The organism is Burkholderia sp. WSM2232 (assembly GCF_000472545.1).
GTDB lineage: Bacteria > Pseudomonadota > Gammaproteobacteria > Burkholderiales > Burkholderiaceae > Paraburkholderia.
In genome coordinates this window covers 1-57,671 of record NZ_AWZV01000039.1, presented here as the reverse complement: position 1 = coordinate 57,671, position 57,671 = coordinate 1, and the positions used below count along the sequence as shown (strand labels likewise).

Here is a 57,671-nt window from a genome sequence, read left to right as displayed (position 1 = left end):
CAATGACTATGCGCTAGGGCTCTTCAATGGCGACATCGGCATTGCGTTGCCTGGCGCGGACGGCACGCTGCGGGTTTACTTCCGAACCGGCGACGGCGGTTTGCGAGCCGTGTCGCCGGCCGCACTGCCGCCCCACGACACCGCATTTGCGTTGACGGTTCACAAGTCGCAAGGCTCGGAATTCGAACACGCGGTATTGATGCTGCCGGCCGCGTTCAGCAGGGTGCTCTCGCGTGAACTGGTTTATACGGCGATCACGCGGGCTCGCGAGCGCGTCGAGATTATCGGGGCGCGTGCCGTGCTGGCGCAGGCCATTGCAACGCCGACGCAGCGCGACTCCGGTCTCGCCGCGAGAATCTGGGAGGCGGCGCGCGGCCAATAGCGGCGCGGCCATCGCATCGCCGTATACACTGGCAGCACCATGACATCCCGCTATTCCATCCCGTTGCACGAAGTCGAGCTGACCGCGGTACGCGCGCAGGGCGCCGGTGGCCAGAACGTCAACAAGGTCTCGAGCGCCATTCAACTGCGCTTCGACGTGCGCGCTTCGTCGTTGCCGGACGTGCTGAAAATGCGTCTGCTGGCATTGTCCGACCGCCGCATCACCCGCGACGGCGTGGTGGTCATCAAGGCTCAGGAACACCGGACGCAGGATCTGAACCGCGCAGCGGCGCTCGCGCGGCTCGACGAACTCGTGGAGAGCGTGAGCGTCACGCGCAAGCCTCGCGTTGCGACCAGGCCGACGCGCGCATCGAAGATGCGGCGTCTCGAAGGCAAGTCACGCCGCAGCGAAATCAAGTCGGGCCGCGCGCGCGTCGAAGATTGATGAGCGGTTGATGAGCGATCAACCAGCAATCAACCAGCGATCAACCAGCGATCAACCAGCGATCAACCAGCGATCAACGAGGCCGTCCACCGGCGCGCGCTGCCGCGCCAGACCCGGCTAACTGCGTCGGCTCCTCGAGCCCGTCGGCCCCATCGACGTCGTCGGCACGAAGTCGACGCACAGCACGTGCGTGTTGCCGTCGCGCTCGAATGCGAGCGCCGCCGTGTAGCAGTCGTCGCCGTCCGCGAGCGAGTAATGCGGGCCCATCATCGCGACTCGGCCGCGTGCGGCCAGCGCGTGCTTCAGATACGAGCGCCGCGACCAGTTGCTGCGCGCGGCGCTCGTGAGGGGCGCAAGCCGCTGCGCGAGCGCGGGCACGGACGCGGCTGTCACCGATGCCTGGGTCTGCTGACCATGCTCGTCGGTAATGAACACACGTCGCGCTTCCCGCAGATGCCACACGTTCTGCGCCGCCTGCTCGAGATCGCCGGTCGCCTGATATGCCCCAGCCGCGGCAGCTACCGCTTCGGCGAAGCCTTCGAAGCCGAGCTGCTTGTGGCGCGCGTGCGCAAGCTCGTAGTCGGCGAACTTGCTCCACATCGACGCTATCTGCGCGGGCACGTCCGCTATGGCCGCCTCGATTGAACCGTTTGGCTGGCCAAGCCAGAAACCCTGGACGAAATCGACGTCAGCCTGCATCAGGATCATCAATTCCTCGTCCGTTTCGACGCCTTCGGCGAGCACCAGCGTGCCGGACTGATGCAGCATCGCGATCAGATGGCCGATCATCGAATCGTCGCCTTCACGCTTGCCGGCGCGCGCGACGAGCGACCTGTCGAGCTTGACGATATCCGGGCGGAAGCGCCACACGCGGTCGAAGTTCGAGAAGCCGGTGCCGAAGTCGTCGATCGCGATCAGGAAGTCACGCGGTTGCGACGCGGCCAGCATGCTCGCGACGGCGGACTCGTCGTCGGCGGGCTGCTCGAGCACTTCGATCACGATGCGCTCCTGCGGCAAGCCGAAATGCGCGGAAAGCTCGTCGATAAAAGTCCGCTGCGGCCAGCCGGTTTCGAACACCTGCGGTCGCGTGTTCAGAAAGAGCCAGCCGCTGGCAATGCCTTGTTCCATGAAATTCGCCACGTGCAGGCAACGTGCGATGCGGTCGAGCTCGCGCGCGTCCGCCGCCGAGCGCGTGCCGGAGAACAGCACTTCGGGCGAGACAGGCAAACCGACCGGATCGAACGCGCGCAGCAGCGCCTCATAGCCGACCACGCACTGATGCGTGACCGACAGCACCGGCTGAAACACGCTATGCAGCGTGAGCGCGCGCCATGTCGCGCTCCAGCCGGCCTCGTCCCGGACCAGATGCGGCAGCAGGCCGCTCAGACTCAGTTCGCTGACAGATGGCATAAAGGCGGGCATGAGAGCGGACATGGTGGCATCGCGGCAATCGGGTGACGGGGGGCGCGCGCGGCTGCGGCGCCCGGCGGATGCGCAACGAAATACTCGACCTGAACGCCCGCACGGCGAGCCGGATCGAACCCTGGAACGCGAAGAGCGGTGCCAGCCATGCGGGACTCCGGCGGAGCGGTCAAAAATGAGTCTAGCAGCATGCGATTCGCATGAATGTGCGGGTTGTCACAGAGGCGCGGCGCGGCAGTGCCACGCATCACACCGGGCTCCGGCGGGCGGATAACGCAGCCGCCCTGTCTCGCGTTGAATCAGCGGAGCCTGCTGCGATGCCCGCTTCAATCGATCCGCCGATCGCGACAAGTCGCCATCAGGTATCTGTAAGCTTGCATGAGCCGAGGGTATCAGGGCGGCTCGTGAATGCCCGCCAAACTCCAGGCGGCGACGGTGCTCAGATGTTAGCTGCAGGCAAACGCGCGTCGCTGCCCGCGGAGGCGCGGCGGTGCGCGTCTGCCTGCAGCACGGCCGGGCAATGGGTATGCTGCTGCTTTTCGCAAAACGGAGAGGAAGAATGGCGGAAATCGCAGTGGTCGCAATTTCAGTTGCAAAACCCGGTTACGAGGAGCAGTTGCGCAAGGCGTTAGAAGGCATTGTCGGGCCGACGCGCAGCGAGCCCGGCGCATTGCAGTACGATCTGCACCGCGATGTGCAGGAGCCGCGCCGGTTCGTATTTTTCGAGCGCTGGACCAGTCAGGAGGCGCTGGCGGCCCACGCCAAATCCGCGCACATTACGGCGTATAAGGCGGCGGTGGCGGATTGGGTCGAACACGCGGAAATCCGCGTCGTGTCGAAGATAGCGTAGGTTTTGGTGTAGGGCTTGGGCGGGCGCGCTGAAACGGCGCCCCGGCGATCGGGGCGCGCTGCTGCAACGGCGGCGATCTCGGGCTGGCGCGAGTCGCGCGGCGCTTATCACGCGCTGTATCCGCCGCTGCTGTAGGCCGCTCGTGGCTAGCCGCCGCCCTTAATGTGCGGCTTGCGGTACGTCGAGAATCAGAATGATGGTCCAGTCGGCGTCGCCGTCGTGATGATACTGGCGTTCCGCGACGATGAACGGCTGCTGCTTGCCGTCGGGACCGAGAAACAGCACGTCGCCTTCCATCGGCAGGCATTCGACGGGCGGTAGCGCAAGAAACGCTTCCTGACCGCCGCGCGGCATCAGTTTTTCGATCTTGCGAGATGCTGCCTCAGTCCATTCGATATCTAGCTGGATGTTGCTCATGCTGTCCTCCGCACCGGGGTGCGCACGGGTTAGGGTTCCGGCGGGGTGCCGGTCCGGTAGGTGCGCGACTTTAGCATACCGGGCAACGCGCGCCGGCCGGTCCATTGGACAACAAAAAAGCCGGAACCGGCGCTGCCGGCTTCGGCTTTTCCGCGGGACGGCGACGCCGCGCAGCGGACGTGGGGCTCGGCAAACGCTCGACCAGGCGCTCTGCCGGCACGCCCCCGAATTGCGCTTACGAGCTCGACGCGTCGGCCTTCGTCCCCTTCTTATGATGACGCGGCGTTCCTTTGTGATGCTTCATCGGCTCTGCCGGTGCCGTTTCCATGGTTTGCTGGCGGTTTTGCAAATCTTGCGCGCGTTGCTCGACGTCGGCGGCTCGCGCCGGGTCGGTACTCATGGTGACGCCGCTTTCCTGCGCATACGCCGCACCGGTCATGGCACCCAGAGAAATCAGGATTGCGAGGGACATTTTCTTCATTGCTACCTCCGCAGAGTGGTTGTGGACCCGAGTACTTGTCTGTCCATCTGGAAAGACAGTGCATTCTAGCCAGCAATCTCCGCTCCAGCAGACGGTTTGTAACCGCAGGTGCCATCGGTTACATCCTGTTACGAACAGGCAATGCGCAGTGCTTAAGGCTGCGCGGGAACGCGCTTACGGGCCTGTCAGTCGAGTGCGAATGTCCGTCAGATTCGTTCGCATGGCTAAGCAAAGTCACTGCGGGTCACCCGTCTCGCTCAGAACAGGCCGACCGCGCTGTACACATGATATTGCGCGATGCCGATCAGCTCATGCAACGCGACTTCCGCGTTCGCCAGATTCGAATAACGCGGTAACACGCCGAGGCGTGCGCGGCGGGCGCTGGAGATCAATGGCTGCGGATCGAGGCCGAAATGGCGGAAATCCAGCAATGCTCGCGGCATGTGATACGCGGATGTGACGAGTATCAATGAGTCGTAACGTGACTGGCCCACAATAGCCGATACGTTGCGCGCGTTCTCGTACGTGGTGAGGCTCTGGTTTTCCAGCACGATGTCCGAACGCGGCACCTGTTCGCGCAGCAGGTAGGGCAGGTAAGTGTCAGCCTCGCTTGCCGGATGCCGCTGCGGATTGCCGCCGCTGACGATCACGGTGCATATGGCCGCACTGCGCTTGCATGCCACGTAGTTCCGCGCGCTGACGGCAATGCGTGCGAGCACCTCGCGCGGCGGCACGAGCACCTTCTCGCGGTTGTACACGGTGCCGCCGCCGAGCAGGATGATGGCGGTGCGCGGCGCGAAGCTGGCCGGCGGGCTGGTTTGCGCGACCGGCTGGGCAAGGCTCAGCAGCGGCGCAGTCAGCCAGCCGGCCGAAAGCAGCCAGAAAAGGGCGATGGTGCAGTAGAGGAGAGGGCGTCGAGCGCGCTTGCATATCACGATTGCTGCAAAAAAAAGCGCCAATAAAGTGAATAGAATCAATTTAGATGGGGTAACGTATGTCTTTCGGGATTGAATCTTCGGGCCTGCTATCGCGCCGCAGCGGTTGCATCGTCGGCTCGCAGGTAGAACGTTAACATGCGTTCTCACGGGGGTCCTGAAACATTAGACCAGGCAGCACCTGGTGGGATTCGGCCGCAGTGTTTGCGGCCAGCTTCCAGCCATGGGCGGGTGCCAGGCGCGTCGCTGGTGGCGCGGTGACGTGTTGGCATAGATGTGTCATAGCTGCACTTTAAGAAAGAAGTGAGATGACCACGTATTCCAACGAAGCAGTACTCGAAGCGCTGCGGCGGGCGCAATATCGTCAGGTGCCATGGGCAAGACGCCCCGGCGTTTTCCAATATCTTCGGGCGCTGGGTCTCATGGACACCGTTCGGCAACGCACCGTCGCGCCGGCGCCGGGCTTTCATGCCCCGGTCGACATCGCCGTGCTTACCGAGCGCGGCCGCGCCGAATTCGCGCGGCTCTCGCACGACGAAGGCCTCCTGACGTGGACCGCGAAGCGCATGAGCGACTATGTTCTCGCTGTGGCCGAGACACACTCCGACGCCTCGCTCGAAGCGCGCACCTAGCGGCGCCGTGCTTCGCAGGGCGGCACGAATTCCATCTGCAATGCTCGCAAGGCCTGCTGGCCTCGTCTGACGACGTGGGCGAAAAAAAGCCCGTATCGCAAGGATACGGGCGTACCGGAATTACTGCTGCCACGCTGTGCTAATGGCGTTGAGTCAGACCGATGTCGCAAGCCGTGGTTCCCGGAGATTTGCCTGGTCGTTGCAGCCTGGCTCTGATTCTGTCGCGGCGGAGGGACGGCGAGTCCGCCAGTCCTCTTGCCGTTCGCCCAGGCAATCACCCAACCTACGTACATTCGCCATGCGCGACGGCGCTCAACGGCGCCGGGCCGGATCGTCATGCGGCGTTTCCGGCCGCGCGCGCACATTGCTTGCAATGTCGCCGCGCAAGTCGCCGCGTGGAGCGGGCGGCGTGAAGTCGCGAGCGCGTTGCGCGCTTTGCTGCCATGCCTCGACCGAGGCCGTGCGATCGGGCCGCCAGTTCCAGCCTTGAGGGCGCTGTTGCGCAAGCGCCGGTGCGGCCATTGATGAAAGCACAATGCCGCACAGAAGCAGTGACATTGGTTTCATGCTGAGCTCCGTGCAAGCCCCCTGGACGCCAGGCCTGTTTGCATACGTATAAGGTATGCGCGGGCACGAAAGCACGCTGTAAGTAATAGTAAATGGATGTTTCACCCGAAACTCTTCGATCATGAAGGGCGTCTCAGGCCGCGCGAGTGATGCGGCGGGGGTGGGTAGGCGCGAAGCTCGCGTGTAGCGACAAGGCGAGAAGCGCCCAAGGCGCTTGAGCTCACTGATGGCGCGCAAGCGCACCGAAGCGCACGGAAGCGCACCGAAGGACACGGAAGCGCACCGAAGGACACGGAAGAGCGCTAAGGGCGGAAGTCCGCCAAAGCTGCGCTAACGGCTGGTACAAACGGTGTGAACAGCACGAGCCGGACAAGGCAAGACACTAGCCGGAACGAGTGCCGTGGACCATTCGATTCAAAGGCGGCGCGCTCGCAAGCGAGCACGAAGACATGTATTCCAAAACGGGTTGTCTCCCGCGAGCCGGCCAAAGCCATCCGCGCGAACTACCCGCCGTCGGAACAAACACCGCCGGGCAGGTACCGGGCGGATTCAGACAAGCGCCGGGCGCCCGCAGGCGCCCGGAAGAACATGATGTGACTCAGGCCATCTTAACCGGCGCACGCCACGATTCGGGATTGGTCCAGAACGCGCCGCGCAGACGGTCACGGCTCGGCGGTGCCGGCGGTTTGGCGGCGGTCGCGCCGATCCGCCCGCGCAGTGAAATTTCGCGTCCGCTCGTGCCTAGTCGCTTCACAATTTCGGCGAGCGTGCCGTCGGCTTGCCACTCGTCGAAACGGCGGCGGCAGGTCGGCGGTGACGGATAGCGGCCCGGCAGTTTGGACCAGCCTTCGCCTGTCGACAGCACCCACAGCACGGCGTTCACGACTGCACGCGCTTCGACGCGCGGCCGGCCGCGACGCTCGCTCCGTGCTGGCTCCGCACAGAACAACGCCTCGACCAGCGCCCACTCGTTGTCTCTCAAATCGTCGAACAGCATCATGTTTCACCTCAGCGAAGCTAACTCCGGTGCGCTGCCCCGCGCCGCGCACTCTCCACGCACTCGATAGGCGAGTGCCAAGGGGGTCGGGTTTGCCACGGTCTTTTGCAGTCAGAAGTCATGGCGCCGACCCTGTGAGCATCTCAATGCAGGATGTGTGCCAACTTCAGTCCAACTGCCTCGAAGCCCCGTCGCAGCGGGCCAGCGCGGGCGCTAGCTAGGGCCGTATGAGAATCCAAAAAACCCATCTCGCAAATCGGGACAATCACCAATCTTGTGCAGTCAGGCCCGCGCGGCGTGCGTTTGCGCCTTATTGCTGCATTGCAACGATCCCGCGAGATCGCGCCTGCGGCGTTCTGCGGGGAGTACAATGCGCATCAAATCGTGCCATTAATGAGTACGCGAAATGAATGTGACGTTGCGCCAGCTAAGGGTTTTCATCGAGGTCGCGCGCCTGCAGAGCTTCAGCCGCGCGGGCGATGAAGTCGGGCTCACGCAATCGGCGGTGAGCCGTTGCGTGCGCGAACTGGAAGGCGAGATCGGTCTGAAGCTGATCGACCGCACGACACGCGAGGTCCAACTCACGGACGTCGGCGGCAACCTGGTCGCGAGCGTGTCGCGTCTCCTCGGCGATCTGGACGATGCGCTGCGCGAGATTCGCGAGATCGGTGAACAGCGTCGCGGGCGGGTGGTCGTGGCGGCGAGTCCGACCCTCGCGTGCCGGCTGATGCCGCGTGTGCTGGCATCGTGCGGGGAGCGTTTTCCGCACATCGCGCTCAGCCTGCGCGATGACGTGCAGAGCGACGTGGTGCGCAAGGTCCGTTCGGGCGAGGTGGATTTTGGTGTGATCATCGGCCCCTTCGCCACCGACGATCTTCTGAGTGAGCCGCTGATGACCGACTCGTTCTGCCTGGTTTCGCGCGACGATCATCCGCTCGCTGCACGCCCCGAGGTCGGCTGGGCAGACCTGGAAGGCGAGAAGCTCGTCATGCTCGACTACGCGTCGGGCAGCCGGCCGATCATCGACGCCGTGATGCACGAGCACGGCGTAAGCGCCACGGTGGTGCAGGAGCTCGGTCATTCGGCGACCGTATTCGGCCTCGTCGAGGCGGGCCTCGGCGTGAGCGTGCTGCCGTGGCTCGCGTTGCCGTTGCCGGCCGGCGCGGCGCTGGCCGCCCGGCGGCTCGTGCCGCGCGCCGAGCGCACTGTCGAACTGGTGCGGCGGCGCGATCGCTCGCTGTCGCCGGCGGCGGAGGCGGTGTGGGGCCTGATTCACGAATTGCCGGCGCGCGCGGAAGATCTGCTTTGACTCGATCGCGACGCTTCGGAAACTGGCGGCAAGCGTCGTGAACTGGCAGTCGCAAGCCCCAGACAACGTGGCGCCGTGCAGGCCACGTCGCGCTCGGCGGACCTCGCTTCGCACCGCACGTGCGGGAGGCGGTCGGGTCAGGTTGCAAGCAGCTTGATGGATGCCGCGCGGCCGGCACCTCGCCGGGAGGCCCCTGCGCGGCTCGACCTTCCAGCGCGCGCCGCTGGGCTAAACTTCCGGCTCGGCTAATGACCGGCTTTGCCGCGTTATAGCGCCCATCCGACTGAGTCTATTTCTCCACCTGGAAGCCCTGATGAGCGAACCGGAATCTTCCGCGCCCTCCATCCCCAACGCGCGCGACGCGGTACGCGCGCTACGTCCGTCGCAGATACGCGAAGTGGCTAACGCCGGCTTCGGCGTGGCGGACGTGCTGCCGTTCTGGTTCGGCGAATCGGACCGCGTGACGCCCGCCTTCATCCGCGACGCCGCCAGCGCGGCGCTGCAGGCGGGCGAAACGTTCTACACGCACAACCTGGGCATTGCGCCATTGCGCTCCGCGCTCGCCGATTATGTAAGCGAACTGCACGGCGCGACGTCGCCCGACCATATCGCGGTAACGAGTGCGGGCGTCAACGCGCTGATGCTGGCGGCGCAGCTCGTGGTGGGAGCGGGCGACCGCGTGGTGGCCGTCACGCCGCTGTGGCCGAATCTTGTCGAAATTCCGAAGATTCTCGGGGCCCATGTGGAAACGGTCTCACTCGACTACGGCGAGCAGGGCTGGCAACTGGATGTCGGGCGCTTGCTGCGCGCGCTCACGCCCGACACGAAGATGCTGCTCGTCAATTCGCCGAATAACCCGACCGGCTGGGTGATGACCCGCGAGCAGCAGCGAGCGGTGCTCGCGCATTGCCGGCGCCACGGCATCTGGATCGTCGCTGACGAAGTCTACGAGCGCCTGTACTACCCCGACCCGGCGCCTGAGGCCGATGGCGCGGCGCCGAGCCGCACCGCGCCGTCGTTTCTCGATCTCGCCGCACGCGACGAACGGGTGATCTGCGTGAACTCGTTCTCCAAAGCCTGGCTGATGACCGGCTGGCGCCTCGGCTGGATTGTCGCGCCCAAACGCCTGATGGACGACCTGGGCAAGCTCGTCGAGTACAACACTTCCTGCGCGCCCGCCTTCGTGCAGCACGCGGGGATAGCCGCCGTCCGGGAGGGCGAGCGCTTCACGCTGGAACTGGTGCGCGACCTGAAGGCGTCGCGCGACCATCTGGTGCGGGCGTTGTCGGCGGTGCCGGGCGTCGATGTGAAGGCGCCCCAGGGCGCGATGTATCTCTTTTTCACAATGGAGGGCGCGTCGCGCAGCCTCGAACTCTGCAAGGCGATGGTCCGCGAGGTCGGCCTCGGCGTCGCGCCCGGCAGCGCGTTCGGTCCCGAGGGTGAGGGCTTCTTGCGCTGGTGTTACGCGTGCGACACCGCGCGGCTCGACGCCGGCGTGGAACGCCTCAAGCGGTTCCTCGCGCAGCATGGCCGCGGTTAGCGCGACGAAGGCTCGCGACAACTCCGCCGCGGCCCGCGCACGCAGGGCGGACGCGCTTTCGTCTGCGCGCCGCGCGCCTGGCCGACTGTTGCGCGAATGCACCGGGCATGTTGTCCGGCGCCTCGCTTTACGCACCGGATGTTTTTGCGTAATATGGCGCTCAGTCACGCGATTCCTGTCCGGAATATCGCTGCTCCGTCCGGCTGGGTTTGGCTCGATAGTCTTTTTCGCCTCCCCCCGGTGCGTGCTCCCATCAATATGACCGATCAGAATCGGGCGAGCGCGTCTTCAGTTCCACATCGTCTGTTTGATCCGGTTCTTTGACCACAGGGTCTGACCTAGCTGCATGAATACCCAAGAGGCGAAGATCGTCCTCGAGACAGCCTTGATCTGCGCGCAGGAGCCGTTAAAGCTCGGCGATTTGCGCAAGCTCTTTGCCGACGGCGTGTCGGCAGACACCGTTAGGACTCTGCTCGAAGACCTGAAACAGGACTGGTCGGGGCGCGGTGTGGAGTTGGTCGGGCTGGCGTCGGGCTGGCGGTTTCAAAGCAAGCCCGCGATGCGTTCGTATCTGGATCGACTGCATCCCGAAAAGCCGCCGAAATATTCGCGTGCGGTGCTCGAAACGCTCGCGATTATTGCTTACCGGCAACCTGTCACGCGGGGCGACATCGAGGAAATCCGCGGCGTCACGGTGAACACGCAGGTCGTGAAGCAGCTCGAAGATCGCGGCTGGATCGAAGTGATCGGCCATCGCGACGTGCCGGGGCGGCCGGCGTTGTACGCGACCACGCGTCAGTTTCTCGACGACCTCGGTTTGCGCGCGCTCGACGAATTGCCGCCGCTCGCCGACCCGTCCGCCCAACTGAACGCGGATCTGCTCGGACAGCACGCAATTGAATTCTCCGAGGCTGAGAATGTCGAGACGCCGGCATCCGGCGAAGAAGGCGAGTTGAGTGCGCCCGAACAGCGAGACGCGAGCGGCGCGGAAGTAACAGGCGAAGCACACCCGGCGGCAGGAACGGAAATCGCTGCAGAAGAAACAGAGGGCCTGCCGGCTCAGCAGCATGCGGATGCCGCGCAAGCGGGCGGCGCCGTGGGTGGTGGCGAGAATCCCGAAGCCGCCGTGCATCAGGCACTCGGGCCGCAAGCCGAGGCAGGTGAACAGGCGGAGCAGACGGAGCAGACGGAACCCACCGAAGATGTCCGCGAAAGCGGCAGTGAAGCGGCGAGCGTCGTACCGCTGCCCGGCGCCGCGCAGTCCGAAGCGAATCGCTATCCGGGCGCTGAGGCCGATCCGGCGGATCTTGCACCGTCCTCGCATGATTCGGGCGTGCTCCGTGACGCGGAGCAAACGGCCGGATCGAACCCGACCAGGGCGGCGCACGACGACGAAGATCGTCGCGATGCCGCACAGGACGCAGGCATTCTGACCGACGACGAAGCCGAGTCGCGCAGCGCCTGACGTAACCGAACATTTTTGCCGCGCCTGCAAGGGGCGCGCGCGACCTGACATTTTGAGGTTGTTTTGACACATACCCACGACACCGAGTCGTCTGAATCCGAGCGCGCCGTGCCATCGGCGCGCGCTGACGAAACGCGCACCACGCAAGCGTCGGCAGGCGAGGGCGAGCGCCCGGCGCAGACCACGGAAGCAGACGGCGAAGACCGTCCGCGTCGCGGCCTGCGTCGCGGACCGCGCAGCCTGATTGCCCGGCGCCGCGCCGGCGCCAAGACAAAGGCCGCCGAAGGCGGTTCCGCCGAGAGCGCGGCGGTCGTCGCCGAGACGCCGCCGGACGGCGAGGTGGCCGCGCAGGCGCGTGCGCCACGCAAGGAAGCGGGCGCGAAAGGTCAGGGCTCCCGGCGCAATGCGGGCGGAGCGAGGCGTGAAGGGCACCGTGAGGGCCAGCGCGACGGCACGCCGCGCGAAGGCGCTGCTCGTGAAGGTCAGCGCGAAGGTCAGCGCGAGCGCCAGCCGCGCGCAGGTGGTCAGCGCCAGAATCGCCGTGGCGGCGAAGTGCCGGCGGTCGCTACCGACACGGCTCAGGACGATCTGTTTTCTTATGTCACGTCGCCTGCCTTCGACGCGGACAACAGCACGACGGGCGGCGTGCGCGCACCCATGCTGCGCCGTGGCAAGCCGGCCGCTCCGAAGCGCGTGCTTTCCGCCGACGACGACGCGCCCAAGCTTCACAAGGTGCTGGCCGAAGCCGGCATGGGTTCGCGTCGCGACATGGAAGAATTGATCGTCGCCGGCCGCGTGTCGGTGAACGGCGAGCCGGCCCACATCGGCCAGCGCATCATGCCGACCGACCAGGTCCGTATCAACGGCAAGCCGGTCAAGCGCAAGCTCGCCAACAAGCCGCCGCGCGTGCTGCTGTATCACAAGCCGACGGGCGAGATCGTCAGTCATGCCGACCCGGAAGGCCGTCCGTCGGTGTTCGACAAGCTGCCGCCGATGAAAACCGCCAAGTGGCTCGCGGTTGGCCGCCTTGACTTCAATACGGAGGGTCTGCTGATGCTGACCACCTCCGGCGATCTGGCGAACCGTTTCATGCATCCGCGCTATAGCGTCGAGCGTGAATACGCGGTCCGCGTGGTCGGTGAACTCGCCGAAGGCATGCGTCAGAAGCTGCTGAACGGCGTCGAGCTCGACGACGGTCCGGCCAATTTCCTGCGCATCCGCGACGGCGGCGGCGAGGGCACCAATCACTGGTATCACGTCGCGCTCGCCGAAGGGCGGAATCGCGAGGTGCGCCGCATGTTCGAAGCCGCCGGCCTGATGGTGAGCCGTCTGATCCGAACGCGGCACGGCCCGATCTCCCTGCCCAAGGGCCTGAAGCGCGGTCGCTGGGAAGAGCTCGAGGACAACCAGGTGCGCGCGCTGATGGCATCCGTCGGTCTGAAGGCGCCGAGCGAGGAGCGCGGCGGCCGCGGCGCGGCGCCGGAGCGCAAGCAGCCTGATCCGATGCAGACCTCGATGGGTTTCATCAGCCGCGAACCGGTTCTCATGTCGCATCACCGCTTTGAACAGCAACCGCGCGGTCAAGGCCGGCGCGGTGCGGCGGGCGGCGGCGTGGGCGGCGGGGCAGGCGCCGGTTTCGGCGGCGGCTACGGCAATCGCGGCACGGGTCGCAGCGCGGGTGGGTTCGGCGGCGTGGGTGGTCCCCGCGGCGCGCGGGACGTCGACGGCAACCGTGCACCTTCGGGCAGCGGCAACCGCGCTGCGGGCGGTGGCAAGCGCGCGGGCGGTAACGGTCCGGCTGCGGGCGGCGGCAATCGTGCGCCGGGCGGCCCGCGTGGCAACGGTAATCGCGCGGGCGGCGGCAACGCTGGCGGCGCAAACCGAGGCGGCGGCGCGCCGCGCGGCCGCTCGCGCGGGCGCTGATCGCAAACACGGCGCGGCGCCGCAGCTTCGCATACGGTGCGGCAGTTGCAGCGGTCCGGTCAACCGGATTGGCGCAGCGCTCGCGGGCGCATTGGCGCGACCGCAAACGCGTGCCAACGCCGTGTGTGAAAGGCAGGACAGGCGCAAAGTCGGGCCAGATTGCACGGCGCCGTCTTGTAAAGTCCGCAAGCGCCGCCATATCGTCAAAAGATTGCCATGAAATCAGGCGGAAATGCGCTTGGCGCGGCGCTCTGCGGTTTGCGTTTGTCCTGAAAAATGGCTACAATCGCGAAGTCGCTGGGCGTGCGGCTTTTCATGTGCGGCTCAGGTGCGACCACCGGTAATAAGATGATGGGCGTTTAGCCCATTTTTTTTTGCCGCTCAGTTCATCGTGGTTCGTCATCTCGGGTAGCACGAACGTGCGCCGGCCAGGCGCGCGGCCCGCATTGGTTGTTTGCAGAACAAGCGGCAGGCTCGCTGCGCGAACATCTAAGAGGGCACTGTGCAACTGACGGAACTGATTGAAACCACGGTCGTGGGACTCGGCTACGAGCTCGTCGATCTCGAGCGCACCGGGCGCGGCATGCTGTGTATTTATATCGACCAGCCTGCCGGCATCGCGATCGAAGACTGCGAGAAAGTCACGCGTCAGCTCCAGCACGTACTGACGGTCGAAAATATCGATTATGAGCGGCTCGAAGTATCGTCGCCGGGGCTCGACCGTCCGCTGAAAAAACTGGCGGATTTTGAACGCTTCGCAGGCAGCGAAGTGGTAATCACATTGAAAAAGCCATTGGACGGACGGAAATCGTACCGGGGTATTTTGCATGCTCCGCAAGGCGAGACCATCGGTCTGGAATTTGAAGGGAAGGAAGGCGCCGCGATGCTCGATTTCACGCTCGCGGACATGGACAAAGCACGCCTCGTTCCGAAAGTTGACTTTAGGAGCCGCAAACAATGAGTCGCGAAGTGTTGATGCTGGTGGATGCGCTGGCACGCGAGAAGAACGTCGACAAAGACGTGGTATTTGCCGCGCTCGAGGCGGCTCTCGCTTCGGCCTCCAAGAAACTCTTCGAAGAAGACGCGGACATTCGCGTCCATATCGACCGTGAGAGCGGCGAGCACGAAACGTTTCGCCGCTGGAAAGTGGTGCCGGACGAAGCCGGCCTGCAGGAGCCGGATCAGGAAATTCTGCTGTTCGAAGCACGCGAGCAGAAGCCGGAGATCCAGATCGACGAGTTCATCGAAGAACCGGTGCCGTCCATCGAGTTCGGCCGTATCGGTGCGCAGGCCGCCAAGCAGGTGATCCTGCAGAAGGTGCGCGACGCCGAGCGCGAGCAGATTCTGAACGACTTCCTCGAGCGCGGCGAGCACATCATGACCGGCTCGGTGAAGCGTCTGGACAAGGGCAACTTCATCGTCGAAACCGGCCGCGTCGAAGCGCTGTTGCGCCGCGACCAGCTCATTCCGAAGGAAAACCTGCGCGTGGGCGACCGCGTGCGCGCCTATATCGCGAAGGTCGATCGCACCGCGCGCGGTCCGCAGATCGAACTGTCGCGTACGGCGCCCGAATTCCTGATGAAGCTGTTCGAAATGGAAGTGCCGGAAATCGAACAGGGCCTGCTCGAAATCAAGGCGGCGGCGCGCGATCCCGGCGTGCGTGCGAAGATCGGCGTGGTCGCTTACGACAAGCGCATCGACCCGATCGGCACCTGCGTCGGCATTCGCGGCTCGCGCGTGCAGGCTGTGCGTAACGAGCTCGGTGGCGAAAACGTCGACATCGTGCTATGGTCGGAGGATCCCGCCCAGTTTGTGATCGGCGCGCTCGCGCCGGCAGCCGTCCAGTCGATCGTCGTCGACGAAGAAAAGCATTCGATGGACGTCGTCGTGGACGAAAACGAGCTGGCGGTCGCGATCGGCCGCAGCGGCCAGAACGTGCGTCTTGCCAGCGAACTCACCGGCTGGCAGATCAACATCATGACGCCGGACGAATCTGCGCAAAAGCAGAATCAGGAACGCGGTGTTCTGCGCGACCTGTTCATGGCGCGTCTCGATGTCGACGAAGAAGTTGCCGACATCCTGATCGACGAAGGCTTCACGAGCCTCGAAGAGATCGCTTACGTGCCGCTGAACGAAATGCTCGAGATCGAGGCATTCGACGAAGACACCGTCCACGAACTGCGCAATCGCGCCCGCGACGCGTTGTTGACGATGGCGATCGCAAACGAAGAAAAGGTCGAAAATGTAGCGCTCGACCTGAAGAGCCTGGACGGCATGGACGCCGACCTGCTCGCAAAACTGGCCGAACATCAGATCCAGACGCGCGACGAACTCGCCGAACTGGCCGTAGATGAACTGGTCGAGATGACCGGAATGGAAGAGGATGCCGCTAAGGCGTTGATCATGAAAGCACGTGAACACTGGTTCCAGTGAGAAATGACCATGGCGCACTAAATTGAACGCGGCCGTCAGGCCGCATGACCCGATGCTAACCGCAAGGAATCGGTCCTTGCATTAAGAGGAATGAATGGCGAGTAACAACGTAGCCCAATTTGCCGCGGAACTGAAAATGCCTGCAGGCGTGCTGCTCGAGCAGCTGCAGGCGGCCGGCGTCACCAAAGCGAGCGAAGCCGACGCCTTGTCCGAAACGGACAAGGAGCGTCTGCTCGACCACTTGCGCAAGTCGCACGGCTCGACTGATGCGGACAAGCGCAAGATCACGCTGACGAAACGGCATACGTCGGAGATCAAGCAATCCGATGCGACGGGCAAGGCTCGCACCATTCAGGTCGAGGTGCGTAAGAAGCGCACTTTCGTCCGCCGCGACGAAACCTCCGCTGAAGGCGGAGAAGCATCGAATCATGTGGCCGAAAGCACGGACGCCGATGAGCTCGAACTCCAGCGCCGTGAAGAGGAAGCTCGTCACGAAGCCGAGCTGCTCGAAAAGCAGGCCCAGGAACTGAAGGCGCGCCAGGAGCAGCTGGAGCGCGAAGAGGCCGAGCGCCAGGCACGCGAGCAGGCTGCGGAAGCCGAGCGTCGCCGCGCCGAGGAAGACGCGGCGAAGAAGCGCGCGGCCGAGGCGGCAGCGCGTGAGAAGGCGCAGCAGGCAACGCAAGCCGCGAAGGCCGAAGCTGCAACCGCCAAGGCGGCTGAACCGGCGGTTGCGAAAGACGCCGCGCAGGACGACGAGCGTGCCGCAGCGGAACGCGCGGCTCAGCGCGAAGCGGCGAAGAAGGCGGAAGACGCTGCGCGTCAGGCTGCCGAGAAGGCGCGTGCCGAGCAGGAAGAAATCGCCAAGCGCCGTGCCGCGGCGGAAGCCGAAGCACGTGCGATTCGCGAAATGATGAACACGCCGCGCAAGGCCCAGGTGAAGGCGCCCGAACCCGCGCCGAAGCCCGCCGAGCCGGCCAAGGCCGCAGAAGCCAAGGGCACGCTGCACAAGCCGGCGCGTCCGGCTGGTGAAGCAGCGCGTCCGGCTGCGGGCGCTGCGCGCAAGCCGGCGGCAGCGGCTCCGGCCGCAACGACCGCGCCGTCTGCCGGCGACAAGAAGAAGCCGGGCGGCAAGGGCGGCTGGCAGGACGACGCAGCCAAGCGCCGCGGCATCAAGACGCGCGGCGACACGAGCGGCGGCGTCGACCGCGGCTGGCGCGGCGGCCCGAAGGGGCGTGGCAAGCATCAGGATCAGAACACGACGTTCCAGGCGCCGACCGAACCGATCGTGCGCGAAGTGCACGTGCCGGAAACCATCACGGTCGCCGATCTGGCGCACAAGATGGCGGTGAAGGCATCGGAAGTCATCAAGTCGATGATGAAGCTCGGCCAGATGGTCACGATCAACCAGATGCTGGACCAGGAAACGGCGATGATCATCGTCGAAGAACTGGGCCATCACGCGGTTGCCGCCAAGCTGGACGACCCGGAGGCGATGCTGGTGGAAGGCGAAGTGTCGGATGCGGAAGCGTTGCCGCGTCCGCCGGTCGTGACCGTCATGGGTCACGTCGACCACGGCAAGACCTCGCTGCTTGACTACATCCGCCGTGCGAAGGTTGCAGCGGGCGAAGCGGGCGGCATCACGCAGCATATCGGCGCTTACCACGTCGAAACGCCGCGTGGCGTGATCACGTTCCTCGATACGCCGGGTCACGAGGCCTTCACGGCCATGCGTGCCCGCGGTGCGAAGGCAACGGACATCGTCATTCTGGTGGTCGCAGCCGACGACGGCGTGATGCCGCAAACGAAGGAAGCGATCGCCCACGCGAAGGCCGGCGGCGTGCCGCTCGTCGTCGCGATCAACAAGATCGACAAGCCGGAAGCCAACCCTGATCGCGTCAAGCAGGAACTGGTTACGGAAGGCGTCGTGCCGGAAGAGTACGGCGGTGACTCGCCGTTCGTGCCGGTGTCGGCAAAAACCGGCTCGGGTATCGACGATCTGCTCGAAAACGTGCTGCTGCAAGCCGAAGTGCTGGAGTTGAAGGCACCGGTCGAAGCACCGGCCAAGGGTCTCGTCATCGAAGCGAAGCTCGACAAGGGCAAGGGCCCGGTCGCGACCATCCTGGTCCAGTCCGGTACGCTGAACCGCGGCGACGTCGTCCTTGCAGGCAGCGCTTACGGTCGTGTGCGAGCCATGCTCGACGAAACCGGCAAGCCGACCAAGTCGGCGGGTCCGTCGATTCCGGTCGAAATCCAGGGTCTGTCGGAAGTGCCGCAGGCAGGCGAAGAAGTCATCGTCATGCCGGACGAGCGCAAGGCGCGTGAAGTCGCGCTGTTCCGTCAGGGCAAGTTCCGCGACGTCAAGCTCGCCAAGCAGCAGGCTGCGAAGCTGGAGAACATGCTCGAGCAGATGGGCGAAGGCGAAGTGCAGTACATGCCGCTCATCGTCAAGGCCGACGTGCAAGGTTCGCAGGAAGCACTGGTGCAATCGCTGCTCAAGCTTTCCACCGACGAGGTGCGCGTGCAGATCGTGCACGGCGCCGTGGGCGGCATCAGCGAGTCGGACGTCAACCTGGCCACGGCTTCGAAGGCGGTCATCATCGGCTTCAACACGCGGGCAGATGCACAGGCACGCAAGCTGGCGGAAGCCAACGGCGTGGACATTCGCTACTACAACATCATTTACGACGCAGTGGATGAGGTGAAGGCGGCAATGTCGGGCATGCTGGCGCCGGAGAAGCGCGAAGTCGTGACAGGCACGGTCGAAGTGCGCCAGGTGTTCAAGGTGCCGAAGATCGGCGCGGTGGCCGGCTGTATGGTCACGGACGGTTTCGTCAAGCGCTCGTCGTCGGTGCGTGTGCTGCGCAACAACGTCGTCATCTTCACGGGCGAGCTGGATTCGCTCAAGCGCTTCAAGGACGACGTGAAGGAAGTCCGCCAGGGCTTCGAGTGCGGTATGTCGATCAAGAACTTCAACGACATCGTCGAAGGCGATCAGTTCGAAGTCTTCGAGGTCACCGAAGTCGCGCGTACGCTGTAAGTCACGCGGCAAGGTTCCAAGGGGCGGAGGGGGCATCAACGCCCGCTCCGCCCGTTGTTTTTGGGCCTGCCGCTTCGCGCAACGCTCGCTGTCGTTGCGCTGCGCCAGTGGCGCGCTTTCAATAGCCGCGCTGTCGCGAACCATTTTTGCATCCGTCAGAACGGATCACATAACACCATGCCTAAAAAACGTTCTTCACCCAATCGCAACGTGCAGCTCGCCGATCAGATCCAGCGCGATCTGTCGGAACTGCTGCGCGAGGTCAAGGACCCGCGCATCGGGATCGTCACGATCCAGAGCGTCGAGCTGACGCCGGACTATGCACATGCGAAGGTCTATTTCACGACCCTGACGGGCGATCCGCAGCAGACGCTCGCGGCGCTCACGCATGCAGCCGGCCATCTGCATAACCAGTTGTTCAAGCGCCTCCATATTCATACGGTGCCGACGCTGCATTTCCATTACGACAAGACGATCGAGCGCGCCGTCGAGATGTCGCGTCTGATCGACGAAGCAAACGCCAGTCGCGCCAAAGAAGACTGAAGGCGGGCTCGCCTGCAACGCGCCGCGGGCCGCAAGGACCGGGCGCTGCACGTCTGACGCCATTCCGGCTTCCATGGAAAACCGTTTTCCGACATGACCGCACCTGAACGCCCCCGCGTGCCGCGCCGCGCGCTCGACGGCGTGCTGCTGCTCGACAAGCCGCTCGGCCTGTCGAGCAACGACGCACTGATTCGCGCGAAGCGCCTCTATCTGGCCAAAAAGGCGGGCCACACCGGCACGCTCGATCCGCTCGCCACCGGCCTGCTGCCGCTCTGTTTCGGCGAAGCCACCAAGTTCTCGCAAGATCTGCTTGAAGCCGACAAGACGTACGAGGCCACGATGCGCCTCGGTATTCGCACGACTACGGGCGACGCCGAGGGCAAGCCGGTCGACACGCGCGCGGTCACCTGCGACGAAGCCGCGGTGCGCGCGGTGCTGCCGGCCTTTCTCGGCGATATCATGCAGGTCCCGCCGATGTATTCCGCGCTCAAGCGCGACGGCAAGCCGCTCTACGAATATGCGCGCGCGGGCCAGACCGTCGAGCGGCAAGGGCGCGAGGTCACGATCCATTCGCTGAAGCTGCTCGCGTGCGCGCTGCCGGATGTCACCTTCCGCGTCACGTGCAGCAAGGGCACGTATGTGCGCACGCTCGCCGAAGACATTGGCGAGGCGTTGGGCTGCGGCGCCCACCTGGTGGCTTTGCGGCGCACCGGCGTGGGCGCGTTGACACTCGAGCATGCGGTGACGCTCGACGCGCTGTCGGACGCGACCGAGAGCGAGCGCGATGCATGGCTGCAACCGGTGGACGCGTTGCTGTCGACGTTTCCTTCGGTGCATCTCGACGAAGACGCGACGCGCCGCTTTCTGCATGGTCAGCGCTTGAAGCTATCGGAACTCGAATTGAGCGATGAAGCGATGAGCGCGTCGCGCGTGCGTGTGTACGCGGCGGCGCAGGGCCGCCTGCTCGGCGTCGCGAAGCGCGGGGAAGGGGTGTTGGCGCCGGAGCGGCTGATCGTCACGGCAACCGATTAGCGGCCTTTCGCGGCGGAGCAGGCAAGCGACACATACCGCACCCCCTCTGATCGAAGAACCGCTGAACAACTGCTGACCAACTGTTCACCAACTGCCAGAGCGGTTGCAACAAAAAAGGCGGGACCGCGTGCAAACGGTCCCGCCTTTTCATCATCTACCTACGCGCGGTCAGAAGCGAAAATCAATGCGCCGCAGCGGCAGCGGCACCGGCATCGCCACCGGCTCTTTCAGGCTTCGTGATCCAGATCAGCGCGATCAACGCGACAAAGATTCCCGCCGACACGTAGAACAGGTCGTTCACGCCCAATTGCGCGGCCTGCTGTGTGGCCATTGAATTGAAAAGTCCATACGCCTGCGGTTGACTGAAGCCCGCAGCGCCCATTTGCCGGATCGACTGATCGAATACCGGGTTGTAGGCGTTGGCGCGCTCCGTCAATTGCGCATGGTGCATGATCGTGCGATGGTCCCACGCCGTTTGAAAAATCGACGTGCCGATGCCGCCGCACATGATCCGCACGAAGTTCGACAGGCCCGAGGCGGCCGGAATGCGGTTGCCCGGCAGGCCGGACAGCGTGATCGACACCAGCGGGATGAAGAAGCCGGCCATGCCGATGCCCTGAATCAGCGTGGGCAGCAGCAGCGAGTACGTATCCACGCCGGTCGTGTAACGCGAGCGCATCCAGAAACACAGTGCGAACACAAGGAACGACAGCGTCGCAATGTAGCGCGGATCGGTGCGCGGCAGGACCTTGCCCGTGATCGGCGACAGCAGCACCGCGAAGACGCCGACGGGCGCCATCACAAGACCGGCTTCAGTTGCGGTGTAGCCGATGTCCGTTTGCAGCCATAGCGGCAGTAGCACGAGGTTGCCGAAGTAAAGCCCGTAGCCGACCGACAGCGCGATCGTGCCGCCGGTGAAGTTGCGCTTGCTGAAGAGCGACAGATCGACTACCGGATGCTCGGCCGTCAATTCCCACACGATGAAAAACGCCAGCGCGATCACCGCGACCAGTGCGAGCACGACAATCGTGGTCGACGAAAACCAGTCGAGGTCCTTGCCCTTGTCGAGCATGATCTGCAGCGCGCCGACCCAAAGGATCAGCAGGCTCAGGCCCACGCCGTCGATTGGCGCTTTCTTGACGACGGAATCGCGGTTGCGAAAGATCATCCACGTGGCTACCGCCGCAATCGCGCCGACCGGGATGTTGACGTAGAAGATCCACGGCCACGAGATGTTGTCCGAAATCCAGCCGCCGAGAATCGGGCCGGCGACCGGCGCGATCAGCGTGGTCATCGCCCACATGGAGAGCGCCATTGGCGCTTTGGCGCGCGGGTAACTCGCGAGCAGAAGCGTTTGCGACAACGGAATCATCGGGCCGGCCACCGCGCCTTGCAGCACGCGCGAGGCGAGCAGGAAGGGCAGCGTCGGCGCGAGGCCGCACATCCATGACGAGATCACGAACAGCACGATCGACGCCATGAAGAGCCGCACCTGACCGATGCGGTCGGTGAGCCAGCCGGTGAGCGGCACCGAGATCGCGTTGGCGACCGCGAACGACGTGATCACCCATGTTCCCTGGTCGGACGACACACCGAGGTCGCCGGAAATGGACGGAATCGACACGTTCGCAATCGAGGTGTCGAGCACGTTCATGAAAACGGCGAGCGACACCGCGATGGTGCCGATCACCAGTTGCGCGCCTTCGAGCGGCGGATGCGGGAGTTGGGCCTGAGCCTGAGCCATGCAAAAAGCCTTGTATGAGTCGCCGCGCGGCTTACATCAGTTTTGCAGCCGCGGGCTTACCGGTGCCGGACTGCGCGGCTTTTTGCGTGCCGGCGTTCGGACCTGCGTTTTCCGCGATGATGCGGGCGATTTCCGCGTCGGCTTCGTCGCCGTACTTGGCGAACACGTTGGTCTGGTAGACGGTGTTCTGCGCGTCGCCCAGCTTGCCGCCGTTTTCGTCCTTGATGCTGACGTCAGCCTGCATCGACAGACCGATACGCAGCGGATGCTTTTCGAGCTCCTGCGGATCGAGCGCGATACGCACCGGCAGGCGCTGCACCACCTTGATCCAGTTGCCGGTTGCATTCTGCGCGGGCAACAGCGAGAACGCCGAACCCGTGCCCGCCGAGAAACCGACCACCGTGCCGTGATAGACCACCGACGAGCCGTAGACGTCCGCTGTCAGTTCGACCGGCTGGCCGATGCGCATGTGCTTGAGCTGCACTTCCTTGAAGTTGGCGTCGACCCACACGCCGCCGAGCGGCACGATCGCCATGAGCGGGGTTCCGGGCGACACGCGCTGGCCGACCTGCACCGAGCGCTTGGCAACGTAGCCGGTCACCGGGGCGGGCAGCGTGTTGCGGGCGTTGTTCAGATAGGCGTCGCGCACCTTCGCGGCGGCGGCCTGCACGTTCGGGTGGTTCGCGATGGTGGTGTTCGCCGTCAGCGCGCGGTTCGACGCGAGTTGCTGCTGGGCAGCTTCCACGGCGGCCTGCGCGCTCTTCACGGCGTCGCGCGCGTGTGAGATTTCTTCGAGCGACACCGCGCCGGTTTGCGCCACCGTGAGGCGGCGCTTCAGGTCGTCCTGCGCGCGCGACAGGTCGGCCTGGCGCTGCGCGACCTGGGCCTGGTACTGGTTGTCGTCGGCGAAGAGGCCGCGCACCTGGCGCACCGTTTGCGCGAGATTCGCTTCCGCCTGTTCGAGGGCGACGCGGGCGTCCGCCGGGTCGAGCACGACGACCGGGTCGCCGGCCTTGACGGTCTGCGTGTCGTCGGCGTTCACCGCGACGACGGTGCCGGTGACCTGCGGCGTGATCTGCACGACGTTGCCGTTCACATAGGCGTCGTCGGTGTCTTCGTGAAAGCGCGCCACGAGGAAGTAGTACAGGCCGTAGGCGATGGCCGCGATCAGGATCACGATGACGAGCAGCGTCATCATGCGCTTGCGTTTGCCGTTGTTCGCCGGTTGGGCCGGCTTGTTAGGCTGTGCCGGCTGATTGGTAGCCGCGGGCTGCTGGGGGGTGCTCATTGATGTGCTCCGGGTTCTCTCAAACGTCGTCGTTTATTCAAATGTTCGTGCGTGCTGCGTTCAGTCTGTGCCGTTGCGCCTTGCGCCGCTCACTTTGCTGCCGTGGTCGTGGCGGGCGCCGTACTGGCCGCGGCGGCCGGCGCCGCTGACCGTTCGTCGGCAGGCACCACGAGGCCCGTCTGGGTCGCGTCGAAACCGCCGCCGAGTGCCTTGATGAGGCCGATCTGCAGATTGCGGCGGCGCATCTTCAAGGTGGTGACCGTCTGCTCGGCAGCGAGGCGGTTCTGGTCGGCGGTCAGCACCTGCAACTGCGGCGACAGACCCGCCTTGTAGCGGATCACGGCGAGCTGGTAAGCCTTCGTGGAGGCGTCGAGCGCGCGCTGGGCGTCGCCCGATTGCTGGTCGATCGAGCGGATCGACGAGACTTGCGTCGCCACGTCCGACAACGCATTGATGAGCGTCTGGTTGTAATTGGCGACGTCGAGGTCGAAGTCGGCGTAACGGCCCTTCAACTGGGAGCGCAGCGCGCCAGCGTCGAAGATCGGCAGATGAATCGCCGGGCCGAACTGCATCTGACGGCTGCCGGCCTTCAGAAAACGGCCCCAGCCGAACGCGTCGAAGCCGAAGCCCGCCGCGAGGTTCACATCGGGAAAGAACTCGGCCTTCGCTTCCTTCACGTCGTGCATGGCCGCTTCGACCTGCCAGCGCGCAGCCACGATATCGGCGCGGCGCGCGACGAGGTCGGCGGGCAGATTGTCGGGCAAGGCTACTGCGCCGCCCACTGCGAGCGCCGGCTGGGCGATCTGCAGGCCGCGGTCCGGGCCCTTGCCGAGCAGCGCGCCCAGCTGATAACGCACCACGGTAATCTGACCGTCGAGGTCGGTCAGGTTCGACTGGCTCGTCGCAATATTGCCGGTCGCGGTCTGGCGCTCGACGTTGGTGTCGAGTCCCGCGGCGACGCGACCGTTGGTGATGCGGCCAATCTCCTGACGATTCTCGATCTCACGCGCGGCAATGTCGCGCAACGCGTACAACTGTGCGAGCTGGTTGTAGGTGCTCGCCACCGACGCCGCGAGTGTGACGCGCGCCTGTTGCATGTCGGCCTCGGCCGCTTTCTCCTGCGATACGGCCTGACCGAGGCGCTGACGGTTCTTGCCCCACAGGTCGAGATCCCACGATGCGCTCGCGAGCACGTTGTTCTCGCTGTACCAGGTGCCGCCGTAAGGGGGCGGGTAGAGCGCGTTGCCGGAAAAGAGCTCGCGCGTCCACGAATAGCTGCCGGTAACTTTCGGGTAGAGCGCCGAGCGCGAGCTCTCAATGTACGACGACGCCTTCGCGAGACGCGCCTGCGCCTGGGCGATCGAGGGGCTGCCTTCCAGCGCTTCGGCAATCAGCTTCGGCAGTTGTGGATCGCCGAACTGACTGGCCCAGTCGAGCGACGGCCACTGGCCGGCCTGGCCCGCCAGACTTTGCGTGGACTCATACTGCGCCGGCGAAGCAATCTGTTTGTCGCTCTTGACACCGAAGTAGTTCGCGCACCCCGTAAGGGCGAGCGCTGCCACCGCGGCGGCGACAGCGGCCCGGCCGGAAAGCGCGGGCGCGGACAGGGAAAGGGATTTCATCGCTCGACTCTTGAGTGGAATGTAATGATGGACAATGCAAGCAATTTGTCAGGACTTGCCTTGAGAATTACTTGCTGAGTCACGAGTAAAGGCCGTGCATTCGCCCGAATTGATCAGCACCCGGCGCAGCATGCTTTTCAGAAACCCCACTTCCTCCGGCGTGAAGCCGGCGAGCAGGTTGTCCAGCACACTATTGAAGATCTTCGGCATTTTGGCTGCGATTGCGTGGCCTTCCGCCGTGAGTGCCAGCCGCACGGCGCGCCGGTCCTCGCTGCTGCGCACGCGAGTGAGCAGGCCGCGCTTTTCCAGCCGGTCGATCAGGCGCGTGACGGCGCTTGCGTCTATGCCGTATTCGCGGGCCAGTTCCGCCGCCAGCAGACACTTGCCGCTTGCCACCATGAACAGAATGCTGCCTTGCTGGCTGGTGATGCCAAGCTCCGCCATGGTGCGCTGGGTGATGAGGTTCGACATGGTCGATTTCACCCGCGCAAGCAGATAGCCGACGCTTTCGCCAAGCTGGTACTCGCTGATCTCAGGCGCAGGTGTTCGAGACGGCTCCGTCATGATTCTCGTGCGAATGCAATGGTTGACTAGGCATGATTATAAGAGTCGGATGATTGACTGGGCAAGCGTTATTGCAGCTTAGGCAATTAAATTTCCGCGCTCAAGTAAGGATTGGCGCGTTTTCACGTAGGGCGGCTGGAGGTTCGTCGTCGGGCCGGTCGCGCGCGAAACGCTGCACGAAGCGGCTTGCTATCAGGGAATACCAGATGGCATAACTGTTCAGTGCTATAATATTGGGTTCCCAAAAGTGCGCTTTGGGCTTGTCGTAAATTTGTCCTCGTATTGCTCTGGTAAAAAGGGTGAACGGCAGGGGTAAGCGGCATGAGCAAGCGGCGCACTCAACTGTCTCCAGGTTCCTATGACCCGCGCCCTACGCAACATCGCCATCATTGCCCACGTCGACCACGGCAAGACCACGCTCGTCGACCAGCTTCTCCGCCAGACCGCCACGTTCCGCGACAATCAGCAGATTGCCGAGCGCGTGATGGACTCGAACGACATCGAAAAAGAACGTGGCATCACGATCCTTTCAAAGAACTGCGCGGTCGAATACGAAGGCACGCACATCAACATCGTCGACACCCCGGGTCACGCGGACTTCGGCGGCGAAGTGGAGCGCGTGCTGTCCATGGTCGACTCCGTGCTGCTGCTCGTCGACGCAGTGGAAGGCCCGATGCCGCAAACGCGCTTCGTCACCAAGAAGGCGCTCGCGCTCGGCCTGAAGCCGATCGTGGTGGTCAACAAGGTCGACCGTCCGGGCGCGCGCGTGGACTGGGTGATCAACCAGACTTTCGACCTGTTCGACAAGCTCGGTGCGACCGACGAACAGCTCGACTTTCCGATCGTCTACGCGTCGGGCCTGAACGGCTATGCCGGCCTCACGCCCGACGTGCGCGAAGGCGACATGCGCCCGCTCTTCGAAGCCGTGCTCAAGCACGTGCCGGTGCGCGCAGCCGATCCCGAAGGTCCGCTGCAGTTGCAGATCACCTCGCTCGACTACTCGTCGTATGTCGGCCGTATCGGCGTGGGCCGTATCACGCGCGGCCGCATCAAGCCGGGTATGGCGGTCGCCGTGCGCTCCGGTCCGGACGGCGCGATCCTGAACCGCAAGATCAACCAGGTGCTGTCATTCAAGGGCCTTGAGCGCGTGCAGGTCGACTCGGCCGAAGCCGGCGACATCGTGCTGATCAACGGCATCGAGGAAATCGGCATTGGCGTGACCATCTGTTCGCCGGAGCAGCCGGAAGCATTGCCCATGATCACCGTCGACGAACCGACGCTGACCATGAACTTCCTCGTCAATTCGTCGCCGCTCGCCGGCCGCGAGGGCAAGTTCGTCACGAGCCGTCAGATTCGTGACCGCCTGATGAAGGAACTGAACCACAACGTGGCACTGCGTGTGAAAGACACGGGCGACGAAACCACGTTCGAAGTGGCGGGTCGCGGCGAGCTGCACCTGACCATCCTGGTCGAGAACATGCGTCGCGAGGGCTATGAACTCGCCGTGTCGCGTCCGCGCGTGGTGATGCAGGAAATCGACGGCGTGAAGCACGAGCCGTACGAAAACCTCACCGTGGACATGGAAGACGCGCACCAGGGCGGCGTGATGGAAGAGCTCGGCCGCCGCAAGGGCGAAATGCTCGACATGGCGTCGGACGGCCGTGGCCGCACCCGTCTCGAGTATCGTATTTCGGCGCGCGGCCTGATCGGCTTCCAGTCCGAATTCCTCACGCTCACCCGCGGCACGGGCCTGATGAGCCACACGTTCGACTCGTACCAGCCGGTCAAGGAAGGCGCGGTCGGCGAGCGCCGCAACGGCGTGCTGATCTCGCAGGACGACGGCGCGGCTGTCGCTTACGCACTGTGGAAGCTGCAGGACCGCGGCCGCATGTTCGTGTCGCCGGGCGACGCGCTGTACGAAGGCATGATCATCGGCATTCACAGCCGCGACAACGACCTCGTCGTGAACCCGATCAAAGGCAAGCAGCTTACCAACGTGCGCGCGTCGGGCACCGACGAAGCGGTGCGCCTCGTGCCGCCCGTGCAGTTGTCGCTGGAATACGCGGTCGAATTCATCGACGACGACGAACTGGTCGAAGTCACGCCGCAATCCATTCGCCTGCGCAAGCGCTATCTGAAGGAACACGAGCGCCGTGCCGCAAGCCGCAAGGGCGCGGTCGACTAAGCGGGGCGCGCCGGTCGCGGCGTCTTTGCTGCCCGCGGTTCATGGAAAGCCACCCAAAGCCACCCTTGGGTGGCTTTTTCGTTTTGCGCCATGCCAATGGCGTTATCGGCATTTGGCGCGGGTTGGCCGTTCGTTTGTGCGCGTTTGTCCCCGTTGCTCGCAGAACACTGTTGCGGATCGCGCAAATCGTCGCAAAAGCCCGTCGCTGCGGGCTCGGGCGGCAATTCGTCTGCTATCTGGACTATCCGTTCTGTGATATGCTCCCCGGGTGCAAGTTTTAGGTCCTTCCAAGCAAGACTTGATTCGCGCAATCCGCTAAACGGTCAGGCCGTGTCGCGGAAGGTTCTGTAACCCGCTATTTCTCGAGAAACTCGAAGAAAGGTGAGCGTAAAAATGATGAAGCAATTCCAGTCGAACTCTTATCTGTTCGGCGGCAATGCTCCGTACGTTGAAGAAATGTACGAAGCATATCTCGACAACCCGGCGTCAGTGCCCGAGAACTGGCGCAGCTATTTCGACGCGTTGCAGAATGTTCCTGCATCGGACGGCAGCAATGCCAACGACGTGGCCCACGGCCCGATCGTCGAATCGTTTGCGCAACGGGCCAAGGCCAATGCCTTCATCCCGCGCACCGCAACCGGCGGCGAAGACCTCGCTACCGCGCGAAAGCAAGTCTATGTGCAGTCCCTGATCGGCGCATATCGCTTCCTCGGCTCGCAATGGGCCAATCTCGATCCCCTGAAGCGCCGCGAACGTCCCGCCATTCCCGAACTCGAACCTGCGTTCTACGACTTCACCGAAGCCGACATGGACCAGGAGTACAGCGCCACGAATCTGTATTTCGGATTCGAAAAGGCGTCGCTGCGCGAGATCGTCAAGGCGCTGCGCGACACGTACTGCGGCACGATCGGCGCCGAGTACATGTACATCAGCGATCCGGAGCAGAAGCGCTGGTGGAAGGAAAAGCTGGAGTCGATCCGCTCCACGCCGAATTTCTCGAACGAGAAGAAAAAGCACATCCTGAATCGCCTGACGGCCGCTGAAGGCCTCGAGCGCTTCCTGCATACCAAGTACGTCGGCCAGAAGCGCTTCTCGCTGGAAGGCGGCGAGAGCTTCATCGCGTCGATGGACGAAGTCGTGCGTCACGGCGGCGCCCGCGGCGTGCAGGAAATCGTCATCGGCATGGCTCACCGTGGCCGTCTGAACGTGCTGGTCAATACGCTCGGCAAGATGCCGGCGGACCTGTTCGCCGAATTCGAAGGCAAGCACGTGGACGACCTGCCGGCCGGCGACGTGAAGTACCACAAGGGTTTCTCGTCGGACGTCTCGACCGAAGGCGGCCCGGTGCACCTGTCGCTCGCATTCAACCCGTCGCACCTCGAAATCGTCAACCCGGTGGTGGAAGGCTCGGCGAAGGCGCGTATGGATCGCCGCGGCGACGAAAGCGGCCTGCAGGTGCTGCCGGTGCAGATCCACGGCGACGCGGCTTTCGCCGGCCAGGGCGTGGTGATGGAAACGCTGAACCTCGCGCAAACGCGCGGCTACGGCACGCACGGCACGCTGCATATCGTCATTAACAACCAGATCGGCTTCACGACGTCGGACCCGCGCGACTCGCGCTCCACGCTGTACTGCTCGGACGTCGTCAAGATGATCGAAGCGCCTGTGCTGCACGTGAACGGCGACGATCCCGAAGCGGTCGTGCTGGCCACGCAGCTGGCCATCGACTTCCGGATGCAGTTCCACAAGGACGTCGTGGTCGACATCGTCTGCTTCCGTAAGCTGGGCCACAACGAGCAGGACACGCCGGCTGTCACGCAGCCGCTCATGTACAAGACCATCGCAAAGCATCCGGGCACGCGTGCGCTGTACGCGGAAAAGCTGGTGCAGCAAGGCGTCATCACCGCAGAAGAAGGCGAGGAATTCGTCAAGGCCTACCGCAAGGCGATGGACGAAGGCCACCACACGGTCGACCCGGTGCTCTCGAACTACAAGAGCAAGTACGCGGTGGACTGGGTGCCGTTCCTGAACCGCAAGTGGACCGACGCAGCCGACACGGCTGTGCCGCTCGCGGAACTGAAGCGCCTCGCTGAGCGCATCACCACGATCCCGGAAAACTTCAAGGTTCACCCGCTGGTCGAGCGCGTCATCAACGACCGTCGCGCGATGGGCCGTGGCGAAGCAAAGCTCGACTGGGGCATGGGCGAGCATCTCGCGTTCGCGTCGCTGGTCGCTTCGGGCTACGCGGTGCGTCTGACCGGCCAGGACTCGGGCCGCGGCACGTTCACGCACCGCCACGCGGTGCTGCACGACCAGAACCGCGAGCGCTGGAACGACGGCACGTATGTGCCGCTGCAGAACATCGCCGAAGGTCAGGCGAAGTTCACGGTCATCGACTCGGTGCTGTCGGAAGAAGCGGTGCTCGGCTTCGAATACGGCTATTCGACCGCCGAACCGAACACGTTCGTTGCATGGGAAGCGCAGTTCGGCGACTTCGTGAACGGCGCGCAAGTGGTGATCGACCAGTTCATCTCGTCGGGCGAAGTGAAGTGGGGCCGCGTGTCGGGCCTGACCATGCTGCTGCCGCACGGCTACGAAGGCCAGGGTCCGGAGCACTCGTCCGCGCGTATCGAGCGTTTCCTGCAACTGTGCGCAGATCACAACATGCAGGTCGTTCAGCCGACCACGCCCGCGCAGATCTTCCACCTGCTGCGCCGTCAGATGATCCGCCTGTTCCGCAAGCCGCTGATCGTCGCTACGCCGAAATCGCTGCTGCGTCACAAGGAAGCGGTGTCGGACCTGTCCGAACTGGCGAAGGGGTCGTTCCAGCCGGTGCTCGGCGAAGTGGACGAAAGCATCGACGCGAAGAAGGTCAAGCGCGTGCTGGTGTGCTCGGGCCGCGTGTACTACGACCTCGTCGCGCATCGCCGTGAAGCAAAGTCGAACGACGTCGCCATCGTCCGTATCGAACAGCTGTATCCGTTCGCGCACAAGCAGTTCGAAGCGGAAATCAAGAAATACGACAACGCGACGGAAGTGGTGTGGGTGCAGGACGAGCCGCAGAACCAGGGCCCGTGGTTCTACATCGAGCATCACCTGAAGGAAGGCATGAAGGAAGGACAGAAGCTGGCATACAGCGGCCGTCCGGCTTCGGCTTCGCCGGCAGTGGGCTACTACGCGAAGCACTACGAGCAGCAGAAGGCGCTGGTCGAAGGCGCTTTCGGCCGCCTCAAGAGCGCGTCGATCGCTAAATAAGAAATGAGACGGACCGGGAAAGCGCAGCGCGCTTTCCCGTGCCGCATTCCGCAACCCTTCTTCAAGGTTCGGAGCGCGGCACGCAGGGTCCGCAGGCGGTCGTCGTTCACCGCGCCGTCACCCGATACGTATTCAGGATATTCATAATGGCTATTGTTGAAGTCAAGGTTCCCCAGCTGTCCGAGTCGGTCTCGGAAGCCACGATGCTGCAGTGGAAGAAGAAGCCCGGCGAGGCTGTTGCTCAAGACGAAATTCTCATCGAAATCGAGACCGACAAGGTCGTGCTCGAAGTGCCGGCACCCGCAGCCGGTGTGCTCGCGCAAGTCATCGCGAACGACGGCGACACGGTCACCGCTGACCAGGTTATCGCCAAGATCGACACGGAAGGCACCGCAGGCGCCGCTGCTGTCGAAGCCGAAGTGAAGCCCGCGCCCGTGGCCGCTCCGGCTCCCGCGCCGGCTGCTGCACCGGCCGCGCAAGCTGCATCCGCAACGGGTGCGAACACCGCTGCTTCGCCGGCTGCCGGCAAGCTGATGGCAGAGAAGGGCCTGGCCGCTGGCGACGTCGCCGGCACGGGCCGCGACGGCCGCATCACCAAGGGCGACGTGCTGACCGCAGGCGCGCCCGCCGCAAGGACCGCTGCGCCGGCACCGGCCGCAGCGCCGAAGGCCGCCAAGCCTGCGCTGCCAGACGTGAAGGCGCCTGCATCGGCCGACCAATGGCTGAAGGACCGTCCGGAACAACGCGTGCCGATGTCGCGTCTGCGCGCGCGTATCGCCGAGCGTCTGCTCGAGTCGCAGCAAACCAACGCCATCCTGACTACGTTCAACGAAGTCAACATGGCGCCGGTCATGGATCTGCGCAACAAGTACAAGGACAAGTTCGAAAAGGAACACGGCGTGAAGCTCGGCTTCATGTCGTTCTTCGTGAAGGCGGCTGTGCACGCGCTGAAGAAGTTCCCGCTGGTGAACGCGTCGATCGACGGTAACGACATCGTCTATCACGGCTACTTCGACATCGGTATCGCCGTCGGTTCGCCGCGCGGTCTGGTGGTGCCGATCCTGCGCAATGCGGATCAACTGAGCCTCGCCGAAATCGAGAAGAAGATTGCCGAGTTCGGTCAGAAGGCGAAGGACGGCAAGCTGTCCATCGAAGAAATGACGGGTGGTACGTTCTCGATCTCCAATGGCGGCGTGTTCGGCTCGATGCTCTCGACGCCGATCATCAACCCGCCGCAGTCCGCGATTCTCGGCGTGCACGCAACGAAGGAACGCGCTGTCGTCGAAAACGGCCAGATCGTAATCCGCCCGATGAACTATCTGGCGCTCTCGTACGACCACCGGATCATCGACGGTCGTGAAGCCGTGCTGTCGCTCGTCGCCATGAAGGACGCGCTGGAAGATCCGGCGCGCCTGCTGCTCGACCTGTAATCCCCGGTCCGGTTTGCGCCGGCTTGCAAAAACGCAAGCCGGCGCCACTTGCAGATCAGTTTCACGCCTTTCGCATTCCGCAGCACATGAACGAGACGCGCCACGAAGCGTGGCCGCGCCGTTCCGTCATCAAAAGGATTGTCATGTCCAAAGAATTTGACGTCGTCGTGATCGGCGCAGGCCCCGGCGGTTATATCGCCGCCATTCGCGCAGCGCAGCTCGGCAAGACCGTCGCATGTATCGAAAAATGGAAGAACCCGGCCGGCGCGCTGAAGTTGGGCGGCACGTGCCTGAACGTGGGTTGCATTCCGTCGAAGGCGCTGCTCGCGTCGTCGGAAGAGTTTGAAAACGCGTCGCATCACCTCGCCGACCACGGCATTTCCGTGGAGAACGTGAAGGTCGACATCTCGAAGATGATGGCTCGCAAAGAGGGCATCGTCGAGAAAATGACCAAGGGTATCGAATTCCTGTTCCGCAAGAACAAGATCACGTGGCTCAAGGGTCACGGCAAGTTCACCGGCAAGACGGACGCCGGCGTGCAGATCGAAGTGAGCGGCGAAGGCGAAACAGAAGTGGTCACGGCGAAGAACGTGATCATCGCCACCGGTTCGAAGGCGCGTCATTTGCCGAACATTCCGGTGGACAACAAGATCGTCGCCGACAACGAAGGTGCGCTGTCTTTCGACTCCGCGCCGAAGAAACTCGCTGTGATCGGCGCAGGCGTGATCGGTCTGGAGCTCGGTTCGGTATGGCGTCGCCTCGGCGCTGAAGTGACCGTGCTCGAAGCGCTGCCGGAATTCCTCGGCTCGGCTGACCAGGCGCTGTCCAAGGAAGCGGCCAAGCAGTTCAAGAAGCAGGGCCTCGACATTCACGTCGGCGTGAAGGTCGGCGAAGTCACCACGACGGACAACAGCGTCACGATCAACTACACGGACAAGGACGGCAACGCGCAGAAGCTCGAAGCCGACCGCCTGATCGTGTCGATTGGCCGCGTGCCGAACACCGACAACCTCGGTCTGGAAGCGATCGGTCTGAAAGCGAACGAGCGTGGCTTTATCGACGTGGACGATCATTGCGCGACGGCCGTGCCGAATGTGTACGCGATCGGCGACGTGGTGCGCGGCCCGATGCTCGCGCACAAGGCCGAGGACGAAGGCGTGCTGGTGGCCGAAATCATCGACGGTCAGAAGCCGCACATCGACTACAACTGCATTCCGTGGGTGATCTACACCGAGCCGGAAATCGCATGGGTCGGCAAGACCGAGCAGCAACTGAAGGCGGAAGGCCGCGAGATCAAGACCGGCCAGTTCCCGTTCATGGCCAACGGCCGTGCGCTCGGCATCAACAAGGCAGATGGTTTCGTCAAGATGATCGCGGACGCAAAGACCGACGAACTGCTCGGCGTGCACATCATTGCGGCGAACGCATCGGACCTGATCGCCGAAGCCGTGGTGGCCATGGAATTCAAGGCGGCCTCGGAAGACATCGGCCGCATCTGCCATCCGCACCCGTCGCTGTCGGAAGTCATGCGCGAAGCGGCGCTCGCCGTGGACAAGCGCGCGCTCAACATGTAATCGCGCGCACGCCTGACTGAACGCACTGGCATTTCCGGCATCACAGGGCGGGCGGGTTCATTCCCTCCCGCCTTTCTTTTTGCAGCAACACGATGAACGTCACCGAATACTACGAAAAAGAACTGCAGACGCGGGGCTATCAATCCGACCCGGCGCAACGTGCGGCGGTGGACCGTCTGCAGCGGTGCTACGAAGAGTGGGTCGAGTACAAGGCGCGTCGCTCGAACGCGTTCAAGAAGCTCATCAATCACCCGGACCAGCCGCGCGGCGTCTACATGTGGGGCGGGGTGGGGCGCGGCAAGAGCTTTCTGATGGACAGCTTTTACATGATCGTGCCGGTGCAGCGTAAAACGCGCCTGCATTTCCACGAGTTCATGCGCGAGGTGCATCGCGAACTGGAAGAGCTGAAGGGCCAGGCCGATCCGCTCGACGAACTCGCGCGCCGTGTGGCCAAACGCTACCGGCTCATCTGCTTCGACGAATTTCACGTGTCGGACATCGCGGACGCGATGATTCTTTACCGCCTGCTCGACAAGCTGTTCGAAAACGGCGTGCAGTTCGTGATGACGTCCAACTACGACCCCGACACGCTGTATCCGGACGGCCTGCATCGCGACCGCATGCTGCCCGCCATCGAACTGATCAAGACCAAGCTGGACGTGATCAACGTGGACGCAGGCATTGACTACCGGCAGCGCACGCTGGCGCAGGTCGAGGTCTATCACACGCCGCTCGGCGCGGCCGCCGACAAGGCGCTGCGTGATGCGTTCGCGCGTCTTGCCGCGGTGCCTGACGAAAGCCCGATCCTGCACATTGAAAAGCGCGAGCTGAAAGCGCTGCGCAAGGCCGACGGCGTGGTCTGGTTCGATTTCTCGACGTTGTGCGGCGGTCCGCGTTCGCAGAACGATTACCTGGAACTCGCAAGCCGTTTTCACGCGGTGATCCTGTCCGCCGTGCCGCAGATGTCGGCGCGCATGGCGTCGGAGGCGCGCCGCTTCACCTGGCTCATCGACGTGTTCTACGACCACAAGGTGAAGCTGCTGATGTCCGCCGCGGTGCCGCCCGAGCAGCTTTATGTGGACGGTCCGATGGCCAATGAATTCACGCGCACGGTGTCGCGCATCGTCGAGATGCAGAGCAAGGAGTATCTCGATGCGCCGCGCCGGATCGTCGATACGTCGCTTACCTGAGGCGCGGGGCGCGCCGGAGGACGCCGGAACCGACCGCCGGCGGTGGTTTTGCGATAGGTCGCTGCTTCTGCGCCTAGCGGACTAGGCCGAAAGGCCTGTTTTCAGGATTCGGATTGCTCCGATGTTCTGGTTGTGGACGACTGGCTATCTTTGTCGATTATCTGACAAAGGAGAAACCATGAACCCCTACCGCGACATCAACGACGAAGAATGGCAACGCATCGCGCCGTTGCTGCCCGAATTGCGCCCGCGCTCGGAATTGCGGGGCCGCCCGCTGGCCAACACGCGCTCGGTGCTCAACGGCGTGCTGTGGGTAATGTACAGCGGCGCCACGTGGTCCGCCATGCCGCGCAAATACCCGTCCTATCAAACCTGCCATCGCCGCTTCAAGGCCTGGTACGAGTCCGGCGTGCTCAAACGCGTAATGGAGCAGCTATTCGGCGCCGCGAGCGAGGAACTGTGCGCCATGATGGAAGCTCGCATGCGCACCCATCCGGCCGCAGAATCCAAACCCGTGGCTGCCGCTGAGAAGGCGCCCGCGCCGCTGGCACCAGCAGTCTACAATCGCCGCCGGCCAAGCCTCTGCCGTCGTCTCCGTTTGCTTTCACGTCGCCTTTCAAACACGCTGCATGACGACTCGAATTGCGCGACATTGGGTAGAAAAAACGGCCGAACGATCATAATCGTCGGCCGTTTCTTTTTTCTCGGCACCGGGTGCGGCTACTGCGCCGTCCTATTGCTGGCGCACCCAGGTTTGCGAGCGTCCCAGCAGCGACACGCCGATATATCCGCGCACGACCAGTTTGTTGCCGCCGTCTTCAAGGCGCATCTTGCACTTGTAGAGCTTGCCGTTTTCCGGGTCCAGAATCTGCCCGTGATCCCAGGCGTCGCCGTCCTTCTTCATGTCGCTGATGATCGTCATGCCGAGAATCGGCTGGTCCTTGCGCGCGTCGGTGCACGCGGTGCAGCGACGATCCGGCTGGTCGTACGCGCCGAGTCCCTTGACCACCTTGCCGCTCAGCGTGCCATTGCCGTCCTGCACGATCTGCACGAGCGCCTTGGGCTGGCCGGTGTGATCGTCGATGGTCTGCCACGTGCCCACCGGCGTATCGGCCTGTGCCATCGCGGTGGCGGCACTCGCGAGCAGCACGCCGGCGAGTGCCGCCTGTTTCGCTGCGCGTACTGCGAGGGTACGGGCGCGCTGAGTGAGCTGAGCCAACTGCATCATTGTCTTCCTCCGTGAAAAAAAGATGGCGCGATCATGGTCGCGCAGCATTATCGGCACCCGCGCGAGGCGTTTGCCTTGCGATGTCGCGCGATGCCTTGGGGTCTCCTGACGCGCCGCACCCGGCGTCCGGTCCGCGGCTCTGTGCGGCCGCGTGATGTGATCGATGAGAATACGTGAAGTGAGCGCGAAAGTGCGCGCGCAGTTTGATAATGAAGCCTCTAATCGGCTGTGGCACTTCACGCGCAACGAGCCTTGCCCGGTCCGGCTCAGTTCAACTGGTACGAGAACGTGGCATTGATGCGCGGACTGCGCGACGCGCTTTCGACTGGAGCGTCGCCGACCGCCTTCGCCACCGAGAGATCGAGGCTGTAATACTTCGCGTCGCTGATCCGGAAGCCAAATGCAATCGACGCAAGCCGCGACGGCGACGGCGTCCCCGCATGCAGATAGACACGCGCCATATCGAACGAGATGTATGGCGTGAACGTGCGCAGATAGGTGAAGCCCGGCGTGAACGCGCGGTTGATCTCGAACATGGCGCCCCAGCCCGAATCGCCCGACGCTTCGCCCGGCTGATAGCCTTGCGCGAAACGCTGCGCGCCGAAGGCGATCTGCTCGGAGGTCGGCAGCGAGACGGCGCTGTACTGGCCGGTCAGCGAGATGGCCGTACCGATCCTGAAGGGCCACTCATTGGTTTGTGAAAAACTTGCACCGGTACGCACGAAGTTGATCGAAGCGGGATTGTTGACGCGCGTGCCGGGCACATTCGAATCGCCGGCCTTCGACGCGCCCAGAATGTCGAACGCCTTCGCCACGTTAAGGCTCGCGCGGCGCACCTGGCCGGTTTGCACGCTCGTGTAGTCCGCTTGCAATTGCATCACGCGCACTTGCGACCGCAGGCCGATCTGCGCACCCGTCTGTTGATTGTGATAGCGGTCCTCGTCGTGCGAGGCATACACCGACGCCGTGCCGATCACGCTTTGCGAATTGCTCAGCAGGATGGGATACGCTAGCGAGCCGCCGACCTTGTCGTTGATCACCGTGCGCTCGACGTAGGACGGCAAGCCCGGATTGTCGACCGGGTTGCCGCGATAGTGCGATGCGTCGAGCTTCGCAATCAGACCATTGCTGCCGATCGGGACGGTGGCATGCGCGGCCAGATAAGTGACGTTGTCGCGGCCTTTCGGCAGCAGCGCCGACACGCTCAGTTGTTCGCCGAGCGCGGTGAGGCCATTTTCGGTCGCGCTCAGCAGGCCTTGCACGCCGGGATGATTGAAGTCGATACCGGTACTGACATCAAAAGGCTTGCGCTCCACGTTCAGCTCGAGCGTGGTCGCACCGTCCGTGTTCTGCGGCGGCGGAACGTTCGCGGCGACTTTCACACCGGGCAACAAGCCGAGCACGTTGATATAGCGCTCGAAGGTCGCGCGCCGCAGCGGCCGGTCCGCAGTGATGTGATCCGCGATTGCGCGGATTTTGTCTTCCACCGCGCCGGCCTTGCCGGTCACCTTGACGGCCGACACGTAGCCTTCCACTACCGTGACCCGCACCACGCCGTCGTCGAATGTCTGTGCCGGGACGAATGCAAACGAAAGCGCGAAGCCGCGCTCCTGGTAGAGCTTCGTCACGCCGTTGGCCACCTGGATCAGATCGCCGATGGTCGTCTCCTTGCCGACGAGCGGCGTGAAGCGCTGCGCGACGTCGTCGAAGGGAATCGACCTGACGCCTTCGATCTGCACGCGCGTTGGCGTGAGATGGCGCGCAAGCAGTTCCTGTAGTTGCGGCGCTTGCGGCGCGACCTGCACGGTCACGTTCGGACCTTTGTCGGGCGCCTTGATTTGCGGCAGCGAGTCCAGCGGATTGCCTCCGGCGACCGCGGCGGGTCGCGACTGCGCTTGTGCCGGCGCTTGCATTGCGCTCGCTGCCAACGCCGCAAGCATGAAGGTCCAGGTGCTGCCGTGCCCGAGTCTCATCGGATTGTCCTCGTATGCCGTTTTGTTCTGCGAGCGTCTGTCATTGCGCGGCATGGCCTTGCCGCCTGACGGCGCTCGATTTATGGATGGCCGGACGGAGCTAGCCGTCCCGCCATGTATTACGTCATCAACCGCGCGAAGCTTGAATGCAGTGCGAACGAGGGCGCGTGCGACGTGCTGCGCGGCCCATTCGTGCAATGGCATGTCATGTCACGTTGTGTCGTGTCGTGCGATGCAATGCCAGGTCAATGTCACGCCATGTCATGCCGCGCCGTGCCACGTCACGCCATGCCATGCGACGTGAGCCGCGCGCAACGGCACGGCGCGAGACCGTGACGGCTCGCGGACCATGCCATGCGTGTCGCGTCCGAGCCTTTATGCGGACTACTTACGACTTACCGGCACGAGCCCGCCCAGTAATGTGGTCAGTCCGCCCGCCGGACTGCCGGAGGCACTAGTCGAAGTTGTGGCGGCAGTGGAGCCGGTGGCGCCGCTCAAGGTGCCCGTCAGTTGCCCAACCAGGGCGGTCACAGGCCCGAGCGCCTGTGCGCCGCCCGAGCCGCCCGAGCTCGCCGCAGCGCCGGTTACGCCGGACAGCGCGCCGGTCACCGACTGCAGCGACGACAGCGACGAAAGCGAAGATGATGCGGACGAAAGCGGGCTTGTCCCGCTGCCCGTACCGCCCAGGGCGGAAGTCAGCGGGCCGAGAGGGGCGCCGCTCAGGCCGGAGCCGACCCCGGCAAGAGGCGTGCCGCCGAGCAGCGTCGACAGAGAGCCAAGCGGATTGCCGCCGAGCCCAAGACTGGCGAGCGTGTCTTGCAGCGGGCCAAACGGGCTGCTGTTCGAAGGCGGTCCGTTGGCGATGCTGAAATTCGTGCTGCCGACGAGGCTCGTGATTAGTCCGGGGATCGGCCGCACGCCGTTCGGGCCGTTTGGATTGACGAGCCCGCCCGTGTTCGTCACGGTGTTGCCGAGCGAGCTGATCAGCGCACCGGCATCGGCGCCGAGCGGGTTGCCGCTTGCCGCGCCCGCCTGCGAGCCAGCGGCGCCGAGTGCGCCGCCAAGCTGAGCCAGCAGACCCCCGAGCGGTGCGCCGAGGCCCGTCTGCGTGCCCACCGCCTGGGTGACGAGGCCCGCGGTGACGACGATCGGCGTGATCGCCGTACTGAGCGGTTGCGTGAGCTGCTGGACCGGAGCCGAGCCGAGCGTACTGCCGAGCGTGGCGCCGCCCGCGTTGAGCGCGGTAGCGGTGGTCGACAGGGCACCCGCCAACGGCGTCGTGACGGGCGAGAGTGGCGCAAGATTGCCGCTGCCGAGGCCGTCCACACCGGTGCTCAGGCCTTGCACGACGCCGCTCGTCGAACTCACCACCGGGCCGAGACCCGCTACCGTGGTGCCGACGGGATTCTGCGTCGCCCCGATCTGGCCGACGCCGCCGCTTACCGCGTTGGCGAGCGTGTTCAGCGTACTGCTCGTGCCCGACACGGCGTCGCCGAGACCTCGCGTGACTTGCGGGCTCAGGCCGGGAATGGTCTGCGCGGCGATCACCGAGCCCAGGTCGTTGGTCGTCTTCGCGGCCCCCGTGACGGCGCCCGAGGTGCCGGTGGTGGTCGTCGTCGGGTTACCGCCACTGCCGGTCGATCCCGAGCCGCTGCCGCTGCCGGTGCTGGAGGTGGGCGGCGAGTTGACCGTGCTGCCGCCGCACGCGGCGAGCAGGCCGGCGACGGCCACGGCGATCAACGGCGTGCGCAACGACATGAAGGCCGTCGCGGCAGGATGGCGGTTCAACAGACGGGGTGTGGACATGTGTGCTCCTCAATGCCTTCGGGTAATCGTGTTTGCTGCTGGAGCGCGCCGTCTCGTCGAGATGGCGGCGCGCCTTTCTTCCCAGCTGTATTGGGACTGCAGCATTCGGATCAGGCCTGGACGCCCGGAGTGAACGCCGCTGTCACGTGTGTGCGCGGTGGATCGTCAGGAAGCGCGTCGGTCGCGCACCATCGCGTGAAGCGTCGCGCGCTGCGGCTTTCTTTGCCTGCTTCCGCCGCCTGTTTCGCCACGCAGTTCGCCAGGTGCGTCCCGCCGTGCTCCCTTGCGTGCGTGGCCGCGCCTACTTCTTCGACAATCCCCCGAGCAGGCCGCCGACCAGCGAGGTCACTGGCGCAAGCGGATTGCTTGCCGTGCCATTGCCCGAGCTGGCCGTGAGCGACACACCCGGGGGCGTCGTGCTGGTCGTGCGGGTCGCGCTGGAGGTTGCCGCCGCTGTCGTCGTGGCGACGCCGCCGAGTGCGCCTGTCACCGTCGACAGCACGCCTGTGACAGGGGCCAACGGGCTGCTGCCGCCGGCTGCGCCGCTCAATCCGCTCGTCACACTCGACAACACACCGGTCACCGGCGCAAGCGGGCTCGCACCAGCGGACGCACCGCCAAGCGCGCCCGTCAACCCAGCCAGCGCGCCTGTGACCGGCGCGAGCGGGCCGCTGCTGGCGCCGCCCGTCAAGCCGCTGAGCACGCCGGACACCGGCGCAAGCGGTCCACTAGCGGCTCCGCCCGTGAGGCCGCCGAGCGCGCTCGTCAGCGGCGCGAGCGGGTTGCCGCTGGTGCCGCCCGTCACTAGTCCGCCGACGGAGGCGACCGTGGTGCCGGTGTCCGTGACGGTGCGCCCGAGTGCAGTCGTGACGGGATTGCCACCGGAAGTGGCGAGCAGCGTGCCGGCCTGCGCGAGTCCGCCGCCGAGCGTCGAGAGGAGCGTATTGACCGGTGCCCCGAGCCCCGTTGTCGTGCCAACCGTCTGCGTGGTCGATGCGACCATCGACGTAATGGGGGTGATCGCGGTGCTCAGTGTCTGCGTGACCTGCTGGACCGGGCCTGTCGAAAGGGCGGTGCCGAGCATGCTGCCGCCGTTCGTGACCGCGCCGCCCAGGGTCGTGACAGCGCCGCCGAGCGGCGTCGTGATCGCAGACAACGGCGCGAGCGGCCCGCTGCCGAGGCTGGTCACGAGGCTGCCTGTGTCCGTCACCGCGCCGCCCACGTGTCCGAGCACGCCGCCCACGCTCGATACCGTGGTGCCGATCGCATTGCCGCCGGTGCCTAGCTGACCGAGCCCTTGCGTGACGCCGCCGCCGAGCGTCGACACCGCCGCGCCGACTTCCTGGACGATGCTTCCTGCGGCCTGGGTGGTTTGCGTGCTGACGCCCGGCAGCGTCTGCGAGCCGATCACCGTGCCGACGCCCGTGACTGTCGAGCCCACGTCGCCGATCACACCGCCCGTGTTGCCCACCACCGTGCCGATTGAATTGGCCACCGGCGTCGTGGCGGGATTGGTGCCGGGGTCCGTGTGCGTATCAGGGTTGGTGTTCGTATTGGAGTTGCTGCCGGAGCCGGCCGAGCCCATCGAGCCGCTGCCGCTTGCCGTCGACAAGGTGCCGCCCGCCGAACCGCTGCCCTTGCTGCCGGTGCCCGAGCTGAGGCTGCCGGAGCCCCCGCAGGCGCCAAGCGAAAGCAGCGCTGCCACGCCGGCCGCGATCACCGTGCTGCGCAGCGCGCGGCTGGCTGCCCTTCCCGTAGGTGCGGTGTGAATGTTTTCGGTGTTGATCGTTTGAATGTTCATGTCGCCTCGCATCGCATGTGTTGTGTGGTCCTGCTGCGGGCTATCTCTGCAGGACCCGTGCCATTTCCACTGATCAATAGCGCGAATTTTCGAATGCGAGCCGTAACACCATGTCAAATAAGGCATTGCTGGATGTGATGGAGCGCGCGCTAAATGAGGAATTGACAAAAAGAGGCACGCGGCGGCGCATTACCGAGGGCGGCGTAACGTAACGGCCCGCATGCGCCGTTACGGAATCCGCCGTAACGCGAGCGCACACGCAGCGGCGCAGTACCCAAAAACATAATTAGTGCAACGATTCAAAGTTATGGTTAATACTATGTGCTGCAACGCACGAACAACCGTTAACCTATGTGGGCGAGAAGAACACGTGGACAGACGCGTCCGCGGGCAAAGCACAATTGCTTTAATTAGATTGTTCGGCTATAAAACGCCACAGTTGCGCGGCATCACGAGGGAGGTGGGTTATCGAACAGACAGCTCATACATATCCGTTTCATCGGGACGGCCGCAACGGCAGCCGCTACGACGCGACATACCGCGCCGGGACTGAGAGACCAGCGGGGCGGGGCGCGCGGCACGTACCGCCGGGCGGCGCATAGAAAGACGAATAAATCGAAGATCGAGGGTAAAAATGAAAAAGTTCGCCACAAGCTTTCTGAGAGATAACCGGGGCGTTACCGCACTGGAATACGGCCTGATCGCAGGCCTGATCGTCGTTGTTATCGGCTCGACCGTGCAGGGCCTCGGCACGCAACTCAATACTGCATTTCAGACGGTCGCCGGGCTTTTGCCTGCCATCAGCAGAAATTAATGCGATCGGCGACCCGCCCGGCCGAGTGTAAGGCGTTATTCATTTAGCGCCCGCGCTGTAATTCGCCGAGGGGGCTGCCAGACAGGCGCACCCGGATTGCGATTGCAATCCGGGGTGGATTTATGCGCCCGTCAAAATCTGCTATGCAAGTGTCTATTGCACTTTTCTTATTCATGGTCTGGTGTGGGTGTGTCGCTATTAGCGATTGCCGCAGCCGGCATATTTCCAATGGGCTTGTCGTTACTGGTTTGATAGCGGCGTTTCTATGCGCTTTATTTGACATTTGTCCGTTCGGTATATCCGCGGTTCAGGCGGCGGCCGGTGCGGCGGTCGGCCTCGCGGTGCTGTTGCCGTTGTTCGCGCTCGGCGTGATGGGCGCCGCGGACGTCAAGGTATTCGCCGTGCTGGGCGCATGGTGTGGCATCCACGCGCTGCTGGGCTTGTGGGCGGTGGCGAGCGTCCTTGCCGGACTGCACGCGCTGTGGGTGCTTGCTGCGGCCCGCCCACGCATGGTGGCGTTGTGCAGACGCCGCGCGCCCACCTTCGAACTGGCAGGCCGGCGCGCCACGCCGTTTGCCGCATGTCTCACCGTGCCATTGATGCTGTGGCTCGCCGTCCAGGTCGTTGCCGGAGGCCTCCGATGATCACGCCGATGTCCCTTCGCTGGCAACGCGGCGCCACCGCAATCGAGTTCGCGCTCGTGTTTCCGCTGTTCTTCTGCGTGTTCTATGCGATCGTGACCTTCAGTCTCATCTTCGTTGCGCAGCAGAGCCTTACGCTTGCCAGCGAAGAGGGCGCGCGCGCGGCGCTGAACTACCAGAAGGCAAACGACGTGGCCACCGCGCTCACCCTGCGCGCCACGGCCGCCTGCACCACTGCCACCAACATGGTCGCGTCGATGATCAGCACCGCGTCCTGTCAGACCGTACCCTCCGCGTGCAGCTATCAACCCGCCATGACTTGCATGGCAGTGAGCCTCACCTACGACTACGCGGCGCATCCGCTGATACCGAACCTGCCTCTGCTAGGACTGGTGCTGCCCGCCAGTCTGAGCAGTACCGCCACGGTGCAACTCAATCCGGTGAACATCCTGTGACTCACGCTCAAGCTTCCGTCCCGCCAGCCCCGGCTCGCTCACCCACGCATCGTAGCCGTCTGGCCCGGTGTGCTGCGTGGCGGGCGCTGTCATGCTGAAGTTCACCCGCATTGCTGCGGGCCTCCTCATCGCCGTCGCGCTGTTGCTGGGCCTGATTGCCGCGACGCTGTTGCGCCGGCCGGCGCCCGCGCCTGTCACGTCCGTCAGGCAAACCCTCTTTCCGGTCGTGGTGGCGGCGCGCCCGTTGCCCGCGGGCAAGGCGATCGCTGCCGACGCATTGCGCGTCGAGCCGCTGCCGATCCATCCGAACGGCGCGTTTGCCGAGCCGTCGCTGGTGGCGGGACGCGTGCCCGCCGCCGACATCGGCGCCGAGACACCGGTGCTGGAGGACCAATTGTCGTCAGGGCTCGCCGAGCGGATCGAGCCGGGCGAACGCGCGGTGGCGGTGCGCGTCGAGGAGTCCAATGCGGTCGGCAACCGCTTGCGGCCGGGCAACTTCGTCGATGTGTTCTTCACGCTCAAGCGCGACGGCAACATGGGCGGCGGCGGTGAGATCGGGCACACCCAGGCACGTCTTCTGATGTCGAAACTGCGGGTGCTGGCATTCGGCAATGCGACTGCCACCGGCGACCCGTCCGGCGATCCGAACGGCATGGTGAGGACCGCGGTGCTCGCCGTGCCGGTTGCGGATGTCGATCGTCTGACGCTCGCCGAGAGCTCGGGGCGGCTCGTGTTCGCGCTGCGCAATCCGAAGGATACCGAAGTAATCGATGCCGGCGCCTTTGCTCCGTTGCCGGCAGTGCTGAATACCTCGACGCACACGGGCGGCGGCGCACCGCACGGCGATTCGACGCGCGCGGCGGCCGGAGTCTCGCTCGACGCATTGTCGGGCGGCGCGGGCAACGCCGCGCCGCGGGCGCCGGTCATGCCTGTCGTGCCGAGACTTGGGCCGCCCGCCAACCCGCTTGCGATCGTCGCGACCCGTGCGGGGACGGGGACAGGGCCTGGGGCGACTGGCGGCATCGAAGTGATACGGGGTGGGCGCGCCGAAACGGTCGCCCGATAGCGGTTTCAGGGAGCGTGCGGCCACGCGCGTCCATACAAAAATGAACAAACGCATTTTCGAGTACGGAATGGCTGCGCTGCTGTGCGGCTCGTCGATGGCGGCGTCGCCGGCAGGCTTCGCTTCGGGCGGTGCGCAGCAGCTCGAGATTGTCGCCGGCTCGCAGCAGTCGCTCGCGAGCGGCCACACGCTGCGGCGCGTGGCGATCGGCGACCCGAGCGTCGCGGACGTGCTCATCATCAAGGGCGACAAGACGGGCGGCGTGCTGCTGATCGGCAAATCGCCGGGCAGCACCAACGTGATGCTGTGGGAACAGGGTAAGGACGCGCCGCTCACCTATGTGGTCAACGTCAGCTCGCCTGCCGCGAAAACCCTGCTCGGGCCGGGCACGCCGTCGGTCCGGGTACTGGGCGACACCGCGCTCATTTCGGGCAGCGCGCCGACCATGGAAGCGCATCAGCGGGCCGTGGCGGCTGCTGGAATAGAGGCACGTCAGCGAGCGACTTTGGGCAGCGCCGCCAACGGCGCTGCGGCAGGCGCAAGCGGCGGCAGAGGCGGCGCCGTTTCTGGCATGAGCGGCGCGGCCGGCAGTGACGCAACGAACGGCGGCGCGAGCGGCGCAAGCGGTGCAGGTACCGCACAGATCTACGACACCTCGACGGTCGCGACGCGCTCGGTCGTGCAGGTCGACGTGCGCGTCGTGGAGTTCAGCCGCACGGTGCTCAAGCAGGTGGGTCTGAACATCCTGAAGCAGAACAACGGCTTTACGTTCGGCTCGTTTGCGCCGTCCGCGCTGAGTTCGGCGACCTATGGCCCGACGCCCTCGTTCAACTCCGTTGCGCCTATTTCGTCGGCGTTCAATCTGGTGTTCAACTCGGCTACGCGCGGACTCTTCGCCGATCTGAGCCTGATGGAAAGCAACAACCTCGCGCGGATTCTCGCCGAGCCGACACTCGTCGCGCTGTCCGGCCAGAGCGCGAGCTTTCTGGCCGGCGGCGAAATTCCCGTGCCGATTCCGCAGGGCCTTGGCACCACGTCGATCGAATACAAGCCCTACGGCGTGGGCCTCACGCTCACGCCGACCGTGCTCAGCCCGCAGCGCATCGCGTTGAAGGTGGCGCCCGAGGCGAGCCAGCTCGACTTCGCCAACGCGGTGACGATCAGCGGCGTCTCGGTGCCCGCTATCACCACGCGCCGCACGGACACTACGGTCGAGCTCGGCGATGGCGAGAGCTTCGTGATAGGCGGGCTGATCGATCGCGAAACCATTTCGAACGTGGCCAAGGTACCGCTGCTCGGAGATCTGCCGGTGATCGGCGCGTTCTTCAAGCAACTCAACTATCAGCAGAACGACAAGGAACTGGTGATTATCGTCACGCCGCATCTGGTGTCGCCGCTCGCGAAAGGCGCGACCTTGCCGGCCACGCCGGGCGAGCAGTCGGAGCAGCGCAACGCGCCGGTGTGGCGCTCGTTTCTCGGCGGCGTGGCGGCGCGCGACGCGGCGCCGGGGTTTTCGAAATGAATGCGCGCAGCCAGGCGGCGAGCCGGCGCATGCGCAGATGCGAGCGCCGGGGCGCGCGCCTCGTTCCAGCGGTCATGCGCCCGCAGCCGAGGCAGGACCCACGCGCGCGGTTTCGCGCCGACGCCGCGAGAGGATGGGCACGATGAACGCAAGAACGCACTCATTGACCGAACAGGCCGTCACCGACTATTTCATGTTCGCGTCGCTCGCCGACGAACATGTGCACTGGCTCTCGGAGACGCTCCTGTCGGCCGGCACGGTCGAAGCCGTCACGCTCGACCCGTCGATGCTGACGCAGCGTATCGCGACGCTCAACCCGTCGCTCGTCTTCGTGGATTTTTCGGGCGGCCGCGGCGCGGCGGCAAGCGCCGCGACGAGCGCCGTGCGCGCGCAGTATCCGGGGCTGCAGATCGTCGCAACCGGCTCGCTCGCCGAGCCTGAGAGCGCGCTCGCCGCCTTGCGCGCGGGCGTGCGCGACTTCATCGACCTGGCGGCGCCCGCCGCCGACGCGCTGCGCATCACGCAGCAGGTGCTCGACAATCTGGTCGAGCCGGTGAGCCGTCATGGCCGCGTGACAGCACTGCTCGGCGCACGCGTGGGCATGGGGGTGAGCACGCTCGCGACCAATCTGGCGGTTATGCTGCAACGGCGCGATGCGCAAGAGGGCAGGCAGGCCGCCTTGCTCGACCTCGGCTTGCCGGCCGGCGACGGCCTGCTGATGCTCAACGCACGCAGCGACTTTCATTTCGTCGAAGCCGTGCGCAACCTGCGGCGCTTCGACCAGACCTTTGTACACACCGCGCTGTCGCATCACACGAGCGGCCTCGCGTTCACGACACTGCCGCCGAATCTCGCGGATATGCGCGAGATTTCGTATTCGTCGTCGATCGGTTTGCTGAACCGGCTGCGGGCCTTTTTCGATCAGCAGATCGTCGACCTGGGCGGCTTTTCGAACATGGAGTTCGTCGCGCAGGTCGTGCGCGCCTGCGACGAAGCGTGGCTCGTCTGCGATCAGGGCGTCGCCTCCATCGTGTCGGCGGTCGGGGTGCTCGAGTCCTTGCGCGAGGCGGGCGCGGACACCGCCAATGTCAGGCTCATTGTGAACAGGTTCGACGCGGAGCTCGGGCTTGCCGCGGCGCGAATCGCCGAGCGCCTCGACATTGCGCTTCTCGCGAGTTTGCCCGAGCGGCGCGTGGCGCTCGGGCAGACGGCGAACCAGGGCTTGCTGATCGCCGACGCCGCGCCGCGCGACCCGTATGTGCGCGCGCTCGAGCCGCTGATCGAGCGTCTTGCGGGTCCGGCGCACGTGAGCGCGTCCACACGCGGCAAGTCGCCGTTGGCCGCGCTCAGGCGCTTTCTTCCCACTTCCTCCAGACGGTCATAGACGATGGCAAAAGAGATCGAATTCGCCGACAACGCGCCGTCGTTCGCGCACAGCCAGCAGTTCCAGGACATCAAGAACGCGGCGCACGAACATCTGCTCACGCGCATCGAGGAACTGGGTGCCGAGTTCGGCCGCTGGTCGCGCAACGCGATCAATCAGTTCGTCGATCTGGAGATGGACAGCTTCGTGCGGCTGCGCCGCATTCCGATCAACGAGGTGGAGGTGCGCGCGATTGCCGACGCGTTGACCAAAGAGCTCTCGGGCTTCGGCCCCATCGAGGATCTGCTGAACGACGCGGCCGTCGAAGACATTCTGATCAACGGCTACAACGACGTGTATGTGTCGCGCCACGGCATTCTCACGAAGATACCGGTGCGTTTCGCCGACAATGCGCATCTGCTGCGGATCGTGCGGCGCATACTCGCGCCGATTGGCCGGCGCCTCGACGAATCGAACCCGATGGTCGATGCGCGCCTGCCCAACGGCGGGCGCGTGAACGTGGTGATCGAGCCGCTGTCGATAGACGGTCCTATCGTTTCCATCCGCAAGTTCCGTAAGGACCCGCTGCGCCCCGACGATCTGCTCGGCAACGGCACCTATAGTCCCGAAATCGGCGCGCTGCTGGAGGCGGCGGTCGAGGCGCGCTGCAACGTGCTGGTGTCGGGTGGAACGAGCTCGGGCAAGACGTCGTTGCTCAATGCGCTGGCGTTTCACATTCCCGAGCCCGAGCGTGTGGTGACGATCGAGGACACGGCCGAACTCTCGCTGAACCATCCGCATGTGGTGCGGCTCGAAAGCCGGCCAGGCGGCTTCGACGGCGCCGGCGTGGTGACGATTCGCGACCTGTTGCGCAATACGCTGCGAATGCGGCCGGACCGCATCATCGTGGGCGAGGTGCGCGGCGGCGAAGTGCTCGAAATGCTGCAGGCGATGAACACCGGCCACGACGGCTCGATGGGCACGGTTCACGCCAGCTCGCCACGCGAGTGCCTGTACCGGCTCGAAATGCTCGCAGGCTTTGCCGGCTTCCAGGGTACCGAGTCGAGCCTGCGGCGCCAGATCGCCAACGCGATCGACTTCATCGTGCAGATCGGCCGGCTTTCGAACGGCCGGCGCCGCATTCTGTCGATCACCGAGGTGACGGGCCTGTCGGACAACATCATTGCCACCCAGGAGCTTTACCGCTACGAGCCGGTGTTGTCGGCGGACGGGGAGGAGCTTGACCAATGGGTGTCGCTCGGCATCCATCCGCATTCGCCGAAGCTCGCGCGCTTCCGTCAGCCGCTTGGCGGCGCGGGTGGTGCGGGCGGCGCGGCGGACGGCGGTTTCGGCGGCGGCGGGTTTGGCAGCGGTGGAACCGGGTTCGGAGGCGGTGGTTTCGCAGGCGGCGGTTTCGGCGGCGGCTTCAATGTCTAGCGCGGCGTTGATTTTTGCCGCGCTCGCGTTGCTGTGCGCAGCGGCCGCGCTGCTGATCCTGCAGCGCGGCGCGCAACGCAAGGAGCAGGTGAGTGCCGAGCGCTTCATCGACAGCCGTATGAGCGTCGCGAAGCCGGCGGTGCCAGGGGCGGCGGTCGGGGCTGAGGCAGGTTCCGCGGCGCGAGCCGCAGTTGGCGCAATGCCCGGGCCTGCGGGTGCAGGGGGAACTTCGGGCGCTGCGGGCGTCGCCGCAAGCGGGTTCCGCAATGCGTCGGGCTTCGCTGCATCTTCGGGCACGGCTGCGGGCACGGCTGCGGGCCGGGCTGCGGGATCGGCTGCGGGATCGGCGTCCGCTGCCGCGCGTCGCGCTGCGTCGGCTGCGCCTGGCATCGTGTTCACACCACAAGCGCCGGCCGCTGACGCCGGCCTCCATGCGCATCTGCGCTATCTCGCCGCACGCGCGCGCTATGCAATCACCGCGATGCTGAACCGCGCCGGGCTGCGTCAGGCGCGCGCGCCGCTTCTCGCCGTCACGGCTCTCGTCATCGTCTTGTGCCTTCTGGCCGGCAGCCAGGGCGGGCCGCTTGCCGCCGCCGTCACGCTGTCGGGCTGCGCGGTGTTTCTGTACTTCATCATGTCGATGCGCGCGAGCCGCCGCCGCCAGGCGATCGTGCGGCAACTGCCGTCGTTTCTGGACGGCATCGTGCGTCTGATCACGCTCGGTAACAGTGTGCCCGCCGCGTTCCAGGCGTCGCTGCAAACCACCGAGGCGCCGCTGCGCGAATGTCTCGATCACGTTTCGCGGATGCTGAGGTCGGGCGTCGAGATCGACCGCGCGCTTTCGCACGTCGCCGTGCTGTACGGCGCGCGCGAACTGGAACTGCTGGGTGCGGTGCTGCGGCTCTCGGTGAAGTACGGCGGCCGCGCCGACGTGATGCTCGATCGCATGTCGTCGTTCATGCGCGATCTCGAACAGGCGGAACGCGAACTCGTGGCGATGTCGTCGGAAACGCGGCTGTCGTCGTGGGTGCTCGGCATGCTGCCCATCGGCATAGGCGGCTTTCTGATTCTCACCAACCCGCGCTACTTCGGCTCCATGTGGTTCGATCCGGGCGGCCGGCAGATTCTCTACCTCGCGTTCGCGCTGCAGTTGACGGGCGCGTATCTGCTGTACCGGCTCGCCCGGTTGAAGGCCTGACGATGCAGCCGAACCAGCTCTTCGCGCTTGCGCTCGTTCTCGCCGCCACCGGATTGCTGCTGCTCGCGGGTCTGCTGATCGCCCGTCTTGCAGCCGCGCGCCGCAGCGCCCGCACGCTTGCTCACGCACTCGACGAACGCGCGCTGCACAGCGCCGAGGCCGGGAGCAAAAGCCCGCATGCAGGGGCCGGGTGGAATGCATCGCCCTCATTGTCCTCGCGTGGGAGCGCGCCCAACGGCATACGGCAGCGCGGCATACAAGGCTTTCTCGAACGATGCGCAAACGCCGGCACCCGCTGGCTCGATACGCCGGTGGGGCGGCAGTTCGTTGCGCACGAGGACCGGCGGCTCCTCGAACAATGCGGTTTTGTCGATGCCCGCGCGCGCGGACTCTTTCTGATTGCGCGCGTCGTCGGCGCTGTGGTGTTGCCGCTCGTCGCGGGTACGCTCGCCCATGCGCAGGTGCAAGGTCCGCGCTATGTGCTGGTGGTGATCGTCGCTTTCGTATGCGGCGTAATGGCGCCCAAGGTGGTGCTGGGTCGGCGCGCGACCGCGCGCCGCGCCGCGGTCGTCGACGAACTGCCGATGCTCGTCGACCTGTTGCGTCTGCTGCAGGGCGTGGGTTTGTCGCTCGATCAGAGCCTTCAGGTGATGGTCAACGATTTTCGCGGCGTCCTGCCGGTGCTGTCGAGCGAACTCGAAATCGCGCAGCGTCAGTTCGCTGCCGGCCGCACGCGCGAGCAGTCGCTCGCGCGGCTTGCTTCGAGCTTCGACAACGAAGATCTGCGCGCGGTCGTGCGCCTGCTGATTCAGGTGGACCGGCACGGCGGCGCGGTACAGGAACCCCTCAAGCAGTTCGGCGACCGCCTGCGCGAAACCCGCCGCGCGATGCTGCGCGAACGGATCGGCCGCATGGCGGTGAAGATGACCGGCGTCATGATCCTGACCCTGCTGCCCGCGCTGATGATCGTCACCGCGGGGCCAGGCGTGCTGTCGGTGTCGCACTCGCTGAAGACAATGCACCGCTAGGAAAACAGCAATGAAATTCATCAAGATACCGAAGCAATTTTCCCATGCGATGCGTTGCGCCTGCGCGGCAGCGGCGCTCGCTTTGCTCGGCGCGTGCGCGTCGCAGCAGTCCGGGTACGGCGTCGGCCCACAGGCCGAGCGCGAGGCGCTGCTTGCGCAGGCGCGGCGCGATCCCGCGCCCGACACGCCGGGCATGTATCTCGGCCTGATCGATCGGATGCAGCAGCAGGGCCTGTACTTCGCGTCGCTCGCGCATATCGACGCTTATGAAAAACAGTACGGCGTCTCGCCCGATTCGACTCTGCTGCGCGCGGACGCGCTGCGCATGACCGCTCAACCCGACGCGAGCGCGGCCGCCTACAGAGAGTTGCTGCACACGCCGCTGGCGGCGCGCGGTCATCGCGGCCTCGGTCTGATCGCGGGCGGGCAGGGCGACTTCGGCCGCGCGGCGAGCGAGCTGGAGCAAGCGGCGCTTTTCGCGCCGACCGATGCGACGGTGCTCTCCGACCTGGGCTATGCGCGCCTGCGGGCGGGCGACGTCGCGGGCGCGCGGGTGCCGTTGATGAAGGCGGCCGAACTGGATGCGGCCAATCCGAAAATCGTCAGCAATATCGCGCTGTTCCTGCTTGCGAGCGGGCAGGCGAGCGAGGCGCAGGCGCTGATGAACGAGCAGAAGCTCGCACTCGATGTGCGCGCGGCAATCCGCGCCGACGCGGCGAAGGTCGCTGCCGCCCGCAGTGGCGCACGCGCCGGCGCGGGCGGCATGGCCCCGGCGCAGAGTCTGCTGGCTGCGCCTGCGGGCACGGTGGCAAGCGCGCACGACACAATTGAACCGGCGCCGCGCCTTCTGCAACGGTTCGCACAATGACAGGCGGCGTGGCCGCGGAGGAAAGCGTGAGAAATACTCAACCATGTCGGCTGCGCCAATGGCTGGTCGTTCGGGCGTTGCTGCTCGCGCTCGCGGCGGTGGGTGCCGGCGCCGGCAACGTATGCGCGCAGTCAGCGCCGAGCGGCGAGCCGCCGGCCAAACGCAGCGAAGTCGGGCATGCCACGTCGGCGTGGCTCGCGCTTCAGCGCAGCAACGCGCAGGCCGCGGCCGCCCAGCCGATGCCCGGCGAACAGGCGGGGCTCGCGTATCGGCGTTACATGCAGTCGTTCAGATCGCGCATTCCCGATCTGTATGGGTCGGCGCTCAACCAGGGCAACAGCGGCAGCCAGGGTACGGGCCTGACAGGGCAATTGCCGCAGAACTGACATGCAATCACGCGCTCCTGCCCGCGGCCTTTGCACACGGCCTCGCTTCGCGCGCGCGCAGCGTCGCGGCGCGCTCGGCGGTCTCGCGCGCCCGCAGCGTGGCGCGATTGCGTTGCTGGCGGCGGTGTGGGTGAGCCTCGCGGTGATCGCCCTCGGCGCGGTCGATATCGGCCACTTCTATTACGCGCGCCGCGACCTGCAGCGTACCGCCGATCTGGCCGCCGCAGCCGGCGTGCAGCTTATCGGCAGCGCGGGCGGCTGTGCCGCGGCCGCGAACTCCGCGCAACTGAACGCGAGCGCCAACGGTCTGCCCGGAGACGGCACAGTCCAGTCGACCTGCGGACGATGGGATCCGTCGGCCAATGCCGGCCAGTCGTATTTCGCGGCGTCGGGTACGCCGATCAATGCGTTGCAGGTCGTGGTGAGCCGGCCGGTGCCGTTTCTGTTCCTGGTCGGGCAGACGCGCGAGCTGAGCGCAAGCGCCGTCGCACAGGCCACCAACGTTCGAGCGTTTTCGCTGAGCACGTCGATTGCGGGCCTGTCCGGCGGTGCGCTCAACGGACTGTTAAGCGCCTTGCTCGGCAGCAACGTGAATCTCGACGTCGGCTCCTATCAGGGGCTTGCCACCGCGCAGTTGACGTTATCGGAACTGGCCGCCGCCTTAGGCGTCGCTTCGATGTCGCAGTTGCTGCAGACGCAGGTGACGGTGGCGGAACTCGCCACCGCCATGGCGACGGCGTTAGGTCAGGGCAACGTGGCGAGCGCGAGCGTAATCAGCGGGCTCACCACGATTGCGGGCGCATCGACCGGATCGACGAGAGTCAATCTTGGCGACACCACGGGCGCGAGCGGCTTGCTCGCCATCGGGCTCGCCAGTCCTGAGGCGGCGGCCTCTGCCACCATCAACGCACTCGACGCGCTGATGATCGCCGCCGAAATCGCGCACGGCACTTCCGCGGTCAATCTCGGCACCGCGCTCAATCTGAGCCCGCTCGCGAACGTAACGGCGCAAGCGCGGATTCTCAAGCCGCCGGTGATCGCGGTCGGCGAGGCCGGCAACTATGCAGACGGCACGCCCCGCACGAGCGCGCACTCGGCCTCGGTGCAGCTGTATCTGAACGTGCAACTGGTCAACCTGAACGTTGGACTCGGCGCGGGCTTTCCGTCGCTCGTCAACGTGAATCTTCTGAACCTGCCGATCTATCTGGAAGTCGCGCCTGGCACCGCCGCATTGCAGACCACCCAGTGTTCGACGCAGAAGGCCACGAGCTACAGCTGGATCTCGGTGAGGCCAGGCCTCGTGTCGCTCTGCGCGGGCGGCGATGCGGCGGGCAATCTGACCAATTCGACGGCGCCCACGACCTGCTCGAAGCCCGCGTCGCTGACGTCCGTGAGCGTGCCGCTGTTGAGCCTCGGCTTGATCGACGTGAGCGTCGGCACCAGTTCGCCGGAAAACGGCATGAATCTGAGCATGCAGCCCGCGCCCGGCGTGCTGCGCTTTGACAACGTAAGCGGCGACGGCGACGACTATCAGAGCCTCAATAGCGACGCGCTCGGTTCGGCCACGAGCGGTCTCCTGAGCCAGCTCGCGAGCGGGCTCGCTGGCTCGATGCACGCCACCGCGCTCGGCATCGACATTACCCGGCTCGCGGCGCCGCTCCTCAGCGCGCTCGCCGGCGTCCTTACGCCCGTGCTCAATTCGCTCGACCTGCTGCTCGTGCCGCTCCTGCAACTGCTCGGTGTGCAGCTAGGTGTGAGCACGGTTCACGACCTCGGACTTGCCTGCGGTCAGGCACAACTGGTTTACTGATTCGGCGACCATGAGAACCACCACCAAAATCGAGGAACTCGACATCTATGTCTGGGAGGGCAAGGCCGACATTCTCGACCGGGTCGCGCGCTGCATGGCAAGCTTCGACGTCGAGGTGATCCGTGCCGACGACATCGCCATCTCGCCCGAGCGCAGCGCACAGCGGCCTTCGCTCGCGATCATCAGCGTTTCGGTGATCGACAGCGGCGCGCTCATCATGCGCGACTGGCAGGCCGCGCACGGCATTCCGGTCGTGTGGGTCGGCGCTGCGCCGCGCGACCACGATCCGTCCATGTACCCGGCCGAGTATTCGCACATTCTGCCGCTCGACTTCACCTGTGCGGAGCTGCGCGGCATGGTGACGAAGCTCGTGCTGCAAATGCGCGCGCACAGCGCGAAGACGCATGAATCGGACGCGATGATCGCGAACTCGGAATGCATGCAGGCGCTGCTGCACGAAGTGGACACCTTCGCCGACTGCGATACGAGCGTGCTCGTGCACGGCGAGACCGGCGTAGGCAAGGAGCGCATCGCCCAGTTGCTGCACGAGAAGCACAGCCGCTATGGCAAGGGCCCGTTCGTCGCGGTGAATTGCGGCGCGATTCCCGACGGCCTGTTCGAGTCGCTGTTTTTCGGCCACTCTAAGGGCTCGTTCACCGGCGCCGTGGTCGCACACAAAGGCTATTTCGAGCAGGCCGACGGCGGCACGCTTTTTCTCGACGAAATCGGCGATTTGCCGCTTTATCAGCAGGTCAAGCTGTTGCGCGTGCTCGAAGACAGCGCCGTCACGCGGATCGGCTCGGCCACGCCGGTCAAGCTCGATTTCCGGCTCGTGGCCGCGACCAACAAGCATTTGCCGCAACTCGTGAAGGACGGCACATTCCGCGCGGACTTGTACTACCGGCTGGCGGTGATCGAGCTGAAAATTCCGTCGCTGGAAGAGCGGGGCGCGGTCGACAAGATCGCGATCTTCAAGGCGTTCATTGCGCAGGTGGTGGGCGCCGGGCGGCTCGCCAGTCTGCCCGATCTGCCGTACTGGCTCGCGGACGCTGTCGCCGATACCTACTTTCCGGGCAATGTGCGCGAGTTGCGCAACCTCGCGGAACGCATTGGCGTGACGGTGCGCCAGATCGGCGCATGGGACGCCGCGCGCCTGCAGCGTCTGCTCGCGCTCGCCCGCAGCACGCAGCCGGTGCCGGCGGAGAGCGCGGCCCAGGTGCTGGTCGACCGCAGCAAATGGGACATGGCCGAGCGCGAGCGCGTGATCGCCGCGCTCGAGGCCAACGGCTGGCGCCGTCAGGATACGGCGCTCTACCTGGGCATCAGCCGCAAGGTGCTGTGGGAGAAAATGCGTAAGTACCAAATTTTCGACGAAGAGCCCGAAATTCGCGAAAGTGAGTAATAATGAGACGATTGGGAACTAAAACAAAAACTGTTGAAGCAGGAATTACATGGACCAAAAGTCGAAACTACGACAGATCGCCGTGGCTGCGATCATGGCGTTGGGGGTAGCACAAGGCGCCTGCGCACAGGCCCAGCCTGATAACAACGCAGCGTCGGGCGTGGTTTCCCAGCCGGGTGCGACAGTCGCACTGCCATCCACGCCGCTGCCGGCGCAGACGCAAGTCCAGACCTCGGCGCTCACGCCCGAGGAGGCGAAGCAATCCGCCGCGGGGAATGTCGCGGAATTGCAGCAGATGATCAAGGGCTCCGACCTGAGCGAGCTGCGCACCACGTACAACGGCAGTTACGGCGCAAGCCTGCTGTTCCACGGTAAGGAGATGACTTACTACGTGGCGCTCTTCCAGCAGAAGAACTTTTGGCGCGTGATCAAGACGCAGGACTCGGCGCGCGCAGAAATGATCTACCGCGATTTCGTGCGCCAGACCATGCAACTGTCGGACGTGGAAATTCGTCGCACGCAACTTGAAGCGCAAAAGGCGTTCACTGAGCGCATGATCGCGTTGTCGCAAAGCCGCGCGAATCGTCTGCAGGCGGATCTGGACGTTGCGCGTCAGCAGCAGACCATCGTGGCGAACCAGCAGCAACAGACCCGTGCCGAGGCGACCGCGCTGGCCCAGCAAAAGGCTGCCGCGCAGGAACAACTGCGTGCGGCACAGCGCCAGGTGCGCGAACTGCAACGGCAACTGGAAAGCGGCTTGCCCGCGCATTGATCCTGGCGGCGCGATGGCTCGACGCGAGCCGGGCGCGGCGTTGTTTCAAGCAGGTGGCACGGCGAGGCCGCCCATGAGGTTCCGGGACGCGAAGCGCGCAGCGCAGAAGCCACTGCGTATGGCGCATAAACGGAGGTCCGAAACCGGAAAGACGTCCTGCCCGGCTTAACGTCCCGCCCGGCTTAACGGGAGTTAGCGCGACATGCGACTCGCCGGGGCGTTTGCCGATGAAGCCCGCCAACGCGGCCTTGGTCGAGCCACATGACTTTCTTCGCGCAGACTGCGCGAGTCATGGCTGCAGCGCAGGCTCTTATCGCCGTCGGCGCGCTAGCGCCGCTTCTTCCCTGCGATGGGCTGTTGCGGTTGCGTTTGCGGTTGCGATTCAGACGCCCGATGTGCGTCGCGCTCGTGAACAGCAATCGGATCGCTCGCAGGAAAACTTTCTTCCAGCGCCTCGTCGAGGCGGCTCTCGGTTGAGTCGAGCGCCCGGTCCGTCTGCTTAGCGACGGACGGCGGTGCGCTGCGCTTTTTGCTCGTCATGACGGGCTCCCTGTAAACACAATCGACGGTTCAGCATAGCGCAAACGCTGCGACGGCGACATTAGCCGGATGGCATAGGACGCGCGTATCCATCGACGCATGCCGTGCCAACCGGCGCGCGTGACAACCGGCGCTCAGGGGCAAACCGGCGCTCAAGCTGAAACCTGCGCCAAAGGGCAAGCCTGCTAGATGCTGAGCCTGCGCCAGGGCCCAAGCCCAAGCCCAAGCCCAAGCCCAAGCCCAAGCCCAAGCCCAAGCCCAAGCCCAAGCCCAAGCCCAAGCCCAAGCCCAAGCCCAAGCCCA

At 64.9% G+C, this 57,671-nt stretch carries 45 protein-coding genes and 3 pseudogenes (1 of these 48 running past the window's edge); 33 read left to right on the top strand and 15 right to left on the bottom strand.

Annotation, left to right across the window (positions count from 1 at the left end; genetic code table 11):
• Nucleotides 1–382, top strand: the final stretch of a protein-coding gene (locus F757_RS0127385) for an AAA family ATPase (protein ID WP_232221469.1). It extends 1,790 nt beyond the left edge of the window; 382 of the gene's 2,172 nt are visible here — the last part of the coding sequence; its start codon lies beyond the left edge, outside the window; it ends in the stop codon at nt 380–382.
• A 39-nt stretch (nt 383–421) separates the two neighbouring features.
• On the top strand, nt 422–826 hold the full coding sequence (gene arfB, locus F757_RS0127380) for an alternative ribosome rescue aminoacyl-tRNA hydrolase ArfB (protein ID WP_027214169.1): 405 nt from the start codon (nt 422–424) through the stop codon (nt 824–826).
• Between the two features lie 117 nt (nt 827–943).
• Here the strand turns inward: arfB and F757_RS0127375 are convergent, their stop codons facing one another.
• The gene (locus tag F757_RS0127375; RefSeq protein ID WP_027214168.1) at nt 944–2,260 is read right to left on the bottom strand and encodes an EAL domain-containing protein; all 1,317 of its coding nucleotides are present in this window, start codon (nt 2,258–2,260) and stop codon (nt 944–946) included.
• A 547-nt stretch (nt 2,261–2,807) separates the two neighbouring features.
• Between F757_RS0127375 and F757_RS0127370 the strand changes: the two genes are divergently transcribed.
• Complete coding sequence (locus F757_RS0127370) at nt 2,808–3,098, top strand: putative quinol monooxygenase (RefSeq protein ID WP_027214167.1); 291 nt, start codon at nt 2,808–2,810, stop codon at nt 3,096–3,098.
• A 159-nt stretch (nt 3,099–3,257) separates the two neighbouring features.
• Here F757_RS0127370 and F757_RS0127360 read toward each other — a convergent pair whose 3' ends face one another.
• From F757_RS0127360 to F757_RS0127350, 3 genes are all read right to left on the bottom strand, one after another.
• Complete coding sequence (locus F757_RS0127360) at nt 3,258–3,515, bottom strand: hypothetical protein (RefSeq protein WP_013339576.1); 258 nt, start codon at nt 3,513–3,515, stop codon at nt 3,258–3,260.
• Between the two features lie 235 nt (nt 3,516–3,750).
• Nucleotides 3,751–3,996, bottom strand: a complete 246-nt coding sequence (locus F757_RS0127355; RefSeq protein WP_027214166.1) for a hypothetical protein — start codon at nt 3,994–3,996, stop codon at nt 3,751–3,753.
• Between the two features lie 257 nt (nt 3,997–4,253).
• Nucleotides 4,254–4,931, bottom strand: coding sequence for a YdcF family protein (locus F757_RS0127350; protein ID WP_035467496.1), 678 nt, complete (start codon nt 4,929–4,931; stop codon nt 4,254–4,256).
• A 308-nt stretch (nt 4,932–5,239) separates the two neighbouring features.
• On the opposite strand from F757_RS0127350, the gene F757_RS0127345 reads away from it, so the two are divergent.
• Nucleotides 5,240–5,563, top strand: a complete 324-nt coding sequence (locus tag F757_RS0127345; RefSeq protein ID WP_027214164.1) for a hypothetical protein — start codon at nt 5,240–5,242, stop codon at nt 5,561–5,563.
• Between the two features lie 312 nt (nt 5,564–5,875).
• On the opposite strand, the gene F757_RS0127340 is transcribed toward F757_RS0127345, so the two are convergent.
• Together F757_RS0127340 and F757_RS0127335 are read right to left on the bottom strand one after the other, a co-directional pair.
• Nucleotides 5,876–6,130, bottom strand: coding sequence for a hypothetical protein (locus tag F757_RS0127340; protein WP_027214163.1), 255 nt, complete (start codon nt 6,128–6,130; stop codon nt 5,876–5,878).
• Nucleotides 6,131–6,731: 601 nt separating this feature from the next.
• Nucleotides 6,732–7,127: pseudogene (locus F757_RS0127335) on the bottom strand (transposase); the annotation flags it as partial.
• Nucleotides 7,128–7,533: 406 nt separating this feature from the next.
• On the opposite strand from F757_RS0127335, the gene F757_RS0127330 reads away from it, so the two are divergent.
• The 9 genes from F757_RS0127330 to truB all read left to right on the top strand — a co-directional run bounded on the left by F757_RS0127330 (nt 7,534) and on the right by truB (nt 20,409).
• Nucleotides 7,534–8,436 (top strand): LysR family transcriptional regulator, encoded by a 903-nt coding sequence (locus F757_RS0127330; RefSeq protein ID WP_027214162.1) that lies wholly within the window; start codon nt 7,534–7,536, stop codon nt 8,434–8,436.
• Between the two features lie 313 nt (nt 8,437–8,749).
• Nucleotides 8,750–9,976, top strand: a complete 1,227-nt coding sequence (locus F757_RS0127325) for a pyridoxal phosphate-dependent aminotransferase (RefSeq protein WP_027214161.1) — start codon at nt 8,750–8,752, stop codon at nt 9,974–9,976.
• A gap of 346 nt (nt 9,977–10,322) precedes the next feature.
• Nucleotides 10,323–11,441 carry an SMC-Scp complex subunit ScpB gene (gene scpB / locus F757_RS0127320; RefSeq protein WP_027214160.1) on the top strand — a complete coding sequence of 373 codons (1,119 nt, stop codon included), beginning with the start codon at nt 10,323–10,325 and terminating at the stop codon, nt 11,439–11,441.
• A 63-nt stretch (nt 11,442–11,504) separates the two neighbouring features.
• The gene (gene rluB / locus F757_RS0127315; protein ID WP_027214159.1) at nt 11,505–13,364 is read left to right on the top strand and encodes a 23S rRNA pseudouridine(2605) synthase RluB; all 1,860 of its coding nucleotides are present in this window, start codon (nt 11,505–11,507) and stop codon (nt 13,362–13,364) included.
• 502 nt (nt 13,365–13,866) lie between these two features.
• Nucleotides 13,867–14,325, top strand: coding sequence for a ribosome maturation factor RimP (gene rimP, locus F757_RS0127305; RefSeq protein WP_007182297.1), 459 nt, complete (start codon nt 13,867–13,869; stop codon nt 14,323–14,325).
• Nucleotides 14,322–15,797, top strand: coding sequence for a transcription termination factor NusA (gene nusA / locus F757_RS0127300; protein ID WP_027214158.1), 1,476 nt, complete (start codon nt 14,322–14,324; stop codon nt 15,795–15,797). The genes rimP and nusA overlap by 4 nt, the downstream gene beginning before the upstream one ends.
• A 94-nt stretch (nt 15,798–15,891) precedes the next feature.
• A complete protein-coding gene (gene infB / locus F757_RS0127295) occupies nt 15,892–18,834 on the top strand; it encodes a translation initiation factor IF-2 (protein ID WP_027214157.1) in 2,943 nt (980 codons plus the stop codon).
• A gap of 177 nt (nt 18,835–19,011) precedes the next feature.
• Complete coding sequence (gene rbfA / locus F757_RS0127290; RefSeq protein WP_027214156.1) at nt 19,012–19,377, top strand: 30S ribosome-binding factor RbfA; 366 nt, start codon at nt 19,012–19,014, stop codon at nt 19,375–19,377.
• A gap of 93 nt (nt 19,378–19,470) precedes the next feature.
• Nucleotides 19,471–20,409 (top strand): tRNA pseudouridine(55) synthase TruB, encoded by a 939-nt coding sequence (gene truB / locus F757_RS0127285; protein ID WP_027214155.1) that lies wholly within the window; start codon nt 19,471–19,473, stop codon nt 20,407–20,409.
• Nucleotides 20,410–20,590: 181 nt separating this feature from the next.
• Here truB and F757_RS0127280 read toward each other — a convergent pair.
• The 4 genes and pseudogenes from F757_RS0127280 to F757_RS0127265 form a co-directional block, all read right to left on the bottom strand.
• Nucleotides 20,591–22,162: pseudogene (locus F757_RS0127280) on the bottom strand (DHA2 family efflux MFS transporter permease subunit); the annotation flags it as partial.
• A gap of 22 nt (nt 22,163–22,184) precedes the next feature.
• Nucleotides 22,185–23,441: an EmrA/EmrK family multidrug efflux transporter periplasmic adaptor subunit gene (locus F757_RS0127275; RefSeq protein WP_027214153.1), complete on the bottom strand. Its 1,257-nt coding sequence runs from the start codon at nt 23,439–23,441 to the stop codon at nt 22,185–22,187.
• An 89-nt stretch (nt 23,442–23,530) separates the two neighbouring features.
• Nucleotides 23,531–25,063, bottom strand: a complete 1,533-nt coding sequence (locus F757_RS0127270; RefSeq protein WP_027214152.1) for an efflux transporter outer membrane subunit — start codon at nt 25,061–25,063, stop codon at nt 23,531–23,533.
• Between the two features lie 48 nt (nt 25,064–25,111).
• On the bottom strand, nt 25,112–25,627 hold the full coding sequence (locus F757_RS0127265; protein ID WP_027214151.1) for a MarR family winged helix-turn-helix transcriptional regulator: 516 nt from the start codon (nt 25,625–25,627) through the stop codon (nt 25,112–25,114).
• A 358-nt stretch (nt 25,628–25,985) separates the two neighbouring features.
• Between F757_RS0127265 and typA the strand changes: the two genes are divergently transcribed.
• The 6 genes and pseudogenes from typA to F757_RS37085 all read left to right on the top strand — a co-directional run.
• Nucleotides 25,986–27,812 (top strand): translational GTPase TypA, encoded by a 1,827-nt coding sequence (gene typA / locus F757_RS0127260; protein WP_027214150.1) that lies wholly within the window; start codon nt 25,986–25,988, stop codon nt 27,810–27,812.
• A gap of 393 nt (nt 27,813–28,205) precedes the next feature.
• Nucleotides 28,206–31,067, top strand: coding sequence for a 2-oxoglutarate dehydrogenase E1 component (locus F757_RS0127255; protein WP_027214149.1), 2,862 nt, complete (start codon nt 28,206–28,208; stop codon nt 31,065–31,067).
• Nucleotides 31,068–31,213: 146 nt separating this feature from the next.
• Nucleotides 31,214–32,497, top strand: a complete 1,284-nt coding sequence (gene odhB, locus F757_RS0127250) for a 2-oxoglutarate dehydrogenase complex dihydrolipoyllysine-residue succinyltransferase (protein WP_027214148.1) — start codon at nt 31,214–31,216, stop codon at nt 32,495–32,497.
• Between the two features lie 143 nt (nt 32,498–32,640).
• Nucleotides 32,641–34,071 carry a dihydrolipoyl dehydrogenase gene (lpdA, locus tag F757_RS0127245; protein ID WP_027214147.1) on the top strand — a complete coding sequence of 477 codons (1,431 nt, stop codon included), beginning with the start codon at nt 32,641–32,643 and terminating at the stop codon, nt 34,069–34,071.
• A gap of 92 nt (nt 34,072–34,163) precedes the next feature.
• A complete protein-coding gene (zapE, locus tag F757_RS0127240; RefSeq protein WP_027214146.1) occupies nt 34,164–35,261 on the top strand; it encodes a cell division protein ZapE in 1,098 nt (365 codons plus the stop codon).
• A gap of 121 nt (nt 35,262–35,382) precedes the next feature.
• Nucleotides 35,383–35,676: pseudogene (locus F757_RS37085) on the top strand (transposase); the annotation flags it as partial.
• Between the two features lie 318 nt (nt 35,677–35,994).
• Here F757_RS37085 and F757_RS0127230 read toward each other — a convergent pair.
• The 4 genes from F757_RS0127230 to F757_RS0127210 all read right to left on the bottom strand — a co-directional run bounded on the left by F757_RS0127230 (nt 35,995) and on the right by F757_RS0127210 (nt 42,069).
• Nucleotides 35,995–36,480 (bottom strand): DUF2147 domain-containing protein, encoded by a 486-nt coding sequence (locus tag F757_RS0127230; RefSeq protein ID WP_027214145.1) that lies wholly within the window; start codon nt 36,478–36,480, stop codon nt 35,995–35,997.
• Between the two features lie 275 nt (nt 36,481–36,755).
• Nucleotides 36,756–38,462: a ShlB/FhaC/HecB family hemolysin secretion/activation protein gene (locus F757_RS0127225; protein ID WP_027214144.1), complete on the bottom strand. Its 1,707-nt coding sequence runs from the start codon at nt 38,460–38,462 to the stop codon at nt 36,756–36,758.
• Between the two features lie 384 nt (nt 38,463–38,846).
• Entirely contained in the window at nt 38,847–40,268 is a 1,422-nt protein-coding gene (locus F757_RS0127215; protein ID WP_027214142.1) for a collagen-like triple helix repeat-containing protein, read from the bottom strand.
• 301 nt (nt 40,269–40,569) lie between these two features.
• The gene (locus tag F757_RS0127210; protein WP_027214141.1) at nt 40,570–42,069 is read right to left on the bottom strand and encodes a collagen-like triple helix repeat-containing protein; all 1,500 of its coding nucleotides are present in this window, start codon (nt 42,067–42,069) and stop codon (nt 40,570–40,572) included.
• Between the two features lie 634 nt (nt 42,070–42,703).
• Here F757_RS0127210 and F757_RS0127205 point away from each other — a divergent pair.
• The 14 genes from F757_RS0127205 (at nt 42,704) to F757_RS0127140 (ending at nt 56,828) form a co-directional block, all read left to right on the top strand.
• Nucleotides 42,704–42,883 (top strand): Flp family type IVb pilin, encoded by a 180-nt coding sequence (locus F757_RS0127205; protein WP_027214140.1) that lies wholly within the window; start codon nt 42,704–42,706, stop codon nt 42,881–42,883.
• Between the two features lie 143 nt (nt 42,884–43,026).
• A complete protein-coding gene (locus tag F757_RS0127200) occupies nt 43,027–43,527 on the top strand; it encodes an A24 family peptidase (RefSeq protein ID WP_027214139.1) in 501 nt (166 codons plus the stop codon).
• Nucleotides 43,488–43,979: a TadE/TadG family type IV pilus assembly protein gene (locus F757_RS0127195; RefSeq protein WP_442856664.1), complete on the top strand. Its 492-nt coding sequence runs from the start codon at nt 43,488–43,490 to the stop codon at nt 43,977–43,979. Before F757_RS0127200 ends, F757_RS0127195 begins: the two co-directional genes overlap by 40 nt.
• 91 nt (nt 43,980–44,070) lie before the next feature.
• Nucleotides 44,071–45,045, top strand: a complete 975-nt coding sequence (gene cpaB / locus F757_RS0127190) for a Flp pilus assembly protein CpaB (RefSeq protein WP_027214137.1) — start codon at nt 44,071–44,073, stop codon at nt 45,043–45,045.
• 40 nt (nt 45,046–45,085) lie between these two features.
• Nucleotides 45,086–46,564, top strand: coding sequence for a type II and III secretion system protein family protein (locus F757_RS0127185; RefSeq protein WP_027214136.1), 1,479 nt, complete (start codon nt 45,086–45,088; stop codon nt 46,562–46,564).
• Between the two features lie 142 nt (nt 46,565–46,706).
• Nucleotides 46,707–47,948, top strand: a complete 1,242-nt coding sequence (locus F757_RS0127180; RefSeq protein WP_027214135.1) for a fimbrial protein — start codon at nt 46,707–46,709, stop codon at nt 47,946–47,948.
• Between the two features lie 3 nt (nt 47,949–47,951).
• The gene (locus tag F757_RS0127175; protein WP_027214134.1) at nt 47,952–49,364 is read left to right on the top strand and encodes a CpaF family protein; all 1,413 of its coding nucleotides are present in this window, start codon (nt 47,952–47,954) and stop codon (nt 49,362–49,364) included.
• Nucleotides 49,357–50,562, top strand: a complete 1,206-nt coding sequence (locus tag F757_RS0127170; RefSeq protein WP_027214133.1) for a type II secretion system F family protein — start codon at nt 49,357–49,359, stop codon at nt 50,560–50,562. The genes F757_RS0127175 and F757_RS0127170 overlap by 8 nt, the downstream gene beginning before the upstream one ends.
• A 2-nt stretch (nt 50,563–50,564) precedes the next feature.
• Nucleotides 50,565–51,590, top strand: coding sequence for a type II secretion system F family protein (locus tag F757_RS0127165; RefSeq protein ID WP_027214132.1), 1,026 nt, complete (start codon nt 50,565–50,567; stop codon nt 51,588–51,590).
• Nucleotides 51,591–51,600: 10 nt separating this feature from the next.
• Nucleotides 51,601–52,458 (top strand): pilus assembly protein, encoded by an 858-nt coding sequence (locus F757_RS0127160; RefSeq protein ID WP_035467495.1) that lies wholly within the window; start codon nt 51,601–51,603, stop codon nt 52,456–52,458.
• A 26-nt stretch (nt 52,459–52,484) separates the two neighbouring features.
• The gene (locus F757_RS0127155) at nt 52,485–52,844 is read left to right on the top strand and encodes a DUF3613 domain-containing protein (protein WP_051376880.1); all 360 of its coding nucleotides are present in this window, start codon (nt 52,485–52,487) and stop codon (nt 52,842–52,844) included.
• 1 nt (nt 52,845) lies between these two features.
• Complete coding sequence (locus F757_RS0127150; RefSeq protein ID WP_027214129.1) at nt 52,846–54,654, top strand: TadG family pilus assembly protein; 1,809 nt, start codon at nt 52,846–52,848, stop codon at nt 54,652–54,654.
• Between the two features lie 10 nt (nt 54,655–54,664).
• Nucleotides 54,665–56,056, top strand: coding sequence for a sigma 54-interacting transcriptional regulator (locus F757_RS0127145; protein ID WP_027214128.1), 1,392 nt, complete (start codon nt 54,665–54,667; stop codon nt 56,054–56,056).
• 49 nt (nt 56,057–56,105) lie between these two features.
• Nucleotides 56,106–56,828, top strand: coding sequence for a DUF2968 domain-containing protein (locus F757_RS0127140; protein WP_027214127.1), 723 nt, complete (start codon nt 56,106–56,108; stop codon nt 56,826–56,828).
• A 327-nt stretch (nt 56,829–57,155) separates the two neighbouring features.
• Here F757_RS0127140 and F757_RS0127135 read toward each other — a convergent pair whose 3' ends face one another.
• A complete protein-coding gene (locus tag F757_RS0127135; protein ID WP_027214126.1) occupies nt 57,156–57,368 on the bottom strand; it encodes a hypothetical protein in 213 nt (70 codons plus the stop codon).
• Nucleotides 57,369–57,671 lie beyond the last annotated feature (303 nt).

Coding starts and splice junctions, on each gene's coding strand:
- arfB (WP_027214169.1), top strand. CDS start 422: ATGACATCCCGCTATTCCATCCCGTTGCACGAAGTCGAGCTGACCGCG.
- infB (WP_027214157.1), top strand. CDS start 15,892: ATGGCGAGTAACAACGTAGCCCAATTTGCCGCGGAACTGAAAATGCCT.
- F757_RS0127270 (WP_027214152.1), bottom strand. CDS start 25,063: ATGAAATCCCTTTCCCTGTCCGCGCCCGCGCTTTCCGGCCGGGCCGCT.
- F757_RS0127185 (WP_027214136.1), top strand. CDS start 45,086: ATGAACAAACGCATTTTCGAGTACGGAATGGCTGCGCTGCTGTGCGGC.
- F757_RS0127275 (WP_027214153.1), bottom strand. CDS start 23,441: ATGAGCACCCCCCAGCAGCCCGCGGCTACCAATCAGCCGGCACAGCCT.
- F757_RS0127375 (WP_027214168.1), bottom strand. CDS start 2,260: ATGTCCGCTCTCATGCCCGCCTTTATGCCATCTGTCAGCGAACTGAGT.
- F757_RS0127325 (WP_027214161.1), top strand. CDS start 8,750: ATGAGCGAACCGGAATCTTCCGCGCCCTCCATCCCCAACGCGCGCGAC.
- F757_RS0127340 (WP_027214163.1), bottom strand. CDS start 6,130: ATGAAACCAATGTCACTGCTTCTGTGCGGCATTGTGCTTTCATCAATG.
- F757_RS0127180 (WP_027214135.1), top strand. CDS start 46,707: ATGAACGCAAGAACGCACTCATTGACCGAACAGGCCGTCACCGACTAT.
- F757_RS0127145 (WP_027214128.1), top strand. CDS start 54,665: ATGAGAACCACCACCAAAATCGAGGAACTCGACATCTATGTCTGGGAG.
- scpB (WP_027214160.1), top strand. CDS start 10,323: ATGAATACCCAAGAGGCGAAGATCGTCCTCGAGACAGCCTTGATCTGC.
- F757_RS0127225 (WP_027214144.1), bottom strand. CDS start 38,462: ATGAGACTCGGGCACGGCAGCACCTGGACCTTCATGCTTGCGGCGTTG.
- F757_RS0127355 (WP_027214166.1), bottom strand. CDS start 3,996: ATGAAGAAAATGTCCCTCGCAATCCTGATTTCTCTGGGTGCCATGACC.
- nusA (WP_027214158.1), top strand. CDS start 14,322: ATGAGTCGCGAAGTGTTGATGCTGGTGGATGCGCTGGCACGCGAGAAG.
- F757_RS0127265 (WP_027214151.1), bottom strand. CDS start 25,627: ATGACGGAGCCGTCTCGAACACCTGCGCCTGAGATCAGCGAGTACCAG.
- F757_RS0127170 (WP_027214133.1), top strand. CDS start 49,357: ATGTCTAGCGCGGCGTTGATTTTTGCCGCGCTCGCGTTGCTGTGCGCA.
- lpdA (WP_027214147.1), top strand. CDS start 32,641: ATGTCCAAAGAATTTGACGTCGTCGTGATCGGCGCAGGCCCCGGCGGT.
- F757_RS0127175 (WP_027214134.1), top strand. CDS start 47,952: ATGGCAAAAGAGATCGAATTCGCCGACAACGCGCCGTCGTTCGCGCAC.
- rbfA (WP_027214156.1), top strand. CDS start 19,012: ATGCCTAAAAAACGTTCTTCACCCAATCGCAACGTGCAGCTCGCCGAT.
- typA (WP_027214150.1), top strand. CDS start 25,986: ATGACCCGCGCCCTACGCAACATCGCCATCATTGCCCACGTCGACCAC.
- F757_RS0127215 (WP_027214142.1), bottom strand. CDS start 40,268: ATGTCCACACCCCGTCTGTTGAACCGCCATCCTGCCGCGACGGCCTTC.
- F757_RS0127160 (WP_035467495.1), top strand. CDS start 51,601: ATGAAATTCATCAAGATACCGAAGCAATTTTCCCATGCGATGCGTTGC.
- zapE (WP_027214146.1), top strand. CDS start 34,164: ATGAACGTCACCGAATACTACGAAAAAGAACTGCAGACGCGGGGCTAT.
- F757_RS0127255 (WP_027214149.1), top strand. CDS start 28,206: ATGATGAAGCAATTCCAGTCGAACTCTTATCTGTTCGGCGGCAATGCT.
- F757_RS0127140 (WP_027214127.1), top strand. CDS start 56,106: ATGGACCAAAAGTCGAAACTACGACAGATCGCCGTGGCTGCGATCATG.
- F757_RS0127360 (WP_013339576.1), bottom strand. CDS start 3,515: ATGAGCAACATCCAGCTAGATATCGAATGGACTGAGGCAGCATCTCGC.
- F757_RS0127165 (WP_027214132.1), top strand. CDS start 50,565: ATGCAGCCGAACCAGCTCTTCGCGCTTGCGCTCGTTCTCGCCGCCACC.
- F757_RS0127370 (WP_027214167.1), top strand. CDS start 2,808: ATGGCGGAAATCGCAGTGGTCGCAATTTCAGTTGCAAAACCCGGTTAC.
- F757_RS0127210 (WP_027214141.1), bottom strand. CDS start 42,069: ATGAACATTCAAACGATCAACACCGAAAACATTCACACCGCACCTACG.
- F757_RS0127150 (WP_027214129.1), top strand. CDS start 52,846: ATGCAATCACGCGCTCCTGCCCGCGGCCTTTGCACACGGCCTCGCTTC.
- F757_RS0127200 (WP_027214139.1), top strand. CDS start 43,027: ATGCAAGTGTCTATTGCACTTTTCTTATTCATGGTCTGGTGTGGGTGT.
- odhB (WP_027214148.1), top strand. CDS start 31,214: ATGGCTATTGTTGAAGTCAAGGTTCCCCAGCTGTCCGAGTCGGTCTCG.
- F757_RS0127345 (WP_027214164.1), top strand. CDS start 5,240: ATGACCACGTATTCCAACGAAGCAGTACTCGAAGCGCTGCGGCGGGCG.
- F757_RS0127330 (WP_027214162.1), top strand. CDS start 7,534: ATGAATGTGACGTTGCGCCAGCTAAGGGTTTTCATCGAGGTCGCGCGC.
- F757_RS0127135 (WP_027214126.1), bottom strand. CDS start 57,368: ATGACGAGCAAAAAGCGCAGCGCACCGCCGTCCGTCGCTAAGCAGACG.
- cpaB (WP_027214137.1), top strand. CDS start 44,071: ATGCTGAAGTTCACCCGCATTGCTGCGGGCCTCCTCATCGCCGTCGCG.
- truB (WP_027214155.1), top strand. CDS start 19,471: ATGACCGCACCTGAACGCCCCCGCGTGCCGCGCCGCGCGCTCGACGGC.
- F757_RS0127205 (WP_027214140.1), top strand. CDS start 42,704: ATGAAAAAGTTCGCCACAAGCTTTCTGAGAGATAACCGGGGCGTTACC.